Raw genomic sequence first — 54,092 nt, forward strand, 5'->3', positions numbered from 1 at the left:
TCCAATGCTTGACGCCGGGCAGGTGCTGGGAAGCTTCTTCGCCCCGATGCCGTACCCGGCACTGAACATCATGTTCGACGGCCTCAGCGGCGTCCCCGGGCTGCAGGGCTACTGGAAGGCCGATTTCCTCCGCACCCTCAGCGATGACGCGCTCCGCACTGCCGTCGCATATGCTCCTGGCATTCCCAGCGTCCACTCCGCCAACCATTTCTATCCGATCGACGGCGCCGTGAGGCGCGTAGCTCCCGAGGCCACCGCCTTCGCCTACCGTGACGTGGACTTCGCGCCTGTTATTGCGGCGCAGTGGCCCGATCCGTCCGAGAACGACAGGAACATCGCCTGGGTCCGGGAGTACTGGACCGCGCTCCACGAATTCTCGGAGGCCGGCGGCTACCTTAACTTCCAGGACGCAGATGACCAGGCCAGGATCGAGGACACCCTCGGCTCGAACTACGCGCGGCTTGCCGTACTCAAGGCAAAGTACGACCCCGACAACTTCTTCCATGTCAACCAGAACATCAAGCCCGCCCCCGCCGGCACCGCGGCCGCCGCCGTTCCGGCAGAGCGCCCGGCCGTGCTCCAGGCTGAGGCAGTACCGGAGGAAGCGCACCAACCTGACACCGAGCCGCGCACGGCAAATCCCGCAGAGGGGGCTGCCACGTAACCCGGCCGCGTCCGGACGGAAGGCCCGGCGTCAGTAGGTGGTGGCGTTGGGCAGGATGAGCGGCGGCAGCGGCGCCTGGGTGAAGTCGAAGGACTGTGCCAGGTCGCCCAGCTGGGGGTTGTTCTCGCGGACATCAGGGCGGGCGTCCGGCCTGCTGTCCGTGGCGGGATCGATGCGCTCGCCGCCCAGGAAATCGTCCTCGATGAACTTGAAGTAGGCGTCCTGGCTGAGGACCTGGTGGTCGATGAACCCCTTCTTCGCATAGGGGCTGATCACCAGGCCCGGGACGCGCAGCCCATAGCCGTTGTTGTCCACCACCGGCGGGTTTTCGTGGTCATAGAAGCCGCCCCAGTCGTCCCAGTTGAGGAAGATGGCGGTGCTGTCCCAGTCAGGGCCGCTCATCACGGCGTTGATGAGCCCGGCAACGTAGGCCTGCCCGGTGCTGATCTTCGCAGGCGCGTGTTCGCTGACTTTGTCCGTGGGCGCCACCCAGGTGACTGCCGGCAGCGTCCCCTTTCTGGCGGCATCGTAGAAACCGCTGAGCGGCTTGATGTTGCCCTGCTCGCCGTCCTCCTTGACTGTGTCGAAGTACAGCAGCGGATTCCACAGGCCGGGGGTCTTGGCGTCCTGCTTCACCGGATCGCAGGTGGCGGCGTCATTGCGGCAGTCCGGTTCGGTGCCGTTGAACACGTAGTAGGCCCACGGGACGTTGTGCTTGTGCAGCAGGAACGTCAGGTCGGTCCAGGCGTAGTCCGGCAGTTCCAGTTTCTTGGCCGCCTCGGTGAGCTTCTTCTTCAGGTCATCGGACATGGGGGCGGCATCCACCGCCGCCTGGCAGATGGCGTAGGAATCGGTGGGCTTGCAGCTGGTGCCGATGAGCTGGTCAATCTGTGCGGCGAGGCCCGGGTCGATGCCGGCAGCTTCCAGCGCCTCGCGGCAAGGATCCAGGTCCATCCCGGCCTGGCACTTGCCGATCAGCGTGTCCTTGATGATCTGCGGCTCCGGTTCGGGGTCCGGGTCCTGCAGGGCATTTACGCACGACGACGGGTCCCCGGCCTTGGTGCATTTGGCCGACCATTCCGAGACCAGGTACAGGTGCGCCGGCAGGCTCCAGGAGGCGGCGGAGGCGAACAGGTGGTCCTCCAGCGTGAAGTTCTGCGCATAGGCCCAGTAGTTGGGCAGGTCCCGTCCGTCGTGGTAGCCCATCACATCGGTGGGCATGGTGGTGCTGTACTGGCACTTGGTGCTGGCGGCGCCGCAGCCGGACAGGCCCTTCTCCGCCTGCGCCACGAATCCGTCCATCGCCCCGCCGTTGATGTCGGCGGTGGCATCGGCGTGGCTGTGCGGGCCGCCGGCGTTGCTGTCGGCCGAGTTGTAGAAGGGCCTTACGCAGCCACCCTCGGCGGGATCCGGAACGCACACCGCGGGCTTGCCGTCCTTCATGGGAATCCCGTCGGCCCCGGGGTACGTCCCGAAGTAGCTGTCGAAGGACCTGTTCTCCTGGGTGATGATCACTACGTGCTTGATCTTGCCGATCCCGCTGGGGTCGGCGGCAGCAGTTCCCGGTGCCGCAGCCGCGGTGGCCGGGGCGCCGGCGGTGGGCGCGGCTGTTGCGGGCGCGTCCGACGCCGGCGGTTCTGCGGCCGGTGGGCCGCCGCGCAACGCCAGGGAAAGGACGACGGCGACGATCACCAAAGCCACCGCCGCGGCACCTGCCAGCACGGCCCGGCGTCGTCCGCTTCCTGAAAGCGCCACCTTAGGATTCCTTCCGGTAGACGTCGTCCCCGAACGTCCTGACGCCGGGATCACCGGCCAGCCCCAGGCGCGGGAGGTGGAAGAGGTCCTCGATGGTGGCCAGCAGGCTGTAGTGGTTGTAGGGCCGGTCCGAGGAGGTGCCCGCAGCCGCGAACGGGGAGAGGACCAGGGCCCCCACCCGTCCTCCGGCCGTCCCCCCGGCGGGGACTCCCGGGTCGCCTTCGGAGGGGCCGGTGGTGTCGCCCTCGGCCTCGTCGAAGGTGATCACCAGCATGCCGTCCTGCTTGTACGCCGGTGACGCAAGGATGGCCGGGACCTGCTTCTTGAGCCAGTCGTCCGCTGTCCCCAGGCCGCCGTCAGAGCCGTCGGCGCAGGTGCCGTCATGCCCGTCGTGGCACAGGTTGGGCGTGATGTAGGCCAGGTTGGGGGTGGTGTCCACGGATTTCAGGTCGTCCTTGAGCGCGGAAAAGTTGACCACGTTTTTCGCGCAGTCCGGGGACGACGTGATGGAGCGGAAGTACATGAAGGGGTTGTGGTGGGTGGAGTACTGCTCCTCCGGCGTGGCCTTGATGTGGTTGTCCGCCTCGCCCAGGACCGGGTGCTCGCACGGCTGCTGCATGTCCTCCATGTAGCCCTTCCACGTTTTGCCCTGCGCGGCCAGCTGCCCGGCCACGGTTTGGGTGTCCTCCGGGTAGACGCAGCCGTCGCCCTGCAGCGTCCCGTCCGGATCAGTGCCGGTGGCGTTGAACTCGGTGTACGTGTGGCAGTCCAGTTCCGTGCTGTCGTTGGGCCGTTGTCCGGAGATCTGGGCCAGGTAGTTGGGCAGCGAGTTGTGGGCGATCCCGTAGTAGTTCTTCAGCAGCACGCCCTTCTTCCGGAGCGTTCCGGACAGGTACGGCGCGGGGGAATTGTCGCCCCAGGTAGTGCCGTACCCCTTGTTTTCCAGGTTGATCACGAAGATGTGCCGGGGCATTCCGGCGGGCTTTGCCGCGTCCCCCGGCTGTGCCGTGGAGTCTGCGCCTGCCGTGGGTGCTGCCGACGCACTCGGTGGTGCCGACGTACTGGATGACGGGGTGGCGCCGCCGGATGGAGTGGCAGTCTGCGGAGCCGGTGCCGGAGTGGGCGCCTGGCATGCCACCAGCGCGGACAGGACCAGCGCCAGCACGGGCAGCAGCGCGGGCGAAGGAGGCCGCAGGGGAGCGGAGGGACGGGCTGATCTTCGGTTCACGGGCGGCCTCCGCGGTCTGTTCTTCACCTTGCGCCCCAGCGCTGCCGCCACTCTTGCACACCGTAACCGCGTTTTGCACGGGCAATTGCTGTGAGTTGGCAGGGAATTGGTGTGCGCGCAGGTGCGCCGGCAGGTGTCGGGCCGCCCTAGGTCTTTCTGCCCTACAAGCGGATGACCGGCAGGCGTTGACTTAAATCGCGGGAAGCTGAGGCCCGCGGGCTGGAAACGCACAACGCGGCCCGCCCACATCAGAAAGGAAAGTTCAGTGAAAAAGTGGTATCGGTGGCAGGACTATGTAGCGGTCGCCGCCGGACTCTTCACCGCGGTGGCGGTCCTGTTCACGCGGCAGCTAAACATGTCCACCACCCTGATGCTCGTCTTCGGCGGGCTCCTGGTGGTCAGCGGCATTATCAACCTGGCCATGCCGGGAACTCCGGCCATGGAATACGTGCAGGCCATCCTCGCCGCAGGACTGGTCCTCTCGCCATGGCTCGGGACATACACGGGCGCAACGGGCGCAGCCTGGACGTCATGGATCGCAGGGGCGGTGGCACTGGTGGTAACAGCAGTGGCCATTAAGCCCAGCACCGACCTCCGCCACACCTACCGCGTCTCGCATTAGCAGGAGGAATCCGCCATGACCGAAGTGCTGCGCTACGAAGTGGGATCCGGAACCGTGCTCGTTGAGGCTGCGGACAACAGCTACGGCGTGGATCATCCCGCGCGCAACGAACAGGGGATCCTGGACACGGGCAGGCGCCTGGAAGATGCACTTGCCAGCGTCCGCCCCGCTGCCCGCGCAGCACTGGAGGCCATGGCGGAACTCACCCCCGAACAGATCCAGATCGAGTTCGGCGTGAAGCTCGCGGGGGACGCAGGGGCGGTGATTGCCAAGAGCAGTTCCGACGCCCATTTCGTCCTCCGGATGACATGGAACCCCGTGGTGGCCGCGCTGCCCGGGGAAGAAATCACACACAACGGGTGACGGCGATGGCTTCGTTTCATGACAGGTCCGACGCCGGGCGGCGGCTGGGCAAGCGGCTGGCCTCCCTGCGCGGCCGGGACGTCGTGGTGCTGGGCCTGCCCAGGGGCGGCGTCCCCGTGGCGTTCGAAGTAGCCAAAGCCCTCGAAGCGCCGCTGGACGTGATCGTGGTGCGGAAACTGGGGGTTCCGTTCCAGCCCGAGGTGGCCATGGGGGCCATCGGGGAGGGCAACGTCCGCGTCCTTGATCCGCGCACCATCTCCATGGCCCGCGTCTCCCAGGAAGACCTGCAGCAGGTGGAGCGCCAGGAACGCGCCCTGCTGGAAAGCAGGGTGGCCAGGTTTCGGCAGGGGCGCCGGCGGATCGACCTTACCGGGCGCACGGTGGTCATTGTCGACGACGGCATCGCCACCGGTTCCACCGCCCGCGCGGCCTGCCAGGTGGCCCGGCATCTCGGCGCTGCCAGGGTCATCCTTGCCGTTCCCGTTGCCCCCGCCCGCGCCATTGTGGAGCTCAAGGAACCGGACGACGTCGTCTGCCTCCTTTCGCCCCAGGACTTCCAGGCCGTGGGCTACTACTACCGGGACTTCTCACCCACCGAGGACAGCGAGGTGGTGCAGCTGCTGGACGCCGCTGCCGCCCCGGCACACCACGGCGACGGCTACCGGGGAGACGGCAGCCTGGAGGACGACGTCGAAATCCCTGACGGAAGGGCGGTCCTGCGCGGCAGCCTCTACCTGCCGGCCCGGTGCGACGGCACGGTCCTCTTTGCCCACGGCAGCGGCAGCAGCAGGCACAGCCCCCGCAACCGCTTCGTCGCCTCGGTGCTGCACGGCGCCGGCCTGGGCACGCTGCTCCTTGACCTCCTGACGCCCGAGGAGGAGGTCAACCGGGCCAACGTGTTCGATATCGACCTGCTGGCCCGCCGGCTGTCCTCCGCCACCCACTGGCTGGAGGCGCGGCACGATGGCTCCGCGGGCAGGATCGGCTACTTCGGCGCCAGCACCGGCGCGGCGGCTGCACTGTGGGCCGCGGCCGAACCCGGCGCCCAGGTTGCCGCCGTCGTCTCCCGCGGCGGCAGGCCGGACTTGGCCGGACCCCGCCTCGCCGCCGTAAAAGCCCCCACCCTCCTGATTGTTGGCGGCGCCGACACCCAGGTGCTGGCCCTCAACCGGCAGGCCATGGCGCTCCTGCAGGCGCCCACCCGGCTGGAGATCGTCCCGGGCGCCACGCACCTCTTCGAGGAACCCGGCACGCTTGCCATGGCGGCCACGCTTGCCTCGGACTGGTTCCGGCACTACCTCCTGCCCTCCCCGGTGGGGCGGCACGCGCCGGAGGCCAGGGAATGAACGCTTCCGCCGGCAACACCGGCACCGGCCGCTGGGAGGAACGGGGGGCGGAACGCGCGGCGGAAGCCGCCCAGATCCGCGGCCTGGCCCACTCCCTGGCCACGCCCGACGACGTGCCCACCCGGATGGGGGACCGCTACGACGCCCTGTTCTGGCATCCGCGGACCGAGGCGCTGCGGCCGCTGCACCACGAATACCAGCCGGGGGAACCCGAGTTCGAGACCGAGCCCACGGGGTTCTAGCCCCCAACCAAAGGAACATGATGGACCAGAGGAGCACCATGACCGCCGGAGTTGAGGGTGCCACGCGCTGGCCTGCCATCACCAAGGACGTGGCCGCCTTCCCGGTCCGGCCCAACCTGCTGGATTACGATGCCGCCCGGCGGGACTTCAGCTGGGACCAGGCACGGCAGGCGCTGGCCGGGCTGCCCGGAGGCCGGGGCCTGAACATCGCCTACGAGGCCGTGGACCGGCACGTGGCGGAAGGGCGCGGCGGCAAGGAGGCGCTGCGGTTCGTGATGGCCGACGGCGGCACCCGCTCCCTGACCTACGGCGGCCTTGCGGACGGGTCCGGCAGGTTCGCGGCGGTGCTGCAGGGCCTGGGGGTGGGGCGCGGCGACCGGGTCTTTTCGCTCCTGGGCCGCAGCCCCGCGCTGTACACCGCCGTGCTGGGCACCTTCAAAAACGGCAGCGTCTTCTGCCCGCTCTTTTCAGCCTTCGGCCCCGAGCCGGTCCGGCAGCGGCTGCACCTCGGGGCCGGCCGGGTACTGCTGACCACCCGGGCGCTGTACCGCAGGAAGGTGGCGCCGGTCCGGGACTCCCTGCCCGACCTCCGCCACGTCCTGCTGGTGGACGCCGACGGCAGCCCCGAACCGGAAACCCTGGACCTGGCCGAACTCCTGGCCCAGGCTGACCCCATCGGGGAGATCGCAGACACCCAGCCCGAGGACATGGCCCTGCTGCACTTCACCAGCGGCACCACCGGCACGCCCAAGGGCGCCATCCACGTCCACGACGCCGTCGCCGCCCACTACGCCACCGGCCGCTTCGCGCTGGACCTGCACCCGGACGACATCTACTGGTGCACCGCCGATCCGGGCTGGGTGACCGGCACGTCCTACGGCATTATCGCCCCGCTGGTGCACGGCGTCACCGCCATCGTGGACGAGGAGGAACTGGACGCCGACCGCTGGTACCGGATCCTCGCCGAGCAGCACGTCACCGTCTGGTACACCGCGCCCACGGCGCTGCGGATGCTCATGAAGGCAGGCGCCGGGCGCGCCGCGGGCCATGACCTGTCCGCGCTGCGCTTCATCGCCAGCGTGGGGGAGCCGCTGAACCCGGAGGCCGTGGTGTGGGGCCAGGACGTCCTGGGCCTGCCCGTGCACGACAACTGGTGGCAGACCGAAACCGGCGGGATCATGATCGCCAACTACCCGGCCATGGACATCCGGCCCGGCTCCATGGGCCGGCCGCTGCCCGGCATCGAGGCGGCCCTGGTGGCCCGCGACGCCGACGGCAAACCCATCGTCAAAGACGGCCAGGCAGTCCTGGTCACCGGGCCGGACACCATGGGCGAGCTGGCGCTGCGCCCCGGGTGGCCGTCCATGTTCCGCGGCTACCTCAACGAGGAGGAGCGCTACCGGCGCTGCTTTGCCGGCGGCTGGTACCTCACCGGCGACCTGGCAAAGCGCGACGGCGACGGCTACTTCTGGTTCGTGGGCCGCGGCGACGACGTCATCAAGTCCTCCGGCCACCTGATCGGCCCCTTCGAGGTGGAAAGCTGCCTCATGGAACACCCGGCCGTGGCCGAAGCCGGCGTGATCGGCGTCCCGGACCCCGTGGCCGGCGAGGTGGTCAAGGCCTTCGTGGAACTCAAACCCGGCAACGAGCCCACGGAGGAGCTCCAGTTGGAGATCATCGGCTTCGCGCGGAAACGGCTGGGCGCCGCCGTGGCACCCAGGCTGCTGGACTTCACCACCACCCTGCCCAAGACGCGCAGCGGCAAGATCCTGCGCCGGCTCCTGAAATCCCGCGAGCTCGGTCTCCCGGAAGGCGACACCTCAACGCTTGAATCCCCGGCAGGGGCTGCCGTACCTCTGAAGGACCAGCCATGACCACGCTGAGGAGCCGGGGCATCCCGGACGCGGAGCACGCCGTGCACCTGCTGCGGCAAATGCTGCGGGTACGCAGGCTCGAGGAAAAATGCATCGAGCTCTACAGTGCCGCCAAGATCCGCGGCTTCCTGCACGTCTACACCGGCGAGGAGGCCGTGGCGGCAGGGGTGATGGAAGCCCTGGAACCGGAGGACGCCGTGGTGGCCACCTACCGCGAACACGGGCACGCCCTGCTGCGCGGCGTCTCCGCCGGGGCCATCCTCGCCGAAATGTACGGCCATGCGGAGGGCTGCTGCCGGGGCCGGGGCGGCTCCATGCACCTCTTTGATGCCGCCACCCGCTTCTACGGCGGAAACGCGATCGTGGCCGGCGGGCTGCCACTCGCCGTCGGCCTGGCCCTCGCGGACCGGATGGCCGGGCGCCAACGGGTGACCGTCTGCTTCTTCGGCGAAGGCGCCGTGGCCGAAGGCGAATTCCACGAAAGCATGAACCTGGCCGCGCTGTGGCAGCTGCCGGTGCTCTTCTGCTGCGAGAACAACCTCTACGCCATGGGCACCGCCCTGGGCCGCTCCGAATCCCAGACGGACATCGCCCTCAAAGCCGCCGGCTACGAGATCTCGGCGTGGGCGGTGGACGGCATGGACGTCCTCGCCGTCGAGGAGGCCTCCCGGCGTGCCGTGGACGCCGTGCGGTCCGGCGGCGGCCCACACTTCCTGGAGCTGCGCACGTACCGGTTCCGCGCCCACTCCATGTTCGATCCCGAGCTGTACCGGGAGAAATCCGAGGTGGCCCGGTGGATGGAACGGGACCCCATCAGCCTGCTGCAGTCCGCCATGCAGGCGGCGGGCCAGCTCCCGGACAAAGAGTGGGCCGCGCTGCAGGCGGACGTGGACGCCGAGATCAGCACCGCCGTCGGCTTTGCCGAGAACGGAACCCCGGAGCCGGTGTCCGAGCTCAGCCGGTTCGTCTACAGCGACCGGCCGGACGACGGCAGCGCAGGCGGCGGGGGTCCGGAGGAGCGGGACACGACAGCAGGGAAAGGCGGGGCTGCAGGATGAAAACCACGTACCGGGAAGCCATGCGCGCGGCCCTCCGCGATGCCATGACGCGCGACGAACGGGTGTTCCTCATGGGCGAGGACGTGGGCCGGTACGGCGGCAGCTTCGCCGTGAGCCTGGGCCTGCTGGAGGAATTCGGGCCTGACCGGATCCGCGACACACCCCTCTCCGAGTCCGGGTTCGTGGGCGCGGGGATCGGCGCGGCGCTGGGCGGGATGCGGCCCGTCGTCGAAATCATGACCGTCAACTTCAGCCTGCTGGCGCTGGACCAGATCATCAACAACGCCGCCACCCTGCTGCACATGTCCGGCGGCCAGTTCAACGTGCCCATCGTCATCCGGATGACCACCGGCGCCGGCCGCCAGCTGGGGGCGCAGCACTCCCACAGCCTGGAAGGCTGGTACGCGCACATTCCGGGGCTGCGCATCCTGGCCCCGGCCACGCTGGCGGACGCACGCGGGATGCTGTGGACCGCGCTGCAGGATCCGGACCCGGTGCTGATCTTCGAGCACGGCTCGCTGTACAACGTCGCGGGGGAGCTCGACGACGATGCCGGCGCCGTGGGCATCGACAAGGCAGCGGTCCTGCGCGAAGGGGACGCCATCACGCTCATCACGTACGGCGGAACCCTGCCCCTGGTGCTGGAGGCCGCGCAACAGCTGGACGGGGAGGGCATCGACGCCGATGTCATCGACCTGCGCACCCTGCGCCCGCTGGACGCCCACACCATCATGGACAGCGTGGCCAGGACGCACGGGGCCGTGGTGGTGGACGAGGGCTGGCGCAGCGGCAGCATCTCCGCCGAGATCGCGGCCCGGATCTGTGAACAGGCCTTTTTCGACCTGGACGCCCCTGTGGAGCGGGTGTGCAGCCTGGAGGTCCCCGTCCCCTACGCCAAGCACCTGGAGCAGGCGGCGCTGCCGTCGGTGGAACGGGTCATGGCCGCCGCACGAAGGGCCGTGGGCGCCGGTGGATGAGTTCCGGATGCCGTCCCTGGGCGCGGACATGGAGCACGGCAAAGTGGTGGAGTGGCTGGTTAAGCCCGGGGACTACGTCCACAAGGGCGACCTCGTGGCGGCCGTGGACACGGACAAGACCGTCATGGACATCGAGTCGTTCCAGGAAGGCGTGGTGGCCGAGTTCCTGGTGGACATCGGCGACACCGTGGACGTGGGCACCCCCATCGCCAGGATCACCGCCACCCCGGCAGAGGTCCCGCCGGCGGCGAAATTCCCGCCACCGGAACCGGAGCCGGGAACCAAGGCCCCGCCCCCGGTGCGGCACCTGGCGCACACGCTGGGGGTCGACGTCGGACGCATCAGTGGGAGCGGCCCCGGCGGCGAGGTGACCCGGGCCGACGTCGAACGCGCCGCCGCTGCGCCCGGCACCTCCGCTGCGCCAGGCGCCTTCGCTGCGCCCGGCGCCGCCGCGGGGGCTGCTCCGGCGGCGGCTGCGCACGTGCCGGCAGAAGGCGCAGCCCACCGGGTGCGGTCCTCGCCGCTGGCCCGCCGCCTGGCCGCGGAGCTGGGCGTCGACCTGCAGGCCATCGCGGGCACCGGTCCCGGTGGTGCCGTGACGGAGGAGGACGTGCTCGCCGCGGTGCCTCCCCGGGAGCGGGCGCCCAAGGAGGAAATTCCCGGCGGGCGGCCACCCAGCGAAGGTGCGGCGGAGGAACCGGCGGAAGCACCGCCGTCGGAAGCTCCAGTTGCCGAACCGCCGCACAAAGCCGCGGAGGAAGCGCGACGGCGCGGCCGGAAGGACACCGGCAGCAAAGCGGAAACCCTGCGGCAGGCAATCGGCGCGCTGATGTCCCGGTCCAAGAAGGAGATCCCGCACTACTACGTGTCCACCACCCTGGACCTGGCGGCCGCGATGGCGTGGATGCAGAGCGCCAACCAGCAGCGGCCGGTCTCCTCCCGGCTGGTGCCGTCCGCCCTGCTGCTGAAGGCCACCGCGCTCGCGGCCAAGGAGGTGCCGGACATGAACGGGTTCTTCACCAAGGGCGCCTTCCAGCCCAGCGGCGCGGTGCACCTGGGCGTGGCGGTGGCGTTGCGGCACGGCGGACTGGTGGCCCCGGCCCTGCACGACGCCGACACCCTGACGCTCGACGAACTCATGGACCAGCTGCGCGACCTGGTGGGCCGGGCCCGGGCGGGCCGGCTGCAGCGCGCGGAGATGGCCGACCCCACCCTCACGGTGACCAACCTGGGCGATCTCGGCGTCGAAAGCGTGTACGGGGTGATCTACCCGCCGCAGGTGGCCATGGTGGGCTTCGGCAAGGTCCTGGAGCAGCCCTGGGCTCACAACGGGATGCTGGGCATCCGGAACGCCGCCATCGCCACGCTGTCCGCGGACCACCGGGTGAGCGACGGGCTGCGCGGCGGCCGGTTCCTGGCCCGCATCGACGAACTGCTGCAAAAGCCCGGCGACCTGTGACTGTTGGACCCTGACTGTTGGACCCGTACTCAAGGAGGAGCCGTGAACGAACAGGACGCGCGCCAGGCAGTGGAGGCAGCGCTCGGAAAAGTAGCGCCCGACGTCGAGCCTGGCGACCTGGACGGCGGCGCCCGCCTGCGCCAGGACCTGGAACTGGACTCCCTGGACTTCCTCCGCCTGGTGGAAGTCATCGCGGAATCCACGGGGGTGGACATCCCTGAGGCGGACTACCCGGCCGTGGCCACCGTGGACGGGCTGGCCACCTACGTCGCCCGGCACGGATGACACCGCAGCGGAAGCGGCGCTGGCTCCGCCGGCTGGGGATCGCGGCGCTGGTTGTCCTGGGGCTGGTCCTGGCCTCGGCGGTGGCCAACGCAGCCCTGGAGGCGCACGAGAAGGCCACCACCCCCGCCTACGGGGAGCGGATCGCGGTGACCGGGGGATCGCTGAACGTGGTCCGCAACGGAAACTCGAACCAGGGGCCGCCGATCATCCTGCTCAGCGGACTGGGCACCGCCGCACCCGGCCTGGACTTCGCCCCGCTGATCCGCGAACTCAGCGGCTTCGACGTGATGGTGGTGGAAGGGTTCGGCTATGGCTACAGCGACATGGAAGCCAGCGCCCGCACCAACGAGCACATCAGCAACGAGCTCCATGAGGTCCTGTCAAAGCTCCAGGTCCGGCAGCCCTACATCCTGGCCGGCCACTCCATCGCCGGGTTCTACCTGCTGGACTACGCCAACCGGTACCGCCCGGAGGTTTCAGCGGTGGTGGGCATCGACGCCACCATTCCCAAGCCGGGCGACCACCCGGTGGAGGAGGCGCAGCCCGGCATCAACTGGGTCAAGGTGGTGGCTGCCACCGGGCTGGTCCGCGACGTAGCCGCGGTGGCACCGGGTCTGTTCGATCCGGACGGAAACGCCTATTCGGAGGAAGAGCTGAAGCGGATGCGCACCATGATGCTGTGGAACGTGGGCAATGCCGCGGTGGCCGATGAAACAGCCCGCATCGGCAACAACGCGGCAGCCCTCCGCGGAGTCACCTATCCCGCCGACCTGCCCGTCCTGGCGTTCATCGCGGACGAAAAGGACGGCCGGGCAGCCACGAAGGTCGCCGCCGCGGAGGACCTCCTCAGGAACGTCACCCGGCACCGGGTCCTGCCCCTTGAAGGCGGCCACTACCTGCACTGGACGCAGTCCACCCGGATGGCGGCGGAGATCCGGCAGTTCATTGCCCCGGCCGGCTGACGTGCGCTATCCCGCCGCGTGGTCGTTGCCGCGCATCCGGATGGCCACCACGGCGCCGGAAGCTGCGGTGAGGACCGCGACGGCGGCAACGGCGGCGGGGATGCCGTAAAGGTCGGCGAGGACACCGGAGAGCAGGGCACCCACGGCGAATCCGCCGTCGCGCCACAACCGGTACACCCCCACGGAGCGCGCCCGCCAGGCCGGGTGCGCGACGTCGCCGATGGCGGCCAGCAGGGTGGGATAGACCAGGGCGGTGCCGAGGCCCAGCACGACGGCGGCGGCGAGCCAGGGCCCGAAGCTGTGGGCGGTTGCGGTGATGCCCAGCGCCACGGCCTGGACCAGCATGCCGGCCGTGATGAACCATTTGCGGCCCCACCGGTCGGAGGCGGCACCGGTGACCAGCTGGGCGGCACCCCAGGCAGCGGGGTAGGCGGCGGCCATGATGCCGATCTGGCCAAGGCTGAGCCCGGCGCCGGCGAACAGGACGGGAAAGAGGCCCCATGCCAGGCCGTCGTTGAGGTTGTTCACCAGCCCCGCCTGGCTGGCTGCCGAGAGGGAGCGGTCCTTGAAACTGGTGAGGGTGAACACCTGGCCGGTGGTGAGGCCGGCATGGGCGCGGCTGGAGGTGCCGGCATGCTGGATGGCCTCGGTTTTGGCGTGCTGGTGGGTTTCCCTGACGGCCAGGACGGTCAGTCCCAGGCCGAGGGCGATATAGGCCGCACCGAGCAGGAACGGGGCGGGGCGGAGTCCGAAGGAGGTGGCCAGGTAGCCGGTGGCCAGCGCGGTGGCGGCCACGCCAAGGTAGCCCGCGGCCTCGTTGAAGCCCATGGCCAGCCCCCGCTGCCTGGGGCCCACCAGGTCCATTTTCATGATGACGGCGGTGGACCAGGTCAGCCCCTGGCTGATGCCCAGCAGGACGTTGGCGGCCACGATCCAGCCCCAGGACGGGCCGAAGATGAGCATGAGCGGTACGGGAACCGCTGCCAGCCAGCCGGCGATGAGGACCGGTTTGCGGCCGTACTTGTCGGAGAGGGTGCCGGCGAAATAGTTCATCCCGGCCTTGGACAGGCCGAAGGCCAGAATGTACGTCAGCGCCCCTGTGTAGAGGTCCAGGTGGAACTCCTGGGAGGCCAGGAGGGGCAGGACGGTGCGTTCCTGGCCCAGGGTCCCGCCCACCAGGGCATTGACGGAAACCAGCAGCATGAACTGCGCCAGGTTCTGCCGCAGGCCCAGCATGGGGCCGGCCGAACCGGCTGTGGGAAGTGTTCTGCCCTGCATTGGCTGCTCCATTCGTGGCGGGGACATTGGTGGGGACAAGGAAGTGGCCCGGGCGTGCGGGGGACACGCCCGGGCCGGGTCCGGAGGCGCTGGGGACGCACCGGACCAGGGCCCGGGCAGGAGGGGGGTCCTGCCCGGGCGGTCTGTGGGGTGTCCTGGTCAGACGGCGGGGACGCTGTTCTGCCAGGCGTTCCAGGCGGCGTAGCTGCCGTCCAGTTCGACGACGTCGTACCCGGCGCGGCGCAGGGCGCTGGCGGCTACGGAGTTCCGGACGCCGGACTGGCAGTAGGACACGATGGTTCCACCGATGGGCAGCTCGTCGAGGTGCCACATGACGCGGCCGCCGCTGAGCTGGTACGAGCCCGGGACGTGCCCGGCCTTGTGCTCGGTCTTGTTGCGGACGTCCAGGACCATGGCGGCGTCGAAACCGTCGAGTTCCTCAGGCTGGATTAGCTTGGGGGTGAAGGTGGGCAGCCCCTCGATGCCGGTCAGGTAGCCGGCCACGTTGTCGATGCCCACGCGGACCAGGTGGTCCCACATGTCCTGGGCCTGCTCCTGGTCCTTGGCCAGGAGCACCAGCGGGTTCGTGTCCGTTTCCGGGTTGACCACCCAGGCGCCGTAGCTGGCCACTGACTTGCCGGCCGGCACGTTCAGGGACCGGGCCACGGTGCCCTGGTGGACTTCGCCGTTGGAGCGGGTGTCGATGAACGTCAGGGTGTCATCTGCCAGGCCCTGGGCCACGACGGCGGTGTCCAGCTCCTGCAGCGGGGCACGCTCGCCCATGACGGCCGGGCCTTCACGGTTTTCGCGCTTCATGCGGCCGAAGTAGGCGTGGGCGTCGGGCTGGCCGTCGAGGAGCTCGTCGATGAAGCCCTGCTCGTCGTTGGCGGCCAGGTAGGGGCCCCACCAGGCGTAGAGGCGTTCGTAGCCCACCGTGGAGGACGGGATGGCACCCAGGGCCTTGCCGCAGGCGCTGCCGGCGCCGTGGGCGGGGTGGACCTGGACGTAGTCCGGGAGAGTGAGGAACTTGTCGCGGAGGCTGGCGAAGAGCTGCTTGGCGCCCTCGAAGCGGGTGTCCACGCCGCCGGCTGCCTCGTCCAGCAGGTCCGGCCGGCCCAGGTCGCCGGAGAACACGAAGTCTCCGGAGAGCAGGTAGCCGGGCTTGTCGCTGAACGCGCCGTCGGTCACCAGGAAGGACAGGTGCTCCGGGGTGTGCCCGGGGGTGTGGACTGCCTTGATGTTGATGTTGCCCAGGGTGATGGTGTCGCCGTCGTAGAGCCGCTCGCCCTCGAACTGGTACTGCCAGTCGGGTCCGCCCTCGCCGGAAACGTAGATCTTGGCGCCGGTGGCGGCGGCCAGTTCGCGGGTGCCGGAGAGGTAGTCGGCGTGGATGTGGGTCTCGGTGACGGCCACGATCTTCATGCCGTTCTTGGCGGCGAGCTCCTGGTACACGGCGATGTCGCGGCGTCCGTCCACCACGATGGCTTCGCCCTTGGCCTGGCAGCCGATGACGTAGCTGGCTTGTGCGAGGTCTTCGTCGTAAATGCGCTCGATAAGCATCTGGTGCTCTCCTTCAGTTGAAAGGGGATTGGGAGGTTGTTCTGCATTCAGTATAGATACCCCCGGGGGTATCCTGCAAGGGCGCTGCGGCCTATGCGGATGTCCTGCGGAAGAGCCGTCGCAGCAGGCGCCGGAGGCCTGGTGCTGCGGGGTTTTTTGATGGTGCCGGCTGGTCTGCCGGAGTTTGGCTGTAGCTGACGGGATGCCCTGCCCGGTACCACTCGGTGATCCCGCCAGCCACGTTGACCGCGGTGTGTCCGCGGTCGGTGAGGATCCGCGCGGCCTGGCTGCTGCGCTTTCCGGAGCCGCACATCAGGTAGAGGGTCGTATTGGGCAGGTTCGTGAGCCGGGAGGCCAATTCATCCAAGGGAATGTTCAGGCTCCCCGGGACGTGTGCGGTGGCGTGCTCCTCCCGGCTGCGGACGTCCACCAGCGTGACGCGGGGCCATGCCAGGGCGAGTTCATCCGCCGTGACCGTACGGAACGCCCGCTGGTCCGTCATGGCCTCAGGCGTGCTGGTGTCCGGCTTCGGCGCGGAGCGTGTCCATGTCCAGGTTCTTCACGGCCTGGATGACTTCCTCCAGGCCCGCGGCGTTGAGGGCGCCGGGCTGGGAGAAGACCAGGGTCTTGTCCTTGAAAGCCATCAGGGTGGGGATGGATGTGATGTTCGCTGCGGCGGCGAGCGCCTGTTCGGCCTCGGTGTCCACCTTGGCGAAGGTGATGTCCGGGTGGCGTTCGGCGGCGGCTCCGTAGGTGGGGGCGAACATGCGGCAGGGACCGCACCAGGCTGCCCAGAAGTCAACGAAGACGATGCCGTTGTCCTCCAGGGTCTGGGCGAAAGATTGCTGGGTGATGTCGATGGTTGCTGCCATGATCTGTCGTGTCCTTTCGGGCGAAGTTTGTGGTTGCGCTGTGTTTGTTGGTTGCGCTGTGTTTGTTGGTTGCGCTGGGCCGCGGGACAGGGCCTAGGTGGTGGGGAGCCCGGCGCGGGTCCAGGCGGTCATGCCGCCGGCCATGGTGTCCGCCTTGTAGCCAACGCCGTTGAGGGCATCGGCGACGGCGGCGCTGCGGTTGCCGCTGCGGCAGACGGCGATCACGGGCACGGCCGGGTCAAGCTCGCCCAGGCGGGCCTGCAGCTGGCCCATGGGGATATGCAGTGCGCCGGGGATCATGCCCTCGGCGACTTCGAAGTCCTCGCGGACGTCGAGGATCCGGGCGGTGGAGCGGCGCTGTTCGGCTTCGGTGATGGTGATTTCAGCCATGATGGTTCTCCTTCGAAGTGGTGTGTGGCTGGAGTTGGTGGGGTGTTGCTAGCGGACGGGTTCGCCGGCCTGGCGCCAGGCGGCCATGCCGCCGCGCAACGAGTACGCGTCGTACCCCTTGGCGGCCAGCAGCCTGGCTGCCGAAGCGGAGCGGACGCCGGAGGCGCAGACGGCAATCACCGGACGGGTTTTCTGGATGCCTGCGGTGCTGGTCTGCAGCCGGTCCAGGGGAACATGCTTGGCCTGCGGCGCCCGGCCGGTCCGCCATTCCTGGGCCGACCTGACGTCGATGAGCGTGGCCCCGGAACCCAGGAGTTCCTTGGCCTGGGCCACCGAAATCGTCTTGTAGGGCTTGCTGAAGGCCTTCTTGAGGGAATCAATCAGTCCCATGGTGTTCTCCTCTATGGATGGGTCAGGCGGTGACCGTGCCGGCGGTGACCCACGCCGCGACGGCGAAGATGAGTACCGCGAACGAGATGCGGATGTGTTTGTCGTGCAGCCGGCGCGCAAACCGGGCGGCAACCACAGATCCCACGATCGCCGGGATGGCGAACGCCAGGGTGGTGGCCCAGTCGATGGTGTAGCCGGCGGCGTGGGCGCTGAACCCGGCGGCCGAGTTGACGACGATGATGGCCAGGGACGTTCCCACGGCCTGCTTCATGCGCAGGCCCAGGAAGATGGTGAGCGCGGGGGTGATGAGGAAGCCGCCGCCCACGCCGAGCAATCCGGTGAGGAACCCGACCAGCAGGCCCACTCCCACGGCTTTCGGGGCGCAGGACCGGAAGGCCCGGTGTGGTCCAACGCTGCAGGAGCCCTCGGTTTCGCGGGGCTTGCTGAGCATCCGGATGCCCGCGGCCACCATGATCCCGGCGAAGGCCAGCATCAGGATGTTCGGGTCCAGCAGCTTGCCCACGGCCGCACCGGCCCAGGCTGCCGGGATGCCGGCACCCCCCACCAGGGCGATCACGGGCCAGTTCAGGCCTTCCCGCAACCTGGGGAGCAGTGCTGCCAGCGAGGAGATTCCCACCACCAGCAGCGAGGTGGGAATGGCCTGGGCGGGGCTCATGCCCACGCCGTACACCAGGGCGGGAACAGCGATGATGGACCCGCCGCCGCCCACTACGCCCAGTACGACGCCGACGACGAGCCCCAGACCCAGGGCCGGGATCATGCTGCCGCGCCCTCTTCAGCCGGCTGCACGGGGAGCTGCAGGATGGCGCTTTCGCGGGTGGGTTCCTTGGCGGCCTTGTTCCACGGCATGGCAGACAGGGCCTTGCCCATGGCGCAGGTGTTGGTCGCGGCCGAGAACGTCAGCCCGGTGCCGATGGCGCCAGCCAGCATGCGGACCTTGGGGGAGACGAACTTGCCCCCGGCCAGGCCCAGCATCACCAGGGAGCCTGCGGCCAGGCGGACCTGGCGTTCCAGGTCCCAGCGGTCCTTGCCCTTGACCACGTCGCCGCCGGCGGCGGCGAAGCCGGGAACCCCGCCGGTGAGCACGTAGGCGGTGTTGAGGCCAACAGCGGCCATGCGCTGGCGGGCCTGTTCGGCGCGGACGCCGGACTGGCAGACCAGGACAACGCGGGAGCCCAGGCGGGCGGCGAGCTCGTCGGTGTGCTCGGAGAGCAGCGGAAGCGGCACGTTGTAGGAGCCGCGGATGTGCATGGTTTCGAATTCAGCGGCGGAGCGAACGTCGATCACCACAAGATCCTGGTGCTCTTTGATCCAGGACTGGAGGGCCTCGGGGGCGAGTGCGGTAACGGCTGTTGCTTTGGAAGGGGATGTCATGGGTGGCCTCTCGGAAGGGGTCGGGTGGATACCCCACCGAGTATTACAGATACCCCCGGGGGTAGTCAAAACACCCATGGGGGTATATAGTTGACGGCAAGCCCACCATCGATGGAGACCCCTTTATGGAACTGAACCCAACCGAACTCACGCCTGTGATCAACCGCCTCAAGCGCGCACAGGGCCAGCTCGCCGCTGTGACCCGCATGCTTGAGGAGGGCCGGGACTGCAAGGACGTCGTCACCCAGCTGGCCGCCGTGTCCAAGGCCCTTGACCGGGCGGGCTTCGCCATCATCGCCACCGGGCTGGAGCAGTGCATCGTCCAGAAGGACGAAACCATGGACCGGAAGGACCTGGAGAAGCTTTTCCTCTCCCTCGCCTGACCGGCGGCCCGCAGCGCGCCTGAGCCCCAGCGCCCCCTAAACCCGCACCGCCCGGCAACTTCAAGGAGCATCATGACCTACACCCTGGCCACCACTGTTTCCCTTCCCTGGGCGGAGGCGCTGGAGCGCACCCGCGAAGCCCTCGCCGCGCAGGGGTTCGGGATCCTGACCGAAATCAACGTCCGGTCCACCTTCGAAGCCAAGCTCGGCGCCGAGGCCGCGGACGCCGTCGGGGATTACGTCATCCTCGGTGCCTGCAACCCCGCCCTCGCCAGCCGCGCCCTGGCTGCCGAACCCGAGATGGGTGCCTTGCTGCCCTGCAACGTGGTGGTGCGCCGGAACAGCTCCGCGGACTCCACCACGGTGGAAGCCATCGATCCGCAGACCATGGTGCAGCTCAGCAGCGCCCCTTCCGTGAAGGAAGTGGCGGACGACGCCGGCACTCGCCTGCGCAAGGCCCTCGCCAGCCTGGGCCAGACGGAAGGCTAGTCCCCGCAGCCCCCGTGTGGTCTACTGCTGACAGGCCTGGCCGGCCGGCAGCCGCCGGCAGGTCCTGACCGTCGGCTGGAACCAGAAGGGAAGATCATGGCGGAACCACTGGTGATCGTCTTTGACGTCAACGAAACGCTCTCGGACATGGCCCCGCTCGGCGAGGTGTTCGCGCAGACCGGGGCGCCCCGCGGGCTAGCCAAACTTTGGTTCGCCACGCTCCTGCGGGACGGCTTCGCCCTCACCGCCAGCGGCGACAACCAGGCCTTCGCCACCATTGGCGGCGATGCCCTCCGCACCGTGCTGGAAGCCGAAGGGATCTCCGGGAACCTGGACACCGCCGTCGAACGCGTCATGGCCGCCCTGCAGAACCTCTCCCTTCACCCGGATGTCCCTGCCGGGGTCCGCGCCCTGGCAGCTGCCGGGCACCGGCTGACCACCCTGACCAACGGCGCGGCCGCCAATACGGACAGGCTGCTGGTTGCCGGCGGCATCCGGGACAAATTCGAGCTGCTCCTCTCGGTGGAGGATGCCCCTGCCTGGAAACCGGCCAAAGCCGCGTACCTGTATGCGGGCGCCTCGGCCGGAGTGGATCCGTCCGGCATGTTGCTGGTCGCCGTGCACCCCTGGGACATCCACGGGGCAGCCAGGGCCGGGCTGCGGACCGCCTGGATCAACCGGACCGGCGCCCGCTACCCCTCGTATTTCCGTGCCCCCGACATCACCGTCGCGGCACTGACCGAGCTGCCCCCGGCCCTCGCCGCCTAGGCTGGTGGCCGGGGCCGCAGCCGTGGTGGCGGACGCCGCGGGAATACCTGTAGTCTCTGTTCACGGTGATGGATCCCGCCGGAAGGCCTGCGCAGGTGCGCGGTCTTCGAACCGCCACATGGCTGATGGTTCCTGCCTTTGACACGAAGGCAGGTGCCCCGTGCCCGCGCCCGGTTCAGTCTTCCTGCCACGCCGAACAGGAGAGCACATGACTGAGCCCGAGAAACCAGCCCCCTCCACTGGCGGCGTTCCCTATGCACCCCGGAAAATCAGCGGGCCGGTGCTCATGGGGGTGGTGCCGGGCCAGCCGCTGGCCGTGGCCCACCGCGCCGCCGAGCTGGCCTACAGCCTGGGCGTGAAGCTGGTCTGCGCCTACGTGGACGTCACCACCTACCTGGCCGAAGAGCCCGACGGCAGGGTGGAAGCCCGCCCCATCGACCCCGACGGGATTGACGACGACATCGAAGGCATCAGCGCCTCCATCGCCGGCCACCTCCGCGAAGCCCTGGACGGGACCGGGATCGACTGGTCCTTCGTGACGCTGGCCGGGGACCCCGCCAGGGCGCTGGGACGGCTGGCGGAAACCACTGACGCGTCCGTCATTGTGGTGGGCACCCGGGAACGCGGACTCGGGGCGCGGCTGGAGGAACTGCTCGTGGGATCCGTGGCAGTCCATCTCACCCACCGCCAGCACCGGCCCGTCCTGGTGGTCCCGCTGGCCCCGCACCCCAGGCACCAGCCGAAAGCGGACCACTGATGGAGCAGCCCGTCCCCGGGACCACAGCAGCCGCCGGCGCAGACCAAGGCACACTGGGCGAGGCACGCATCCACCGGCCGGTCCACCTGCACCCCGGATTCGTCCTGGTGGTCATCGTTGGCGGCACCTTCGGCGCCCTGGCCCGTTACGGGCTGGGCAGCATCCTGCCCGTGCCGGGCGGCTGGCCGGTACCCACCCTGGTCATCAACCTCGCGGGGGCGTTCCTGCTGGGCGCCCTGCTTGAGGCCCTGGTCCGCCGGGGCCCTGACGCGGGACGGCTGCGGCTGGTCCGGCTGCTGGTGGGCACCGGGTTCCTGGGCGCCTTCACCACCTACAGCACCCTGGCCGTGGAAGCCACCACCCTGTTCAGTGCCGGCCGCAGCGCCGACGCCTTCATTTACGTGGCAACCTCCGTGCTGGTTGGAGCCGTTGCCACCGTGGCCGGCATCCGGATGGCAGCAGCCCAGCATGCCCGGACCAGCTCCCGGCCGGACGCAGCCGGCTCCCCGAATAAGGAAAACCGGTGAGTCCCCTGACCATCATCCTGCTGGGACTCGCCGGCGGGCTGGGAGCCGCAGCCCGCTTCGTGGTTGACGGCCTGGTGCGCGCCAACATCAGGACCGCCCTGCCGGTAGGGACCATCGCCATCAACGTCACGGGATCGTTCCTGCTGGGCCTGGTGGCCGGCGCCGTGATTATGCATGCAGCGCCGCCCGAGCTGCAGGCCATCGCCGGTACCGGATTCCTGGGCGGCTACACCACCTTCAGCACGGCAAGCTTCGAAACCGTCCGCCTGGTCCAGTCCGGCCGCACGGGCCTGGCCCTCCTCAACGCCCTGGGCACGGCAGCGGCCGCCGTGGCCGCCGCCGCCGGAGGCTTCGCCGTCGCGGGGCTGCTGTAACGGGACGGGCTGCTGTGACGCGACCGGGCGGCAGCGTACCCACACCAACTAGGCAACCGCGGCCGGCACACCCTGGAGTCCGGCGCGGTGCAGGTGTTCCAGCTGGACCACGTCGCGGGTAAAGGACAACGCGAGCAGGGCCAGGGCGAGTACCGGTACCGACGCCGCGGCAACCGCAGGGACCCCGGGGAGGAGCGCGAACAGCAGCGCGAAGGGCTGGAACGCGCCAATGGCTTTGCGGGATGCGCTGGGCGGCAGCGCCACCCGAAGGTGCGGCCGGACGAGCCCCGCGGCGACGAACGCGTAGTACATGGCCCCGATGCCCAGCGTCCAGGGGCCCGCCACGGGAGCGGCGGCAACGGACAGTACCAGCACCAGGGCGGCGTCGGTGGCGGAATCGAACCGCGCCCCGGCAGGCGACGAGGTTCCGGTGCGCCGGGCCACCACACCGTCCAGCCCGTCCAGCAGGAACGCGGCGCCGCCCAGGACGGGGAGGAGCAGGTCTGCGCGGCGGCCCGTGAACAATTGCGGGACGGCCAGCACCGCGCACAGGGCCACGAGGATGGCGCGCAGCAGGGTGACCCGGTCGGCCGGCGTTGAGAACCGGGGGATACGGCGCAGGACAGAACCGGCGGCGGCCACGGCCACCAGGGCGCCCGCGCACAGTCCGGCCAGCTGGAGGACCGGCACGGTGGGGGACAGGGACGTCAGCCAGAGGGCCGACAGCACATAGATGGAAACGGCGCCGAACGCATCCGGCACCGCCCGTTCAGCCGCGCCCATGTGCCACCTCCCCTTGCATGCTAACAACGGCGGGGGTGATGGTCACGGGCGGCGGCGCCGGGCCCGAAGCCTGGCGCCGTCGTCGGACGTTCTCCTGCTGCCGCCACGGACCAGGCCGGCGAAGGCCAGCACCGCGCCGGCTCCCTCGGCAACAGCGCTGAGGGTCTTCGAGAAGAACCAGACGGGGTCGTACATGGCGGGTATGGGTCCGATGGCCGGGATGTCCACGTACCTGTACAGCACGACGGCGGCGAACGCGCTGAGGGCAACCACCAGGGCCACGGCGTAGGCAGCCCTGCTGCCGCGGACCAGGACATAGACACCGGCCACCAGCGCCGCGGCGGCTTCGAGCAGGAACAGGGTGCCCTGGCTGACAGTGCCAGGCTGCGCGTTCTGGTAGCCCGGGGCCAGGAAGAGGTGGACGCCGGCATCAATGAACAGCGCCAGGGCGGTCAGTAATCGTAGAGCCACGCTTATGTATACGCCGGAAGTTCCCTTCCGGTTCATACGGCCCTGTTTTCCATGTGGGTTTTGGGGGGAATATTTAGGGGCATCCGCAGTCTTGCGCCTGTAGCGGGCGGCTGACCCTGCGGCCCTACGAGTAAGGAGAACTGCCATGACCCTTCCCAAGGAACTCACGCCTGGAACCTGGACCCTGGACATGTCCCACAGCGAGATCGGCTTCAGCGTCCGCCACGCCGGGATCAGCAAGGTCCGGGGCCGTTTCACCGAAGCCCAGGCCGAGGCCCGCGTGGGCCAGTCCCTGGCGGACTCGTCGGTGCACGCCACGGTCTCCACCGCCAGCTTCAACTCCGGCGACGCCAACCGCGACGCCCACGTACGCGGCGAAGACTTCTTCGACGTCGAGAAGTACCCCGAGATGACCTTCCGCGGCACCTCCATCGAAGGGGACGGCGAGGAATACACCCTGACCGGGGACCTCACCATCAAGGGCGTCACCCGGCCCATCGAGCTGGAAGTCGAGTTCACCGGCGTTGCCGTTGACCCGTTCGGCGCCACGCGGGCGGGCTTCTCCGCCGAGACCGAGATCAGCCGCAAGGAATTCGGGCTCACCTGGAATGCGGCGCTGGAGGCCGGCGGCCTGCTGGTCAGCGACAAGGTGAAGATCAGCCTGGAAGCGGCCCTGGTCAAGCAGGGCTGACGCAGCAGTTCCGCGGCGCCCGTCTGTCAGGGCGCCGCGGGCCGTACCTTCACGTTGCCCAGCGAACGGATGAGTGCCACCGCGGTGATGGACCCGGCGGCCATGATCGAGGCCAGCACCACCACCTGGAACCGCCCCGCTTCCAGGGGTGAGGCGCCGCCGAAGATGGCGCCCACGAACGCGCCCGGCAGCGTGACCAGGCCGGTGGTCTTGGTCTGGTCCGTGGACGGGATCAACGCTGAATGCACCGCCTGCCGGGCTTGGATCAGGGTGGCCTGCCGGGGTGTTGCGCCCAGCGCCAGCCAGCCCTCCACCTGGTCCCACTGCTCCACTACTGCCTCGAAGAAGCGGCGGCCGGCCAGGGTGGCAATGGTCATGGAGTTGCCGGTCACGATTCCGCCCACCGCCAGCGCGTACCGCGGGGAGAACTCGATGGCGCCCGTTCCGAACACGACCCCCAGCGTCACCAGGATCCCGGCGGCCATGGTTGCCGCCACCAGCGCAAAGCGCCGCCAGGACCACGTGAGCCGGCGCGCCGCCGTCACGGACGCCACCGTGAACATCACCAGCAGGGCCGCCCCAACCCACAGGGGACTCGTGATGACACCGCCCAGCACCAGGCTGATCACCGCCAGCTGGGCCGCGCCGCGGAGGATGGCCAGGGCGGGGGAGAGGTACGACGGCGTCCGCGCCCCCCACAGGATGCCCACCGTGAGTGCCGCCAGGATGGCAACGGCCACCAGGGTGGGCAGCAGCGCGGCAAGGGTTGGCATGCCGCCAGCTTACTGACCGCACTGCGTCGCAAATCACGCGTCAAGGAATCATTAAGAAATGCCTTTTCGGCGCTCCCGCCCTTTTGGCCGGTGCTAGCTTCGCAAGGGTCGCGATGCAAAGGGCAGCGCGGAAAGGCAGACATGACCACGTTGAGCAGGCCCCCGGCGGATCCGTCCGCGCCCCACGCCCATGGCAGGAAGGCGCTCCAGGACTGGCTGCTTTTTGGGCTGCAGGACAGCAAGGGCGCCCACCCGGGTCCCGGCGGCGTGCCGACGCAGCACGAGAAGAAGCATTCGTGGTGGCAGGTCATGTGCCTGACGGGCGTGGACTACTTCTCCACCCTGGGCTACCAGCCGGCCATCGCCGCGCTGGCCGCAGGGGTCATCTCCCCGCTGGCCACCCTGGTGCTGGTGGCGGTGACCCTGCTCGGCGCCCTGCCGGTGTACCGCAGGGTCGCCGGGGAAAGCCCCCGCGGTGAAGGCTCCATCGCCATGCTCGAGCGGCTGCTGCCCCGGTGGGGCGGCAAGCTCCTGGTCCTCGTCCTCCTGGGGTTCGCCGCCACCGACTTCATGATCACCATGACCCTCTCGGCCGCCGACGCCACCGCGCACCTGCTGGGCAATCCCGTGGCGCCGGGCTGGCTCCAGACCCAGAACGTCCCCGTGACGCTCTTCCTCCTGGCCCTGCTCGCGGCAGTGTTCCTGCGGGGATTCAAGGAAGCCATCGGCGTCGCGGTGGTCCTGGTGGTTCTCTACCTGGGCCTGAACGCCGTGGTGGTGGTCGCCACCCTGGCGCAGGTGCTCACGCATCCCGCGGCCATGGGGGACTGGTGGACCAACCTGTGGGTGTCGCACGGAAACCCGGTCATGGCCGTGGCCATCGCGCTGCTGGTGTTCCCCAAGCTGGCCCTGGGCCTCTCCGGCTTCGAAACCGGCGTGGCCGTGATGCCGCAGGTGCGGGGCGCTGAGGACGACACGGAGGAGAACCCCGCAGGCCGCATCCGGGGCGCCCGGCGCATGCTCACCACCGCCGCTGTGATCATGAGCGTTTTCCTGCTGACCACCAGCTTCATCACCGTGGTCCTGATCCCGGAACAGGAATTCCAGCCCGGCGGCCAGGCCAACGGCCGTGCCCTGGCCTTCCTGGCGCACGAATACCTGGGTGTGGGCTTCGGCAGCGTGTATGACATCAGCACCATCGGCATCCTCTGGTTCGCCGGCGCCTCGGCCATGGCAGGGCTGCTGAACCTGGTGCCGCGGTACCTCCCGCGCTACGGCATGGCTCCGGCCTGGGCCAAGGCTGTGCGGCCCCTGGTCCTCGTCTTCACCCTGATCGGCTTCCTGATCACCTTCATCTTCAACGCCGACGTCGACGCCCAGGGCGGCGCGTACGCCACCGGCGTCCTGGTGCTGATGACTTCCGCCGCGGTGGCCGTCACGCTCTCGGCGCGCCGGCGGAGGCAGCGGAACCTCACGGTCGGCTTCGGCGTCATTTCGGTCGTGTTCGCGTACACCACGGTGGCCAACATCTTCGAACGGCCCGAGGGCATCCGGATCGCCGCCATCTTCATCCTCGGCATCATCGTCATCTCGCTGCTGTCCCGGGTCCGCCGTTCCTTCGAGCTGCATGCGACCCGGGTTCACCTGGACCAGCAGGCCCTGGAGTTCATGTCCAGCGCCCTGGACGGGCCCATCGCCATCATCGCCCACGAGCCGCTGCGGATGTCCGCGGAGGCCTACCGGGACAAACTCGAGTCAGCCATCGAGGTCAGCCACCTCCCGCTGGCAGGTGACGCCCTGTTCCTGGAGGTCGTCGTGGACGACTCCTCGGATTTCGAAACCGAACTGCACGTCCGCGGCGTGAACCGGCACGGGTACCACATCCTGGAAGTCCACGGCCCGGTGGTGCCCAACACCATCGCCTCCGTGCTGCTGCACATCAGGGACGTCACGGGCCTGATGCCGCACATCTACTTCCGCTGGACCGAGGGGAACCCCATCACCAACCTGGTCCGGTTCCTGTTCCTGGGCGAGGGCGAGATCGCGCCGGTGACCCGTGAGGTGCTGCGCGAGGCCGTACCGGACGTCACCCAGCGGCCCTGGGTCCACGTGGGCTGATCGGCTCCACCGCGGCCGCAACCCGGGCGGCGTCCGCCAGGCTGGAAGGGGCGTTCGCGCTGAAGGCTGCCTCGGCGTCGTCCTCCCAGACGCCTGCCGCGAGCACCACAACGTGCACCATGTCGCCGTAGGAATCGTTGCAGGCAAGGATGTCGCCGGGAACCCGGTGCGGATGCGGGCCGGCTGAGGGCCAGGGCTGGAAGATGACCCACCACGGGTCCCCGTCCTGGTCCGGGAAGGTGTAGCCGGCCACAGGATGAAGGGCGCGCCCGTTCAGCCCGCGTCCGCCGTAGCCCTCCACGGCGTCGGCGGATGCGGCGAACTTGACCCTGCCGCGGTCCGCTGGCTCCTCATCCCACCGCATCTGCCCTCCCTGGCTCCTATGCCTCCATCAAAGGGCCGCACGGGTGGAATCGGGGCGGGCGGGCTGTTTTATTGACGAATTTTTTACGCCGCCGCCTGCCTGGGCGGTGGCCCGCGGGCGCCACACCATAATGGGATCCATGGACAGCCCCGTGACCATCCGCCCCATGTGCCCCGATGACTGGGACGCCGTCCACGCAATTTACGCCGCCGGCATCGCCACGGGGGAGGCGACGTTCGAGAGCGAGCCGCCCACCTGGGAAGCGTTCGACGGCGTGCGGTTGCCTGAGCACCGGATCGTCGCCGGGGATGCGGGGCGGGTCCTGGGCTGGGCCGCCGTGTCCCGGGTTTCCTCCCGCGAGGTGTACCGGGGCCTGGTGGAGCACTCCATTTATGTTGACCCGCAGGCCCAGGGCCGGGGCGTGGGCCGGCTCCTCCTCGCGGCCCTGATCGAATCCACGGAGGCGGCGGGCATCTGGACCATCCAGTCCAGCATCTTTCCCGAGAACGCCGCCAGCCTGGCGCTGCACCGGAAGCTGGGCTTCCGGGTGGTGGGGACCCGGGAGCGGATTGCACAGATCAGCAACGGCCCCAAGGCCGGGCACTGGCAGGACACACTGCTGCTGGAACGCCGCAGCGGCGTGGTGGGGATGGAATAGCTCCTACCGCGAGGGCAGGGTCAGGATCTCTGCGCCGCGTCCGCCCAGGTCCAGCACGCGACAGCCGACTCACCTGCTGCGGCGCAGGGGTGATCGACGCATGCGGAACTGCCGGCGGCGCAGTTCACTGTCACCCCAGCAACGCCTCGAGATCCGGAAGCCGGCAGAACAAATCGGGGAGGCCGCGCACCCCGTCGCGCACGGACTCATGCGACAGCGCGAGGTCTGGCCCGGTGCTTGCCTCAACACCGGCGAGGCACCGGAGGATGTTCCACCTCGTGTGCCCCAGCCAGCCGCCGATTATGAACGCAAACCAGCTTGGACCCGGCGGCGGCAGCGTTCCGCCCCCTGCCACATAGCCGTCGAGAACCGAGCGGAAAATGGCGGGCCTGATGTCATCGACGCCGGGCCCCTTCGCAAGGCTCAGCGCGGTCGATCCGAGCTCGCCGGACAGGTCGAGCATCCCCGAGAGTTCCCAGTCGAGCACCACCGGCCGGCCTTCTCGAGCGAGCAGGTTCCACGGTTGGATGTCTCTGTGCGTCAGAACGACTGGGCCTGGCCGGTTGCAGGTGTCAACGAAGCGGGCAATCGCGAGGAACGTTTCGACCTGGGAGGCGAGCTCTGCAGCCCACGGTTGTCCGGTGGCCGCCGCCTGGGCGGCGAGCTCAGCCCAGTCCCTTGACGCCTGCTCCTCGATCAACGCGTCGCTCCACGCGACGTCGAGCGAATGGATACGCGCGAGAATCTCACCGATCTCAAACGCGTAGCTCGCCGACACCGGCGCTTCGGCCTTCCCGCCATCGACCCATCGGTGAACGAGTGTGTTGTAGTCGGCCGAAATCGGCTCTGGCATCGGAATGCCGGCAGCGAAGGCGGCCCGCTCAAACCGGAGCACGTCCTTGATGCGATAGGGCCAGCGGCGATCGACCAGGTTCAACTCCTTCACCGCGAACGACCCATCGTCAGTGTCGAGCCGGTACATCCGGTTGGCGAACCCGCCATGGACGCGAATCATCGGCCCGACGGGCACGCCGAGATGCGAAAGGTTCACCTCCCCATTTTAGGAGGCGGCGGTTGGTCGATGCCCGAGGTGAACGTGGTGGGGACGGAACAGCTCCTACCGCGAGGGCAGGGTCAGGATCTCGGCGCCGTCCTCGGTGATGGCGATGGTGTGCTCGGTGTGTGCCGTCCGGCAGCCGGTGGCGCTCCTGAGGGTCCAGCCGTCGTCGTCCGTTACCAGCTCTGCCGTGTCCGCCATGATCCACGGCTCCAGTGCCAGCAGCAGCCCGGGCCGCAGTTTGAAGCCGCGGCCGGGCCGCCCCGTGTTGGGGACATGCGGGTCCTGGTGCATGGTGGACCCGATCCCGTGGCCGCCGAACTGCGTATTGACCGGATATCCGGCATCGCTGAGGACCCGGCCGATGGCGTAGGAGATGTCGCCGATCTTGGCGGCCGGCCCGGCAGCGGCTATTCCGGCGGCCAGTGCCCGCTCGGTTGCCTCGATCATGGCCACGCTCTCCGCCGGCCGTGATTCGCCCACGATGAAGCTGATGGCGGCGTCGGCGGCCATCCCGTTCTTGACGACGGCGAGGTCCAGGGTCAGCAGGTCGCCGTCGGCCAGATCGTAGTTGTGGGGGAGTCCGTGCAGCACGGCATCGTTGACGCCCGTGCAGATGTAGTGCCCGAACGGGCCCCGGCCAAACGACGGGGCGTAGTCCACGTAGCAGGATTCGGCCCCGGCCTCGGTGATCATCTCCTTGGTCCACTGGTCGATATCCAGGAGGTTGGTGCCCACCGTGGCGCGGCTCTTCATGGCCTGCAGGATGTCCGCCACCAGGGCGCCGGTCTCCCGGGCGCGGGCCACTTCAGCGGGGTTCAGGATCTCGATCATGGTGGCGCCCTTCGTCTCCGGCCGGTAAATCTACGGGCCATCCTATTTGTCCTTTCTCCGCGCGCCGCAAGGGAAGAGCGTAATCAGCGGGAAAATATGGGGATTGCCAAAGACATAGATGAATGTAAATATTTATGTGTGTCTATGTCCCTGAAGCTGACCCCTGTGGAAGCCGCGGCGTGCTGCCCGCCGCTGGCCCGGGAACCGTTGACCGAGCCGGAAGCGGAAGGAGTTGTCCCGCTGCTGAAGGCGCTGGCCGATCCTGTCCGGCTGCGGCTGATGTCCCTGGTTGCCTCCCATGAGGGCGGCGAGGCCTGCGTCTGCGACCTCAACGATGCCTTCGAGTTGTCCCAGCCCACCATCAGCCACCACCTGAAGATCCTGCACGAGGCGGGGCTGCTGGACCGGGAGAAGCGCGGCGTGTGGGTCTACTACCGGGCCCGGACCGAGGCGCTGCAGAACTTGGCGGCCCTGATCGGCGGGCAGGCAGCGTGAGTGTGCTGGGCCGCAAAGCTGCCGCGGAGTTGGTGGGCACCGCGTTCCTGGTCATGGCGGTGGTGGGCTCGGGCGTCATGGCCTCGCGGCTTTCACCGGACGACGCCGGGCTGCAGCTTCTGCAGAACAGCCTCGCCACGGGTGCCGTGCTGGTGGCTCTGATCGTGGCACTCCAGCCGGTCTCGGCCTCGTTCAATCCCGTGGTGACCCTGGTGGAACGGGTCCTGGGCCTGATCGATACAGGGACCACCGCGGCGTTAGTAGCCGCCCAGGTTCTGGGCGGCCTGGCCGGCACCGTGGCGGCGAACCTGATGTTCGGGCTGGACGCGGTCACGGTTTCAACTCACGTCCGCACCGGACCCGCGCTCTGGCTGGGCGAGGTCATCGCCACCGTAGGGCTGCTGGTGGTCATCTTCGGCACCGTGCGCTCCGGCCGGGCAGACCGGGTCGCCTTCGCCGTCGGCGGCTACATCACCGCAGCGTACTGGTTCACCAGCTCCACCAGCTTCGCCAACCCCGCCGTGACCATCGCCCGGACGGTCACGGACACCTTCGCCGGCATCGCGCCGTCGTCGGCCCCTGCCTTCATCCTCGCCCAACTGTTGGGCGGCGCCGCCGGGTACGTCCTGGTCCGGTTCCTTTACCCACCCCTCGCAACTCCCGCCGTCGCCACGGCTGACCGAAAGGTGCTCTCATGAGCCAGAAGCCCTCCGTCCTGTTCGTCTGCGTCCACAACGCGGGCCGGTCCCAAATGGCGGCCGCCTTCCTCACCACGCTGTCCAAGGGCGCCATCGAGGTCCGCTCCGCCGGATCGCAGCCGGCGGAGAAGGTCAACCCGGCCGCCGTCGAGGCGATGGCCGAGGTGGGCATCGACATGTCCGCGGAGATTCCCAAGGTCCTCACCACCGAGGCCGTGAAGGATTCCGACGTGGTGATCACCATGGGCTGCGGCGACGAGTGCCCCTACTTCCCGGGCAAGCGCTACGAGGACTGGGTCCTGGAGGACCCCGCCGGCAAGGGCGTCGACTCCGTGCGGCCCATCCGCGACGAGATCAAGGGCCGCGTCGAAGCCCTGATCGCCTCCCTTATCCCCGCTTCGGCCTGAAAGGTTGACGCCATGACATCCAAGGAATCCCTGCCCGTAGCCGTAATCGGCGCCGGACCCGTAGGCCTGGCCGCAGCCGCGAACCTGCTGGAACGCGGGCTGGAACCGCTCGTCTTCGAGGCCGGTCCCGCCGTCGGGGCAACCATCCGTCAATGGGGGCACGTCCGCGTGTTCTCCACCTGGAAGTACAACCTGGACCCCGCCTCGGTGCGGCTGCTGGAGCGCCACGGCTGGGAAGCTCCACGGCCCACCGCGCTGCCGTACGGCGCCCAGATTGTCTCCGAGTACCTGGAGCCGCTGGCCGCGACGCCGGAGCTCAAGGACCGGATCCGGACCGGGTCCCGGGTTGTTGCCGTCACCCGGCAGGGCATGGACAAGGGCCGCAGCCAGGGCCGGGACAGTGCCCCGTTCCTCCTGCGCATAGGGCACGACGGCGGACAGGTCACCGAGGTGCTGGCCCGCGCCGTGATTGATACGTCCGGGACCTGGAGCAGCCCGGCGCCGCTGGGTTCGTCCGGGCTTGCCGTTCCGGGTGAGGCCGAGGCGCGTGCAGCCGGGCTGGTCACAGGCCCCCTGCCGGACGTTTCCGCTGGTGGTTTTGCCGGCCGCCGCACGCTGGTCATCGGCTCCGGGCATTCGGCCGCCAACATGGTGCTGGACCTGGCCCGCGTGGCCCGCGCCAACCCCGGCACTGAAGTCCTGTGGGCCATCCGCGCCGCCACCCCGGCCCGGGCCTACGGCGGCGGCGACGCCGATCAGCTGCCCGCCCGCGGCCAGCTCGGGGCCCGGCTCCGCACCGCCGTCGAGAGCGGAGCTGTCCGGCTCCTGACCAGCTTCCACACGGCGTCCATCGACGTTCAAGGCGACGCCCTGACCGTGCACGCGGCGGACGGTCGGTCCGTGTCGGTGGACCGGGTCATTCCCGCCACGGGGTTCCGCCCGGATTTGGCCATGCTGTCCGAGTTGCGGCTGGACCTGGACCCTGCCGTCGAGGCACCCAAGGCCCTGGGCCCGCTGATCGACCCGGATTTCCACAGCTGCGGCACCGTTCCTGCCCACGGCGCCCGGATCCTTGAGCAGCCGGAAAAGGACTTCTACCTGGCGGGCATGAAGTCCTACGGCCGCGCGCCCACGTTCCTCATGGCCACAGGGTACGAGCAAGTCCGTTCCATCGCCGCCGCCCTGGCCGGGGATACTGAGGCCGCGGACGCCGTCGAACTTGAACTGCCGGAAACCGGCGTGTGCTCCACGTCCGTTCCGGATGACGCCGGGGATGCTGCCGCGGACGGCTGCTGCTCCGCCCCGATGCCCGTGCCCGTGACGATCGGGTTCGCTACCGGGCTGCAGCACGGCCGCAGCAGCGAGCCGGCGGACGTGTAGGCGTGCCTTAGGGAGCGGACGGGTCACCCCAGTTGATGCCGATGGAACGGCCGCGGGCGAAATGGGCGTTCGCGATGTCGTTGACTTCGCGGACGCTCTTCCCGGGGTGGGCCAGCCGGATCCACTCGTAGTCCCATTCCTGCATGTCCCGCACGCGGCTTATCCGTTTGTGGGCCCGCAGTTGGGCCGTCAGGTCTTCGCCGGTGGGGACCGCGCGGGGCGGGGCAACCACGGGTTGCGGCCTGGGCGGTGGTGGCACCTTCGCCGGACGGGCCGGTCCACTTGTCGAGCGGACCAGCGCCAGAGTCAGCCCAACCACACCTGCAGCGATGAGCAGGACCCACCAGTACTGGATGATCAGGGCTACGACGATGAGGACGAAGAAGGGGGCGCACCCGATAGCGCCGGCGCCCTTGCCGGCTGAGCGGCGTCGTTTGGCTGCCATGCTGGTTCCTCTTGCGGAGTGGTGGAACGTGAGGAATCCACTCTCGCACCGGGCGTGCGCCCTGTCATGAGTAGTGGCTACTCGATTTTGCGATGCCCGATTTCGTTGCGGCCCAGGGTTTCCAGTTCCCCAACTGGGTCGCATTTGTTGTCGTTTTGACGCCCCAGAACGACAACAACTGCGACCTAGTTGGGTTAGTCGGTGATGTCCGTGCTGGTGCTCAGCTCCTGCCACTCGTCCAGCTCGGCACGCTGGGCGTCCGCCACCATCCCGAACGCACCGAACGCGTCCGTGCCCAGGACCAGCAGGCCCGGCGGGTTGGGGGAATCGACGACGGCGAGGATCGCCTTGGCTGCCTTGTCCGGGTCCCCGGGCTGGTTCCCGTGGGCGGTGTCGACTTCCTTGCGGCGCTTGCCGGCCGTGTCCGCGTAGTCCCCGATCGCCGTCGCCGACTGTGTGAGCGAGCGGCCGGCGAAGTCGGTGCGGAAGCCGCCCGGCTCGATGGCGGTGACGTTGATGCCCAGCGGCTTCAGTTCGTTGCGGAGCGATCCGGACATGCCCTCCAGCGCTGCCTTAGTGGCCGCGTAGTAGCCCGAGCCGGCCGGGGTGATGCGCGCCCCGATGGAGGAGATGTTCAGGATGGACCCCGACTTGTTGGCGCGCATGCCGGGGACCACGGCCTTGATCATGTCCACTGCGCCGAAGAAGTTGGTGTCGAACAGGCGGCGGATGTCGGCGTCGTCCGCTTCCTCCACGGCCGCGCGGTAGCCGTAGCCGGCGTTGTTCACCAGCACGTCGATGCTGCCGAACTTCTCCTCCGCTGCCTTCACGGCCGCGGTGATCTGCGCCTTGTCCGTCACGTCGAGGGGGAGGGACAGTGCGGTGTCGGGGAAGCCGGCAATGATGTCCTGGATGGCCTCGACGTTCCGGGCGGTGACGACGGCGTTGTGCCCGGAAGCGAGCACGGTTTCGGCCAGTGCCCGGCCAAGTCCGGTGGAGCAGCCTGTGATGAGCCACGTTGCCATGGGTTTTCCTTTCATAGGGGAGTGGGTAGTAAGGCGGGAAGCGGCACTTAAGGCCGGTGCCGCCGTCGTGCCTGTGCGGTCAGTTCGTGGGTGCCGTAACTGTTGTCGTCAGGGTTGACCGTGACGCCGGGGGCCACCAGCTGGTCGATGCGGTCCAGCACCTCGGGGGCCAGTTTGGTGTCCGCGGCCGGGAGGTAAGACTCCAGCTGCTCCATGGTGCGCGGACCCACGATCGCGGACGTGACGCCCGGGTGGTTGATCACGAACGCGATGGCCAGCTCGATCATCGTCACGCCTGCCCACTCGGCCACCTGGGCGAGTTCCTCCACGATGTCCAGCTTGCGCTGGTTGGCGGGCTGGCTCATGTCGAACCGGGCGCTGGGCCGGCGGGACGAGGTGGGCCGGGACGGGGAGTCCTTCCGCCACCGGCCGGAGAGCCAGCCGCCGGCCAGGGGGCTGTAGGTGAGCGTGCCCATCCCGTGCCGCTCCACCGTGGGGAGGACGTCCTCCTCAATGCCGCGGGCCAGGATGGAGTACGGCGGCTGCTCCGTGACGAACCGCTCCAGGTTGCGCTCGCGGGACGCCCACTGCGCCTCCACGATCTGGGAGCCGGAGTAGGACGAGGAGCCGATGTAGCGGACCTTGCCCTGCCGGACCAGGTCGGTGAGGGCGCCCAGCGTCTCCTCTACGTCGGTGTCCGGGCTGGGCCGGTGGACTTGGTAGAGGTCGATGTGGTCGGTGTTGAGCCGGCGCAGTGAGTTCTCCACCTCCCGCATGATCCAGCGCCGCGAGCCGCCGCGCTGGTTGGGGTCCTTTTCGTCCATGGGCATGAAGAACTTGGTGGCCAGGAAGACGTCGTCGCGCTTTCCCGCAATCGCTTCGCCGACGATCTCCTCCGAAGCGCCGCCGGAGTAGACGTCTGCGGTGTCGATGAAGTTGATGCCGGCGTCCAGGGCGCGGTGGATGATGCGGGTGGCGTCGGCGCGGTCGTCGTTGCCCCAGGGGCCGAACATCATGGCGCCGAGGCACAGGGGGCTGACCTGCACACCGGTGCGGCCGAGCGGGCGGTATTCCATTGTTGCTTCTCCTTTAGGCTTCCGGGATGACCATGGCGAACCGCTCCGGGCGGGCCACGTCAGGGTCCGGTCCGCTGCGGACGCCGGTGTCCAGGGCGTCGATGGTCTGGAGCTCCGCCGGGGACAGCTCAAAGCCGAACACGTCGAAGTTCTCCGCGATGCGGGCCGGGTTGGTGGATTTGGGGATGGCGGAGCGGCCCTGCTGCAGGTGCCAGCGGAGCATCACCTGCGCGGGCGTCTTGCCGTGGGCCTTCGCGACGGCGGCAATCGCCGGGTCCCGCATGACGTTCTTCCGGTTCTCGCCCCACCCCGGATAAAAGGTGATGCCGCCGATGGGCGACCACGCCTGGGTCAGGATGCCGTGCTCCGCGTCCGCTGACTCGACCTCCCGCTGCTGGAAGTAGGGGTGCAGCTCGATCTGGTTCACGGCCGGGACCACGTCGGTTTCCACGAGGAGCTGCTGCAGGTGGTGCGGCATGAAGTTGCTGACGCCGATGGCCCGCACGCGCCCGTCCTTGAGCAGGGTTTCCAGGGCCTTGTACGCGGCGATGGTCTTCTCGAATCGGTCCGGCGCGGGCTGGTGCAGGATGAGCAGATCCAGCTGTTCCACGCCCAGCTTGCCCACCGCCTTGTCCCAGGCGTGCAGTGCCTCGTCGTAGCCGTAATCGCTGACCCACACCTTCGTTTCGATGAAGACCTCTTCGCGCGGCAGGCCGGCCCGGCGGATCCCTTCGCCCACCTCGCGTTCGTTGCCGTACGCGGCGGCGGTGTCGATGTGCCGGTAGCCCACCTCGAGCGCTGTCTGGACGGCCGCCGTCGTCTCTTCCGGGGGACTTTGGAAAACGCCCAGGCCGAGTGCGGGCATGGTGACGCCGTTGTTGAGTTTCAGTTCCATGCCTCCACGCTATTTCGGCGCGCGGGTTTGTGGGAGGGCTTGCCAGTCCCTCCTTCGCTGCCTGCCCGGGGCGTAGCGTGGGGGCATGACCAACAGCGAGGACGTGCGGAAATTCCTGACCTCCCGCCGCGCCCGGCTCACCCCGGAGGAGGCGGGCCTGCCGGCGTACGGCGGCAACCGGCGCGTGGCGGGGCTCCGGCGGGAGGAGGTGGCCATGCTTGCGGGCCTCAGCATCGACTACTACATCCGGCTGGAGCGGGGGAACCTTTCGGGCGCGTCGGACAGCGTCCTGGAGGCCTTGGGGCGGGCGCTGCAGTTGGACGACGCCGAGACGGCCCACCTTTTCGACCTGGCCCGTGCGGCCACCGCAGCCCCGCGGGTGCGGCGCAAGCGGAGCCCCCTGACCGTGCGCCCCAGCGTGCAGCGGGTCATCGACGCGATCACGACGGCGCCCGTCTGGGTCCGCAATGACCGCGGCGATGTGCTGGCCTCCAACGAGCTGGGCCGGGCCCTGTACCTGGAGATGATGGCGGATCCGGTCGCCCCGCCCAACAGTGCACGGTTTACGTTCCTGAATCCGAAGGCGCGGGAGTTCTTCCGGGACTGGGAGCGCAGCGCGGACGACATCGTGGCCGTCCTGCGGTCCACCGCCGGGAAGAACCCGTACGACAAGGACCTGTCCGACCTGATCGGCGAGCTCTCAACGCGCAGCGAAGAGTTCCGCGTCCGCTGGGCCCGGCACGACGTGAAGTACCACCGCACCGGCCGGAAACGGCTGCACCACCCGATCGTCGGGGATCTGGACCTGACCTACGAGGCCCTGGAGCTTCCCGCCGATCCCGGGCTGCGGATCAACGTGTACACGGCGGAGCCGGGCTCGCCCTCCGAGGACGCACTGAAAGTCCTGTCCAGCTGGGCGGCGACGCAGCAAAACGCCGGGGTGCCACCCCAGGAGAAGGCCAGCGAGCGGAATTCCTGAATGCCTGGGCGGGAAGGCGCGGCCGAATCAGTCCTCCGCCCGCAACCACGCCATTGCCTCGTCCATGGACGTGAAGAACCGGGTGGGGTGCACTGGTTTGTGCCGCCCGGTATAGAAGTCGGCGATGGTCTGGTCCACGGGGGAGGTGCCCACCACAGCCGCGCGCGTCAGGGGCCAGGTGCCGGCGAAAGCTTTCAGTGCGCCCTGGTCAATCCACGCCACGCCCGTCATCTCGACCAGCAGCGGCAGGGTGCGGCCTGCGCTGAGGACTTTGGCGCGCTTCATCAGCGCCTCCGCGTCGCGCTCGGTGACCACGTCCCCGTGCCCCCACTTGAGGTGCAGCAGTTTCCCGGAGAGCTCGATGGTGCCGGTGACGTCATCCATGCCTTCTACTTTGCTGGTGCTTCACGGCCCACGGCAATACGGGGCGGCAACGCACGCCGGCCCTTCAGGTGCCGCTCCACCGCAGCCATTGCCCGCGTGGCCACCGCCCAGTAGAGGATCCCGCACACCACCGACGCCAGCACGGCAATCCCCTTGGCAAGCGGCTCCGCAACGTCCAGGGACTCGAACAGCGGGTACACCAGCCAGTGGGTGACGTAAATGTACAGCGACGCGCTGGCCAGCAGTGCCGTGGTCCGGTGCAGCCCGCGGGGCACCCGGAGGGCCGGCAGCCAGAGCAGAAGCAGGCAGCCCGCCAGGATGGTGGCGCTCCGGTACGGATTGTCGAACGAGGCCGGAACGGTCAGGAAGGCGAACGCAGTCACGGCTGATCTCTGCCGGACGGTGCGGGAGGCGGCGGCTGCCCAGCCAAGGCCAAACAGCCACAGGACCGGCCCCTGGCCCGGGTAGCGGCTGTCCACCAGGCCGAAGAGCAGCGGCATGTCCACAACCACCAGGGCCACGCCACACGCCCACGGCCATCGCCGCACCACGCGGTCAACCGCCGGGACCGCGAGCAGGAAAGCCAGCCCGATCAGGATGTGGACCAGGATTTCCACAAACCAGAAGCGGGAGTAGTCGCTCCACCCCGGAGGCCCCAGAAGCGTATTGAGCAGGAACACGTTGTGCCACGCATACTTGTCCGTCACGGCGAACGCGAGCCCGATCACCGCCACGCTGGGCACCACAATCCGCGCGATGCTCCGCAGGTGCCGCCGGAACCGTTCCGTGCGGCTGCCGGAGAGCTGGAAGCGCGCAAAGTTGTAGCCGGCCACAGCCATGAGCACGTGCGCGGTGCCTTGCCAGTGGAAGAACCCGATGTGCGTTGAGACGATGGCAACGATCGCCACCGCCCGCAGCACGATCCCGGTTTCCATGGGCGCGAACAGCCGCCGCGTTCTATTGGTTCCGGCGCGGCCCTCGGGAGGCGCAACGGCCTGACGCATCCGGTGCCGCGCGGACGACAGTTCGCAGACCGGCATCAGGTGCCAGCCTTCGGGGAGGTACCCGAGGGCATCCTCCAGCCGGATGGACGCCGCCACGTAGGACAGGGAATCGCCGCCCAGGGACACAAACGTGTCCGTGGCGGCCACGCTGCCCACCTCAAGCACCTCGGCGAAGATGCGCCCCACGTCCATGGAGCCCGCGTCCGGGACCGTCGGGCCGCCGTCGTCGTCCCCTCCGCCTTCACCGGCCGCTGCCCCTGCGCCGGCGAGTGCGGCGACGGCAGGATAGTCCGGTTTGCCGTTGCCCAGGCGCGGGATGGCCTCCACGGGGTGAAGTTCGACGGCGGCGCGCGGCAGGCCGAGGTCCTGCGCCAGGGTTTTGGCAAGGAGGCCCAGGTCGTGGTCGCCTTCGACGGCGGCCACCACCGCATCGTCGGACCCTGCGGCGGCCGCGGTCACGCCGAGGTCCGCCAACTGCCGCTCCACCTGCCCCAGGTCCACCCGGAGTCCCACGATCTTCACGAAGCGGCTCCGCCGGCCCACGATCTCGTAGAGGCCGTCCGCGCCGCGCCGGGCGAGGTCCCCGGTGTGGAGCTCGTCAACAACGCGGCCCAGGCTGAGGTCCTGCGACCGTTCGGCGTACCCCAGCATGACGTTCGGGCCGCTGTAGACGAGTTCGCAGGCGTCCAGCCCGGGAACAGGCTCCAGCCGGAAGGAGCCGCCCGGCACCGGCACGCCGATGGCGTTCGGATGCTCCAAGGCCTGGTCCGGCGGCAGGTAGGCCATGCGCGCGGTAGCCTCCGTCTGCCCGTACATCACGTACAGGTCCCACCCCTGCTGCCGGCCCAGCTCCGCGTAGGAACGCACCCGCTCCGGGTCCAGCCGTCCGCCGGCCTGGGTGATGTAGCGCAGGCTGGGCACGTCCATGTCCGCGAAGCCCACGCGGTCCAGGAGGTCGAAAGTGTAAGGCACCGCGGCGAAGGATGTGACGCTCTCCGCCCGGACCAGGTCCCAGAAACAGGGGTCCACCACGGAGAGATCGGTCAGGGCCAGTGATGCTCCCGCCAGGAGGTGGCTGTTCACCACGCTCATCCCGTAGCAGTAGGAGAGGGGGAGCGTGGTGGCGGCCCTGTCAGTGGGGCGCAACTGCAGGTATTCCGCGATCGCGGCGGCATTGGCCTGGATGCCGTCGGCGGACAGGCGGACCAGCTTCGGTGAACCGGTGGACCCGGAGGTGCTGAGCAGCAGCGCGAGTTCAGGGTGCAGATCGTGGAGCGTTTCGTCCCGGCGCACGTCCAGTAGTGCCTGCCCGTTCCCCGTGTGGACCACGATGTCCGGATCATAGGCATCCGTGAGCGCTTCCGCGGCTGCGGGGTTGGTGGGCAGGACCAGCAGGGGATTTCCGGAGGACAGCGCGGCCAGGTAGGCAACCAGGGCCGGGAGCGTGTTGTCGGCCTGCAACGCGACAAGCCGCCGGCCGTACCCGAAGGATGCGGCCACTTCCTCCACACGGCGGCCCAGTTCCCGGTAGCTCAGCGACTCGCTGCCGGTGCGGACGGCAACGCGGTCCCCGAACCTGGCCAGATTGGCCGCGAAGGGGACTCCGGCGAGCTTTGTCTCTAACGTCACCGGAGCACTGTAGAAGGTGAGGCTAACCTAACTCAAATGGACGTAATGGAAGGCGGCTAACGAGGTAGGAGGCGAAAGGTACGACGCCGGCGCGCACCAACGCGGCCTGCCCGCCTTGTGCAGGCAAGCAGGCCGCGGTCCAACGTCAGGTGCTAAGGCTCCGCGTGGGCGTCCGGGGCGACCGGCTTGCGCGTGGGATCCACGGCGCCGCCCTTGCCGTAATCGCCTTCCGGGTACCGGCCGGTTTCGGAAGCCGCGGTCCGGCCGGGCACCGGGCCGGCCTGGCCGTAGTCGGCCTTGACGTAGCGTCCGGCTCCCACGGTCCTGTCGCCCAGGGGTTCGGGCAGTCCGCCTTCGCTGCCCGCGGGACCGTAGTCCCCTTCGATGTACTGGCCCTCGTCGTCTTCAGCATGGCGGCCGCGCTGGGCACCGGCTTTGCCAAAGTTGCCTTCGACGTACCGTCCGCGCAGGTCACGTTCCTCAGGTGCCTCATCCGGGACCGGGGTTTTGTCGATGCTGCCGTTGTCGTTCATGATCTTGCCTTTCGAACGAACTCCACGTCTCCAGGGTGCGGTCCTGAGCCTATGGGGGCTGCCGTTTCTTCAGACTGTTGCCTAGGGACACTTTCGGCGTAGCATAAAAGTACCCGGATTGTCAATCCGTCCGGATGAAGCCAAGGACAAAGCCAAAATCGCAAAGAAGGTACGCGCGATGAGTGATATCAGTCCGCTACGAAATGCCGTCCGCAATGGCAGCGGACTCAAACAACTGGGTGGAACCTGGGGCGAGCTCCTTGCCGAGTTCCTGGGCACCTTTGTGCTGATTGCGTTCGGCGACGGCGTGGTGGCCATGGCGGTCGCCGCGCTGCCCGGATCCGGCCGCGCCGCCACCTCAACCACCATCTTCATGGCCGCGGGCGACTGGCTGCTCATTGCCTGGGGATGGGCCCTGGCCGTGGCGCTGGCCGTCTACGTGGCCGGCGGCGTCAGCGGCGCCCACATCAACCCGGCCGTGACCATTGCGTTCGCCGTCCGCCGGAAGTTCCCCTGGCGGAAGGTGGGGCCGTACATCGCGGCCCAGGTGGTGGGCGCCTTCGCCGGGGCTGCGTTGGTCTACCTGCTCTACTACAACGCCATCGACGCCTACAACAAGGCCGTCGGCACCGGCCGCGCCGACGCGAAGGGGCTGGCCAGCTACTCCATCTTCGCCACGTTCCCGGCACCGTACTTCAACGGCAACCCCACGGGCCCGCTGATTGACCAAATTGTGGGCACGGCGTTCCTGGTCATCTTCGTCGTGGCCATCATCGATATGCGCAACACCGCCGTCCAGGCGAACCTGGGCCCGTTCATGATCGGGCTCGCGGTCGCCGCCATCGGCATTTCCCTCGGCGCCAACGCCGGCTACGCCATCAACCCTGCCCGCGACTTCGGGCCGCGGCTCTTCGCATGGCTGGCCGGATGGGGCCAAACGGCGCTGCCTGGCACAGTGGACGAGGCCTTCAGCTGGTACTTCTGGGTTCCCATCGTGGGCCCGGTGGTGGGCGGTGTGATCGGCGTGCTGATCTACGACTGGTTCATCGGCGACGTCCTCGACGCCCGGGCACGGCTGCAGGAATCCACACCTCCGGGCCGCGCCGGCGGAGAAACACCTCCGGCCACTGAGGCTGTGGCCGTGCCGAAGACGCATACCGTGCCGAAGAGGCGGGCGGCTTAGGTACAGGCGTCAGGCGCGGGCACCCCGGCAGGAAAGTGCGACGGCGGCCCGCGCCTTTCGCACGCCGGGTGATGGGGGATTGCCGGGGTAGGGGCCAGAAGTGATGGCGCGTTCCAGGGAAAGGGGCAGGAGGCGATGGGGCGTCTCAGGAAAAGGGGCAGGAGGTGATGGGGCGTCTCAGGGAAAGGGGCAGGAGGTGATGGCGCGTCGCTGGCAGCTTTCGAGAGCGCGCCCTCCCAACCCGATTAGGGGCCCCGCTACATTGACATTCATTTTCAAGCTGAGGATCCTCATTTTTACGTAGATCAGGTACTTCAACCCGGCTGAGGTGTCCCGTGGGCGGTGGTGGCTGTGGACATGTGGAATTGGACCTGCTCCGGTGTTGGCAACTGCGCCGCGACGGAGAAATTGTCCATGTTGCCGTCCGCCAGCAGCGCCTGATCGCCGCGCTTGCCATCCGCGGTCCCAGGGTGCGGAACTACGTTGCCGGGCTCCTCTGGCCGGACTGCCCAGAGCCCCGGGCCCTGGAGAGCCTCAGGGTCAGCGTGCACCTGGCCACGCGCCAGATCCCCGGGATGCTGGTGAAGGACGGACCGGTGCTGGCCCTGGACCCGTCGGTACAGGTGGATCTGTACCGGGTACGGGCCCTGCTTCAGGACAGTCCGGCAGGAAGCGGGGCAGCCACCAGGGCCCTGCTGGACCTGCGGGACGCCGAGCTGCTGCCCGGCTGGTACGAGGACTGGGTGCTGTTCGAGCAAAGCCGGCTGCACCAGGACCGGCTGCGCGCCCTGACGCTCCTGGCACGTTCACTGCTGCGGGCGGGGGACTGCGGCGGCGCTGCGGAAGCGGCGGGCGCTGCTTTGGAAATCGAACCCCTTTACGAGAGCGCCGTGCGGGCCCTGGTCACCGCGGAACTGGAAATGGGGAACCCTGTTTCCGCTCTGCATGCCTACGGGAACTACACGACGGCCCTGCGCAGGGACCTGGGCGTCCTGCCATCGGAAGCGCTCACCAAACTCATCGACGCCGTGCAGCCGGGGTATCCACCCGCGCGGTTTTCACCCGTCCTGGGCAGCCAGCCACTGACGCACGGCGTGGAGGACTTCCTCCCGGTCCACGGTGGAGAGGCTGCCGTGCTGCCCGGACCCCTCGCTGTAGGTGACACGCGCGCGGAAGCCGTGTTCGCCGTCGGGCTCGGTCCACGTGCGGATCACCAAGGTGCCGCCGCTGGCGGGGACCCCGGGCCCGTCAGGGACGCTGTGGTCGGTCATGGTGTTATCTGACTCCTCATCCGTTGACCCTGATCATGCGTGAAAAACCATCAGCAACCCGCGGTTTTTCCTGAAAGATTGGCGCAAGATCCTCTGGCGCCGCGGCAGTAGCAGTGGCAGTAACGGGGCTGTAACGCCGGGCATGGTCAGCTTCGTTGCGCAGGCGAAGTGCCGGCAGCGGATCTGCGAGGGGCTCTATGCCGTGGGTAATGGACCTCAGTGGCCGGCAGGCCTGGGCCAGTGAGGCCATCGAAACCCTCCGTGCCGCACACGTCCCCCTCCAGCTGGCGGATGCTCCAGAAACTGCCGCCACCGCAGGCATCATCTTTGCCGCGGCGCAGTCGCAGGACCTGGTCTCGGCCCTGGGGATGGCGGAATACGGCAGGTGCAGGGTGCTGGTGTTCGGGCCGCCGGACGGAAGGCTGAAACCCTGGCCGGTGCTTGAGGCGGGTGCGGCGGAATGCATGGCCTGGCACGGCCAGGTGGAGCCGGTGGCGGCGTGGCTGCAGCGGATCGAGGACGTGGAAACGGTGATCGACTCTGTTGCCGTCCGGGACAAGCTGGCGGGGCAAAGCCCGGCGCTGCGGTCCGCGCTCCGGGACCTGGTGGTGGCCGCGAAGTTCGGGAACGCACCGATCCTGATACAGGGGGAGACGGGGACCGGCAAGGAGCTGGCGGCCCGGGTGGCCCACGCGGTCAGCAGCCAGCGGGGCAACCTGGTGGTGGTGGACTGCACCACCATCGTCCCCACGCTGATGGGCAGCGAATTGTTCGGCCACGAACGCGGTGCCTTCACGGGCGCGGTGAGCGTGCGGACCGGCGCCTGCTCCGGTGCCGACCAGGGCTCCCTGTTCCTCGACGAGGTAGGCGAACTCCCCCTGGAACTCCAGCCCGAGCTGCTCCGCGTGGTCCAGGAGGGCACCTACAAACGCGTGGGCGGCGACAGGTGGCTGCACAGCAAGTTCCGGCTGATCTGCGCCACCAACCGCGACCTCGCCCGTGAAGTGTCCGCCGGTAGTTTCCGCACCGACCTCTACCACCGCATAGCGGCCTCGGTGGTCACCATGCCGCCGCTGCGGGACCGGCTGGAGGACATCCTCTGCCTCTTCGCCCGCTTTTGCCGCGAGGCCACCGGCGCCCGGACCGACCCGGACGTGGATCCGGCGGTCCAGGATGTCCTGCTCCGCCGCAGCTACCCGGGCAACCTGCGCGACCTCCGGCAGCTGGCCTTCCGCATCGCGGCGCGGCACGTCGGCCCGGGGGCCATTACCCCGGGCGACCTTCCCCGCGAGGACAGGCCGCAGGCAGGGCACCTGGGAGCGGATCAGGGCCAGAACGCGTACGACGGCGGCCCGGCCGGCGCCGTCGATCCGCTCGCCGTCGATCCGCTCGCCAGGGCGGTGGCCTGGGCAGTTGACGCCGGCCTTGGGCTGCGGGACATCAAGGAACGTGCGGCGGAGGCGGCCGTGGCTGTGGCGGTTGAGCGGAGCGGCGGGAACGTCCATTCGGCCGCCACCATGCTGGGGCTCACGGACCGTGCCGTCCAGCAGCGGCAGGCCCGCAGGACGGACACCGGCGGTGCCTAGCTCCGGCTAGGCCCCGCGGTCCAGCTCCTCCGCCACCTCGTGCCAGTACCCGTCGCCGGTCTCCTCGGCGAGTTCCCGGAACAGGTCCCCAAGCTCCCGCCAGAGCACGTCCGGCCCCTTCCGTCCGGGGAGCCGGCCCCGGTAGTTGGCACGTTTATAGATCCTGCCGAACTGCTGGCGGACCAGGTCCTCCACGGCGAGCCCGAACATGTCCGGCTGCTTGTCCGGTGACGGAAACGGAATGAATTTTGCCAGCTGGACGGGCGGCAGTTCGCGGCGGGACTTCACCAGGTCCTTCGTGGCCGGCAGCCGGTCATCCCTGCTGGTCCTGGCCACCAGCCGGTCCCCGGCGATTTCGTGGGCGAAGATGCGCACCTGGCTGGGCGATGGCCCGGGCGGCCAGGGCCGGTAGGTAATCAACCACACGGATTCCCGCCGGGGCTCGTTGCCCGCCATCCATGCGGGCCGTGCCGTCCTGCTGCCAGGCCCCGCCCGGCGGGCGGCCTCGCTCTGCCGGAGGTAGGCGCGCAGCTGGTTGAGGCCGCCCCTGATCGCCGGCCCGTTGTCCGGTTTTATCTCGGCCATCCCCGGCGCCCTGATCGGCTCCGGACCCGCGGCCGGCACATTTACAGCCATGCCTTCTTCCTCCTGTCCTGTCCTGCATCGGTGCAGCAGCGCCCGCTCCGGGCCGGTCCCGTCAGCCTCAGGACGTTGCCGCCCAGGATGAGGTCGCGGTCAGCCGGCGGCAGGTCCAGCGCGAATATTTTGGCGAGCTCGGGCGCGGGGTGCAGGTACGGCCCGTCGCTGCCGAACAGCACCTTCCGCGATCCGGCCCGGGCCACGGCCTCCTCCAGCAGGTCGAAGTACCGCACTCCTGAGCTGTCCGTGAAGATGTTGGGCAGCTGGACCAGCGCATCGGTCAGCCGTTTCTGGGCGCGCCAGTCGTCGTTGAAGGACGACAAATGTGGAACTATCCAGGCAACCCCCGGATGCCGCCCGGCCAGGTGGCGGACCAGCTGAACGTCCCCGCCGGGGTCAAAAAGCACCGGCATCTGATGGCGTTCCGCGGCCAGCGCTACCTCATCCGTTGCGGGTCCGTCGGACCAGTGCACCTTGATCCCGCAGGCGCCGCGTGCGTGGGCGGCCGCCACCATGGCGCCCACCCGCCCGCGGTCGGCCACGGGATTGACGAACACATACCAAAGCCACCCGCCAGGCTCCCTCAGGGCAAGCTGCGCCACGGCCCGGTTGGCGGCCGCGTAGGTGCCACCCGGCGCGGCCATCAGCACACCACGGAAAATTCCGACGGCGGCAGCCCGCTTCCGCCACAGTGCAAAGGAAGCGGCGGGGCCGGCCGGGCCCAGCGGTACGCCGGCGGTCCCCACATGGACGTGCGAATCCACGATCATCAGGCCGCCCGCCTGTCCCGCGTCACCGCGGCCAGTCCCCGCACCAGCCGGTCCAGGTCGGCCTGGCTGTGGTCGGCGCGCACCACGGCGGACAGCACGGCGCCGGGCCGGCAGCGGGGCAGCTGCACCAGCGCCTGCACGCCCCGGGCTGCGAGCTCGGTCCGCCATCTACGTGCCAGCGGCAGGGAGCCCACCCGGGTTCCGACAATGGGGAAGGGGAGCCCCATCGGCGGAAGGCCAAGGTCAGCGAACGCCGTCCGCAGCCAGAGGGTCAGCCGCCACAGCCGCCGCCGCAGCCGGGGGAGCCCGCTGCTGCGGAGGGCCCCGATCCCGGCCGCAAGGTCCGCCGCCGACGGCGGGCTGCTGTGCATCCGGTTCCCGCCGTTACGGGCCACCATGCCCATCGTGGTGCTCTCACCCGTGATCACCGTGACGGGCGTGCCGTAGGCCTTGGCCAGCGAACCGAGCCACAGCAGCCGATCGTGGGACAGGCCCAGCCAGCGTGCCGTGCCGGTACCGTCACCGAAGCCGCCGGGACCGGACCTCCGGCCCAGGATGCCGAAGGCCAGGGAGTCGTCAACGATCACTTGGCCGCCGGTCCTCGCCGCGATGGCCTGCAGCTGGGCCAGGGGTGCAGGCCGCCCGCACCCCTGGCACCAGCCATCGGTCACCACCCAGGTTTTGGCGGAAGGTGCCGGTCCGTTGGAAGGCACGACGGCGGGCGGCCGGAAGTGCGGGTACGTTACTACCCGCACGCCCCGGGGGAGCGAGGCCCGGCACGCCCACTGGGACAGTGGGTACGCGTCCTCGTCCACCAGGAGCACATCCCCGGGCCGGGGGAGTGACTGCAGTACATCCATCATTCCGTGCAGCGCCGACCTGGCCACCAGGCCGCCGTCGGCATGCTGCTGCGCGGCAACCATGGAGGCCAGCTCCGCGGCCGCCGGCAGTTCCCGCAGCGCGGCAGGCACTCCGGTGGTGAACTCCGCCCACGGGGTGAGCCCGGTGCTGGGGTGGTGCTGGCCCAGGAACAGTGCGGACGTGAAATCCGTTCCGCCCGGTGACCCGGCCATCTCCTGTACCTAGCCCTTTCCTGACCTGGCCATGTCCTAGTACCGGACCAGCTTCCGGGCCAGCCGGCGCTGCAGCAGCGCGGACGGCATGGTGGTGTCCACGCGTTCGCTGAGGTCCACCCCGGTGACGGCCCGGTAGGCGTGGATGTAGCGCTGGACGGACGGCTTCCATTTGAGGGCCCAGTTCTTGGCGTCGTCGCTGGTCATGCCGGACTCGTTCCACCGGCCATGCCGCACGGACAGCAGCAGCTGCTCTCCGTGGACGGCCAGGTCGTAGAAGTGGGTCACGCTGGCGTCGGACCATTCCTGCATCAGCTTCATGGTGTCCACCCGGCCCATCCACTCTTCCTGGTAGGGGACCATGGTGCGGCCGCCCAGGAACTCGCGCATTTCGGGCTGGGCCAGCATCCACTGCACGTCCAGGGTCTCAATCCGGGCGGACAGCGAGACGTCGGCGAACTGGTTGTTCGCGCCGGCGGCCAGGACCAGGTGCAGTTCCTGCAGGTTGCTCAGGAGCGGGAACGCGTCCGCGTCCACGGTCTTGTCGCTGAACTCCTTGTAGTAACGGTGGCAGGCATTGAGCAGGCTGTGGAACGCGTCCAGGAACTGGGTCCGCCGCTCCACCAGCATTTCCGCCGGGGGAATCGCGCGGCCGATCAGCTGCAGGCCGTACTGGTACTCGTACTCTGCGGCGCGGCGGCGCAGCGAGAGCCTGTCCTTCTCGGCCTCGGCCAGTCCCCACAGGAGCCCGCGCAGCGGCAGCAGCGGGCTGACTGCCAGCCGCGAGAGCGGGTCCCCGTCCGGCTGTGACCGCCGGTTCTGGAAGCGGGCCAGGATCCTGTTCAGGGACTGGAAGAGCATGCCTTCCTCCAGCCAGTACACGTAAATCAGCTCGACGAACGGCACCTGTTCCAGCGGGTACTGGCCGTACGGGATGCCGTCCGGGAAGGGCCGGGCGAGGTCGTTGTCCTGGTCGCTGACGTAGGACAGGGGGATGGCCCGGGCGCTGTGGTTGGCGGGCCCCCATCCGGACCCTTTCTTGCGGAGCGGATCGAACTTGTTCCCCAGGGCGCCCTTGGAGATGAATTCCACGGACAGCGCGTGCAGGTTCTGGTAGGTGAGGCCGCCGAAGGGCGGGAGCGAGCCGAACGTCTTTGCCTTGGTCTTCGCGAAGGCAGCGAAGTTGGTGTAGGTCAGGTTCCCGGCCACCCCGGAGATGAAGTCCCACAGCTGGGCGTGTCCGCTGTTGGGGGCAGCGTTGGGCTCCAGGGCCACCTTGATGACCGGTTCGGAGTCCGGTGCCTGGACGTCGATCCGGTCAATGATGGTCCAGTTCCCCACGATGCCGCGCATGTTGGGGCGGAACCGCACCCGGTATTCCAGCGGGTCGGGGAGCCGTACCTTCAGCTCCAGCGCTTTGCCCCGGCTCATGGTCTTGGTGAAAATGCCGCCCTTGTTCCCGCCGATGGGGATGCTCCTGCCCCGTTCGTCCAGGACCTGGAAGTTGTAGTCGCCCAGGGGGTCCGAGCTTTCCAGCTGGAAACGGATTCCCACATCCTGTCCGGCATACACCGGTGCAACCGGCCGTCGATTGAAATCCATGGCTATCTCCTTGTTGTTAGTGCTGGTGTGGTGAGGTAGTGTGCCGGGCTGCCGGCCAGGCGTGCGGGGGCGCCCATGTCGTCCAGGCTGCTGCGGACCGCCCATGCGGTGAGCAGCGAGGACAGCTGCGAGCTTTCCTCCTCGGCGGTGATGCGGCCGGCGGCTTTGGCCTGGCCCAAGACCGCGAACACCAGTGCGGGCCGTTGCCGGGCCATGACCCCGAAGTCGCCGCCCCAGTCCTGGTGCAGGCGGAGCAGCCGCTCGGGCCGCCGTTCGCGGGTGGGCCAGAGGGTTCCCAGTTTCCGGCCCCCGGCCGCCGGGACGGGGTGGTTCATGAGCAGGGAGACCAGGTTGCCGATGTGGGCCTCGCACTTGCCGATCCAGGCGAGGTGCTCCGCCGGCAGCCCTGCGGGCGGGTACATGGCCCGCCACACGGATGCCAGCCCGCGCCACTGGGGGTGCGGGTAGAGGGCGTCGCCCAGCGCCGCGGAGATCAGCACCCGGAGATAGGGCATCGGGTGGGGATCGGTGCCGCCCGGCCGGAAGACGAAGTAGCGGGGGAGGCTGACCACCGCCAGCAGGCCCACGGTGGAGGTGATGCCCACGGTCGCGACGGACCACATGTCCGCCACGATCTCGCTGATCCACAGGGACCACACGTCCCACCCGCCGTCCGGGTCCTGCTGTGCACGCCGGTCGAGTTCCGCGCGGAGGGACGACACCAGGTCCAGCTGCGCCGCTCCCTGGTGTCCCACCTCGTGGGCCAGGGAGGAGGCGATCCCGCTGCCCACCATCCGCTCCCGGGGAAGCCTGATGATCCCCACCGGGTTCGGTTTGCCGCCGGGCAGACGGGTCTTGGCCCGCCGGATGGCAGCACCCGCACCCCTGGCGAGGTAGACCACCAGCCGTGCGTCGTCGTCGTCGTGGTTTCCGTCCAGCCGCAAGGCGTCCTGGGCCAGGATGTCCAGCCCGGAAAGCCAGACGCCGGTGGAGTGCTCGCTGCGCTGGGTGACCACCTCGGTGAACAGGTCGAACTGTGCCAGCACCACGTTGAATTGGAGGCGGATCAGGACGAACCGGCGCTGCTGTTCGGCGGGACTGGCGGTCCTGCCGTCGCCGTGCAGCCAGTCCAGGAACTCGGCAACCTGGACCCGGAGTTCGTGGCGTCCTGCGTGGAGGAAGCGTTCGATCAGCAGCTGGGCGTCCCGGGGCAGTGCGGCGGCCAGGACCATGGTTTCCTGCATGACGAAGGGCTTGATCTGGTCCAGCCGGGACACCAGGCCGTCCGCCTCGCTCTCGATGAGCGCGGTGCTGATGGTGTTCGTTTCCATCCCGATCGCCTGCCGTCAGCCGCCGGCAGGTTATATCCCCAGGAGGATGACGCGGCCGTCGCGGCGGATCCAGCGGCCTTCGTCGGCGCCGCTCCCGGAATTGCCGTTGCCGTTGCCGTCCTGCTGGCTGTCCCAGCCTTCGTCCGGGGCGCCCCACACTGCACCCGAGTACTGGGTGTTGTAGATCCGGGTGCCGCCGCCGCGGTAGTTCCGGGTCCCGCGCCGGGCTGCCTGGCGGGCGCGGAGCAGGGACGGGGCGTACCGGCGGGCGGCGGCGGTGGCCGCGGCGCGGGCGGCCGCGTTGGGCGGGACCGAGACGGGGGTCCGTGCGGCGTTGCGGTAGGCGGCGCGGGCAAACCGGACGTAGCGGCGGGCGGCCTCTTCCTCAGCCTCTGATTCGTCCATATTTTCGGCTTCCTCGGCCTCGAGCAGGCCGCCGGCCATGGAGCCAAGCTTGCTGCCAATGGCGGTCCCGACGCCGGGAGCGACGAAGGAGCCGATGGCACCTCCCACAATGGGCAGCGCCGTCTTGGCGACGGATTTGAGGGCGCCGCCCAGGGCCTTGCCGATGGGTGACTTGATGAACCGGGAGGCGTTCTTCACCACGCTGCGGGCCAGGCTGCCCAGGAACTGGTCCAGTTCTTCCTCGGAGTTGAGGCTGAGGAGTTCCATGGCCAGCTCGGTCTCCAGGTTTTCCTCTCGGTCGGATCCGCCCTCGTAGCCGCTGAAGTTCCCTTCGTCTTCGTCTTCCTGCGCCCAGGGTGCGGACTCGGTCTCGTAGTAGTTGGTGCTCATGGCAATGTCCTTCGGGTTGGTGGTGCCGGGTTGTTAGCGTGCGTTGAGGATCACGATGTTGCGGCCGCGGCGGATCCATCGGCCGCTGGCAGGCCGGCCGTACTGGCCGGGGCCGTTCTGGCCTGGGCGGCCGAGCAGGCCGGGGAGGTGCTGCCGGGCTGCGGCGGTGGCTGCCTGCTGTGCTGCCTGGGCGGCAGGGATGCTCCGGGGCGTGGCCGCGGCGCGCTGGGCGGTGGAGGTGGCGAAGCGGACAAAGGCGCGGGCGGTTTCAAGGTCGCGGTCCTCCGGCGACAGGCCTTCCAGCTGGAGCCCGGATTCGAACTTGCTGCCGAGCCACTTGCCCACCTGGCGTCCGGCCTGCCCGCCCGCGCCGGGAACGAAGTAGTTGCCTACGGCCTGGCCCAGCTGCGGGAGGGCCTTTCGGGCGGCGGACTTGAGGACCTTGCCCACTGCCTGTCCTGCCGCGCTCCCGGCGAAGTCCTTGGCGGCCGAGACTGCCTTCCGGGCCAGGTCGCCCAGGAACTGGTCCAGCTCGTCCTCGTCGGTGACTTCGAGCAGTTCGGCGGCGAGGGCAAGCTCGTCGGTTTCCTGGCTGTCGGCCTCGCCCCAGAGCCCCCCGGCTTCGCTGGCGTCTTCGCCCTGGAAGGGTGACTGTTCGTCCTCGTAGGAGTAGCCGGGCCCCTCATCCATCACCTCGCCCCAGGTGCCCTCGTCCTGGCCTTCGAACAGTGCCCTATCGATGTCGTGCATGAGTATTTCCTTTCCGGAGTTGCAGGTGCCCTGGGAGGCACCACCGCGGAACACCGCATACCCTCTTACTGCACAATTCGTGCCAAACCCGGGCGGGCTCAGGCACGGGCGGAAGCGGGGGAGAAACGGCGGCGGCCGGCAGCCCTGGCCCGAACCGGATTTCGCCGGCGCGAAAAGGAATTCGCGGTTGCCTGCGGTGCCTGCGGGGCCGCCTACGAGTCCAGCTGGAGCGAGCGCCGGTACTTGTTCACGGTCCGGCGGGCGATGACGAACCCGCTGCGGGCCAGTTCGGCGCGGAGTTGTTCATCGGAGGCAGCGCCGGCCGCCGCGATGGACTCCTGCAGTGCGGCGCGGGCGGCCATGCCCTTGCCGAAGAGGCAGGCCAGGTCGGTGACGGTTCCGGAGGGCAGCCGGAGCCGCTTGCCGCTCACGGCCCTGCTCACGGTGGAGGGATGCAGCCCGAGTTCCTGGGCGACGGCGGTCCGCGTCAAGGGATGGTGGCGTCCGGCGTCGCCGTGGGCCAGGAAGTCTTTCTGGTGCGCGACGGCGCACTCAGTGATCCGGAGGAGGGCGCCGGCGCGGCGGTCGATTTGGTACAGGAGGCGCCTGGCAGCGAGTTCGTGGTCCGTCAGCCATTGCTTCGCCCTGGACGCCGCGGGGAGGCCGGCGGAGAGGTCCACTACCTGGAGGCCGAACCAGGCGCTCGCGGGGACCTCCACCTCGAGGGACCCGTCCGGCCGGCGGTACAGGAACACGTCCGCCGTATGGACGCCGGCTGTCGCGGCACTGGTCTCCACTGCCACAAAGGGCCGCAGCCGCTCCCTCACCATGGCCAGGCCGGCAAGGACCTGTTCCTCTGAAAGTCCCATGGCACGGACCACGACGGCGGTGCTTCCCGCGGCGAGGTCCGCCAGGTGTCCGCGCACCAGGTGGGGGAGCCAGTCCGGAGCCTGGCCGGCGTTCACCAGCGCCTCGGCCTGGATGGCGAGCAGTTCCACGACGCTGGTGGAGGCGATGCCTGGCGGGCCCACGGCCCGGATGGCGCGGAGGGCCTCGTGCACCTGGTCGGGACGCAGGCCGTGCTGCCGGGCGATCTGCTCCGGTTCGCAGTCCAGCAGTCCTCGGGAGGTCAGATGAGCCAGCACAGGGTCCAGTGCGTGCCGGCAGTCCGGCCGGACTTCAACGCCTGCGTCTGCTTCCAGCGATGCGAACGGATTGACGGCCGGCTCGGGGCCATCACGGAACTGCGAGACGCCCGACTGGCCCCGGCAGCGGAAGCAGGTTCCGGACGCCACATGCCGGCCGCACCCCGGACATGGGTGGCCCTCGGCACGCTCCAGGACAGGGTTGTCGGCAAGGGCTCGTTCGGTGGCGAGCTGCACTTCCGCGTGCGTCATGGCCAGCATGCCCAGGGCCCTCAGCAGGCCGGGCAGCGCGCGCAGCTCGGGTTGCAGCCCCGCCTGCAGCTGCAGGCCGGGACCGGGCCCTTCGGTGGCCATAGTTCAGGCTAGCCCCGTGGCCTCCTGCGGCGGAAGCAACCCCGGCGGGCTACTTGCCGGCCCGTGACCCATATGACCGGCTCTTCACCGCAGAACCGGCGTGGCCCAGCCATGCTGGCAACGCGCATCCTCACCTCCGCTGCGTTCATTCCCCGTCGCCGGCCCGCAGGTTTGGAAAGTGATGGGGCGTTGGTGGAAAGGGCCCGGGAAGTGATGGGGCGTTGGGAGGAAGGGGGCGGGAAGTGATGGGGCGTTGGGAGGAAGGGGGCGGGAAGTGATGGGGCGTTGGTGGAAAGGGGGCGGGAAGTGATGGGGCGTTGGGAGAAAGGGGGCGGGAAGTGATGGGGCGTTGGGTGTAACCCGGGCGGACTACTTGTCGCCGTCGAAGAATCCCCGGAGCTGGGTGGCGATGGCAGCAGCCGAAACCTGGTGGGTTTGGCCATCGAGGACGCGGTGTTCGCTGCCGGGGACGGCGCCCGCGATGGTCTTCTGCCCCTGGGCCATGGGGCCGGCGGCCTTCCCGCCCACCATGACCAGGGTGGGCACGGTGATGGTGCGGAGCCTCTCCACCGGCGCCGTGAAGTTGTTGGTGACCCGGGTTTCGTACGGCAGGGTGTTGGCGGCCGCCGTCTGCTTCTTCCACACTCCGGGCATGATGCGCAGGAGGTAGGGGAGGAAGGCCGGTGCGCCCACCATTTTGACCAGGAAATAGGACACGGCGCTGCCGCGTTTACCGTCCCTGAGCAGCGCCTCCAGGTGCTCGCGGTGGCTCCCGGGCGAGCCGTCCGGCCCCTGCACGCCGGTGTAGGGCGCCTCGTAGGTGGCCAGCCCGCGCATCGGGACTCCCGCTGCTGCCGCTTCGAGGGCCAGGGCAGC

The 54,092-nt window shown here is 69.1% G+C and carries 60 protein-coding genes and 1 riboswitch (2 of these 61 running past the window's edge); of the genes, 28 read left to right on the forward strand and 32 right to left on the reverse strand.

Annotation, left to right across the window (positions count from 1 at the left end):
• Positions 1-664: the final stretch of an FAD-binding oxidoreductase gene (locus tag AB0280_RS06720; protein ID WP_307489052.1), read on the forward strand. The gene continues 845 nt to the left of window position 1, outside the view; 664 of the gene's 1,509 nt are visible here — the last part of the coding sequence; its start codon lies off the left edge, out of view; it ends in the stop codon at positions 662-664.
• 30 nt (positions 665-694) lie between these two features.
• Here AB0280_RS06720 and AB0280_RS06725 read toward each other — a convergent pair whose 3' ends face one another.
• Positions 695-2,419, reverse strand: a complete 1,725-nt coding sequence (locus tag AB0280_RS06725) for an alkaline phosphatase family protein (protein ID WP_307489050.1) — start codon at positions 2,417-2,419, stop codon at positions 695-697.
• Position 2,420: 1 nt separating this feature from the next.
• Positions 2,421-3,647, reverse strand: a complete 1,227-nt coding sequence (locus AB0280_RS06730; protein WP_307489048.1) for an alkaline phosphatase family protein — start codon at positions 3,645-3,647, stop codon at positions 2,421-2,423.
• 265 nt (positions 3,648-3,912) lie between these two features.
• On the opposite strand from AB0280_RS06730, the gene AB0280_RS06735 reads away from it, so the two are divergent.
• The 10 genes from AB0280_RS06735 to AB0280_RS06780 are packed head-to-tail and all read left to right on the forward strand — an operon-like array spanning position 3,913 to position 12,835.
• Positions 3,913-4,269, forward strand: a complete 357-nt coding sequence (locus AB0280_RS06735) for an SPW repeat domain-containing protein (RefSeq protein WP_175317785.1) — start codon at positions 3,913-3,915, stop codon at positions 4,267-4,269.
• Positions 4,270-4,284: 15 nt separating this feature from the next.
• Positions 4,285-4,632, forward strand: coding sequence for a CU044_2847 family protein (locus tag AB0280_RS06740; RefSeq protein ID WP_224026927.1), 348 nt, complete (start codon positions 4,285-4,287; stop codon positions 4,630-4,632).
• Between the two features lie 5 nt (positions 4,633-4,637).
• Positions 4,638-5,978 (forward strand): phosphoribosyltransferase family protein, encoded by a 1,341-nt coding sequence (locus tag AB0280_RS06745; RefSeq protein ID WP_366366540.1) that lies wholly within the window; start codon positions 4,638-4,640, stop codon positions 5,976-5,978.
• Positions 5,975-6,220, forward strand: a complete 246-nt coding sequence (locus AB0280_RS06750) for a hypothetical protein (RefSeq protein ID WP_307489041.1) — start codon at positions 5,975-5,977, stop codon at positions 6,218-6,220. Before AB0280_RS06745 ends, AB0280_RS06750 begins: the two co-directional genes overlap by 4 nt.
• 38 nt (positions 6,221-6,258) lie before the next feature.
• Positions 6,259-8,094 (forward strand): acetate--CoA ligase, encoded by a 1,836-nt coding sequence (gene acsA, locus AB0280_RS06755; protein WP_307489039.1) that lies wholly within the window; start codon positions 6,259-6,261, stop codon positions 8,092-8,094.
• Positions 8,091-9,152: a pyruvate dehydrogenase (acetyl-transferring) E1 component subunit alpha gene (pdhA, locus tag AB0280_RS06760; protein WP_366366541.1), complete on the forward strand. Its 1,062-nt coding sequence runs from the start codon at positions 8,091-8,093 to the stop codon at positions 9,150-9,152. The genes acsA and pdhA overlap by 4 nt, the downstream gene beginning before the upstream one ends.
• On the forward strand, positions 9,149-10,129 hold the full coding sequence (locus AB0280_RS06765) for an alpha-ketoacid dehydrogenase subunit beta (RefSeq protein WP_307489035.1): 981 nt from the start codon (positions 9,149-9,151) through the stop codon (positions 10,127-10,129). The genes pdhA and AB0280_RS06765 overlap by 4 nt, the downstream gene beginning before the upstream one ends.
• Complete coding sequence (locus tag AB0280_RS06770) at positions 10,122-11,588, forward strand: 2-oxo acid dehydrogenase subunit E2 (protein WP_307489033.1); 1,467 nt, start codon at positions 10,122-10,124, stop codon at positions 11,586-11,588. The genes AB0280_RS06765 and AB0280_RS06770 overlap by 8 nt, the downstream gene beginning before the upstream one ends.
• A 42-nt stretch (positions 11,589-11,630) precedes the next feature.
• Positions 11,631-11,873 carry an acyl carrier protein gene (locus tag AB0280_RS06775; protein ID WP_307489031.1) on the forward strand — a complete coding sequence of 81 codons (243 nt, stop codon included), beginning with the start codon at positions 11,631-11,633 and terminating at the stop codon, positions 11,871-11,873.
• Complete coding sequence (locus tag AB0280_RS06780; protein ID WP_307489029.1) at positions 11,870-12,835, forward strand: alpha/beta fold hydrolase; 966 nt, start codon at positions 11,870-11,872, stop codon at positions 12,833-12,835. The genes AB0280_RS06775 and AB0280_RS06780 overlap by 4 nt, the downstream gene beginning before the upstream one ends.
• 6 nt (positions 12,836-12,841) lie before the next feature.
• On the opposite strand, the gene AB0280_RS06785 is transcribed toward AB0280_RS06780, so the two are convergent.
• From AB0280_RS06785 to AB0280_RS06820, 8 genes are all read right to left on the reverse strand, one after another.
• The gene (locus AB0280_RS06785) at positions 12,842-14,113 is read right to left on the reverse strand and encodes an MFS transporter (RefSeq protein ID WP_307489027.1); all 1,272 of its coding nucleotides are present in this window, start codon (positions 14,111-14,113) and stop codon (positions 12,842-12,844) included.
• A 159-nt stretch (positions 14,114-14,272) separates the two neighbouring features.
• Positions 14,273-15,673, reverse strand: a complete 1,401-nt coding sequence (locus AB0280_RS06790; protein WP_366366543.1) for an MBL fold metallo-hydrolase — start codon at positions 15,671-15,673, stop codon at positions 14,273-14,275.
• 91 nt (positions 15,674-15,764) lie between these two features.
• The gene (locus AB0280_RS06795; protein ID WP_307489023.1) at positions 15,765-16,175 is read right to left on the reverse strand and encodes a rhodanese-like domain-containing protein; all 411 of its coding nucleotides are present in this window, start codon (positions 16,173-16,175) and stop codon (positions 15,765-15,767) included.
• A gap of 4 nt (positions 16,176-16,179) precedes the next feature.
• Positions 16,180-16,545 carry a thioredoxin gene (gene trxA, locus AB0280_RS06800; RefSeq protein WP_307489021.1) on the reverse strand — a complete coding sequence of 122 codons (366 nt, stop codon included), beginning with the start codon at positions 16,543-16,545 and terminating at the stop codon, positions 16,180-16,182.
• 93 nt (positions 16,546-16,638) lie between these two features.
• Positions 16,639-16,935, reverse strand: a complete 297-nt coding sequence (locus AB0280_RS06805; protein ID WP_142117518.1) for a rhodanese-like domain-containing protein — start codon at positions 16,933-16,935, stop codon at positions 16,639-16,641.
• A gap of 48 nt (positions 16,936-16,983) precedes the next feature.
• On the reverse strand, positions 16,984-17,325 hold the full coding sequence (locus AB0280_RS06810) for a rhodanese-like domain-containing protein (RefSeq protein ID WP_307489019.1): 342 nt from the start codon (positions 17,323-17,325) through the stop codon (positions 16,984-16,986).
• Positions 17,326-17,347: 22 nt separating this feature from the next.
• Positions 17,348-18,106, reverse strand: a complete 759-nt coding sequence (locus AB0280_RS06815; RefSeq protein WP_307489017.1) for a sulfite exporter TauE/SafE family protein — start codon at positions 18,104-18,106, stop codon at positions 17,348-17,350.
• The gene (locus tag AB0280_RS06820; protein WP_224026916.1) at positions 18,103-18,720 is read right to left on the reverse strand and encodes a rhodanese-like domain-containing protein; all 618 of its coding nucleotides are present in this window, start codon (positions 18,718-18,720) and stop codon (positions 18,103-18,105) included. The genes AB0280_RS06815 and AB0280_RS06820 overlap by 4 nt, the downstream gene beginning before the upstream one ends.
• A gap of 125 nt (positions 18,721-18,845) precedes the next feature.
• Between AB0280_RS06820 and AB0280_RS06825 the strand changes: the two genes are divergently transcribed.
• The 6 genes from AB0280_RS06825 (at position 18,846) to crcB (ending at position 22,018) form a co-directional block, all read left to right on the forward strand.
• Positions 18,846-19,103: a metal-sensitive transcriptional regulator gene (locus AB0280_RS06825; RefSeq protein WP_043452296.1), complete on the forward strand. Its 258-nt coding sequence runs from the start codon at positions 18,846-18,848 to the stop codon at positions 19,101-19,103.
• 72 nt (positions 19,104-19,175) lie between these two features.
• Complete coding sequence (locus AB0280_RS06830; RefSeq protein ID WP_224026915.1) at positions 19,176-19,592, forward strand: DUF302 domain-containing protein; 417 nt, start codon at positions 19,176-19,178, stop codon at positions 19,590-19,592.
• Positions 19,593-19,688: 96 nt separating this feature from the next.
• Complete coding sequence (locus AB0280_RS06835) at positions 19,689-20,360, forward strand: haloacid dehalogenase type II (RefSeq protein WP_307489013.1); 672 nt, start codon at positions 19,689-19,691, stop codon at positions 20,358-20,360.
• Positions 20,361-20,415: 55 nt separating this feature from the next.
• Positions 20,416-20,502: riboswitch (Fluoride riboswitch) on the forward strand.
• Positions 20,503-20,568: 66 nt separating this feature from the next.
• Complete coding sequence (locus AB0280_RS06840; protein WP_307489011.1) at positions 20,569-21,117, forward strand: universal stress protein; 549 nt, start codon at positions 20,569-20,571, stop codon at positions 21,115-21,117.
• Positions 21,117-21,644, forward strand: coding sequence for a fluoride efflux transporter FluC (locus AB0280_RS06845; RefSeq protein ID WP_307489009.1), 528 nt, complete (start codon positions 21,117-21,119; stop codon positions 21,642-21,644). Before AB0280_RS06840 ends, AB0280_RS06845 begins: the two co-directional genes overlap by 1 nt.
• The gene (gene crcB / locus AB0280_RS06850; protein ID WP_224026911.1) at positions 21,641-22,018 is read left to right on the forward strand and encodes a fluoride efflux transporter CrcB; all 378 of its coding nucleotides are present in this window, start codon (positions 21,641-21,643) and stop codon (positions 22,016-22,018) included. The genes AB0280_RS06845 and crcB overlap by 4 nt, the downstream gene beginning before the upstream one ends.
• Positions 22,019-22,066: 48 nt before the next feature.
• On the opposite strand, the gene AB0280_RS06855 is transcribed toward crcB, so the two are convergent.
• Positions 22,067-22,801, reverse strand: coding sequence for a CDP-alcohol phosphatidyltransferase family protein (locus tag AB0280_RS06855; protein WP_307489006.1), 735 nt, complete (start codon positions 22,799-22,801; stop codon positions 22,067-22,069).
• Between the two features lie 42 nt (positions 22,802-22,843).
• Positions 22,844-23,272: a hypothetical protein gene (locus AB0280_RS06860; protein ID WP_307489004.1), complete on the reverse strand. Its 429-nt coding sequence runs from the start codon at positions 23,270-23,272 to the stop codon at positions 22,844-22,846.
• Positions 23,273-23,417: 145 nt separating this feature from the next.
• Between AB0280_RS06860 and AB0280_RS06865 the strand changes: the two genes are divergently transcribed.
• Entirely contained in the window at positions 23,418-23,963 is a 546-nt protein-coding gene (locus AB0280_RS06865) for a YceI family protein (protein WP_159633211.1), read from the forward strand.
• Positions 23,964-23,989: 26 nt separating this feature from the next.
• On the opposite strand, the gene AB0280_RS06870 is transcribed toward AB0280_RS06865, so the two are convergent.
• Positions 23,990-24,736 (reverse strand): ABC transporter permease, encoded by a 747-nt coding sequence (locus AB0280_RS06870; protein ID WP_366366547.1) that lies wholly within the window; start codon positions 24,734-24,736, stop codon positions 23,990-23,992.
• 141 nt (positions 24,737-24,877) lie between these two features.
• On the opposite strand from AB0280_RS06870, the gene AB0280_RS06875 reads away from it, so the two are divergent.
• A complete protein-coding gene (locus AB0280_RS06875) occupies positions 24,878-26,854 on the forward strand; it encodes an amino acid transporter (protein WP_224026907.1) in 1,977 nt (658 codons plus the stop codon).
• Here the strand turns inward: AB0280_RS06875 and AB0280_RS06880 are convergent.
• A complete protein-coding gene (locus tag AB0280_RS06880; protein ID WP_307489000.1) occupies positions 26,823-27,218 on the reverse strand; it encodes a hypothetical protein in 396 nt (131 codons plus the stop codon). The two genes, AB0280_RS06875 and AB0280_RS06880, sit on opposite strands and share 32 nt — an antisense overlap.
• Positions 27,219-27,357: 139 nt before the next feature.
• Here AB0280_RS06880 and AB0280_RS06885 point away from each other — a divergent pair, with 139 nt between their 5' ends.
• Positions 27,358-27,876, forward strand: a complete 519-nt coding sequence (locus tag AB0280_RS06885; protein WP_366366549.1) for a GNAT family N-acetyltransferase — start codon at positions 27,358-27,360, stop codon at positions 27,874-27,876.
• 130 nt (positions 27,877-28,006) lie between these two features.
• Here the strand turns inward: AB0280_RS06885 and AB0280_RS06890 are convergent, their stop codons facing one another.
• Both AB0280_RS06890 and map read right to left on the reverse strand, forming a co-directional pair.
• A complete protein-coding gene (locus tag AB0280_RS06890; RefSeq protein WP_366366551.1) occupies positions 28,007-28,927 on the reverse strand; it encodes a phosphotransferase family protein in 921 nt (306 codons plus the stop codon).
• A gap of 66 nt (positions 28,928-28,993) precedes the next feature.
• Positions 28,994-29,767 (reverse strand): type I methionyl aminopeptidase, encoded by a 774-nt coding sequence (gene map, locus AB0280_RS06895; RefSeq protein WP_275179974.1) that lies wholly within the window; start codon positions 29,765-29,767, stop codon positions 28,994-28,996.
• A 144-nt stretch (positions 29,768-29,911) separates the two neighbouring features.
• Between map and AB0280_RS06900 the strand changes: the two genes are divergently transcribed.
• Genes AB0280_RS06900 through AB0280_RS06915 form a run of 4 tightly spaced genes read left to right on the forward strand, consistent with a single transcriptional unit; the run spans position 29,912 to position 32,747 of the window.
• Positions 29,912-30,262 (forward strand): ArsR/SmtB family transcription factor, encoded by a 351-nt coding sequence (locus AB0280_RS06900; protein WP_159635807.1) that lies wholly within the window; start codon positions 29,912-29,914, stop codon positions 30,260-30,262.
• Positions 30,259-30,960 carry an aquaporin gene (locus AB0280_RS06905; protein WP_366366553.1) on the forward strand — a complete coding sequence of 234 codons (702 nt, stop codon included), beginning with the start codon at positions 30,259-30,261 and terminating at the stop codon, positions 30,958-30,960. Before AB0280_RS06900 ends, AB0280_RS06905 begins: the two co-directional genes overlap by 4 nt.
• On the forward strand, positions 30,957-31,367 hold the full coding sequence (locus AB0280_RS06910) for an arsenate reductase ArsC (RefSeq protein WP_159633187.1): 411 nt from the start codon (positions 30,957-30,959) through the stop codon (positions 31,365-31,367). Before AB0280_RS06905 ends, AB0280_RS06910 begins: the two co-directional genes overlap by 4 nt.
• A 12-nt stretch (positions 31,368-31,379) precedes the next feature.
• Positions 31,380-32,747: an FAD-dependent oxidoreductase gene (locus AB0280_RS06915; RefSeq protein ID WP_366366555.1), complete on the forward strand. Its 1,368-nt coding sequence runs from the start codon at positions 31,380-31,382 to the stop codon at positions 32,745-32,747.
• Between the two features lie 7 nt (positions 32,748-32,754).
• Here AB0280_RS06915 and AB0280_RS06920 read toward each other — a convergent pair whose 3' ends face one another.
• The 4 genes from AB0280_RS06920 to AB0280_RS06935 form a co-directional block, all read right to left on the reverse strand.
• Complete coding sequence (locus tag AB0280_RS06920) at positions 32,755-33,192, reverse strand: hypothetical protein (RefSeq protein WP_366366556.1); 438 nt, start codon at positions 33,190-33,192, stop codon at positions 32,755-32,757.
• Between the two features lie 194 nt (positions 33,193-33,386).
• On the reverse strand, positions 33,387-34,217 hold the full coding sequence (locus tag AB0280_RS06925; RefSeq protein ID WP_366366558.1) for an oxidoreductase: 831 nt from the start codon (positions 34,215-34,217) through the stop codon (positions 33,387-33,389).
• A gap of 47 nt (positions 34,218-34,264) precedes the next feature.
• Positions 34,265-35,293, reverse strand: coding sequence for an aldo/keto reductase (locus AB0280_RS06930; protein WP_366366559.1), 1,029 nt, complete (start codon positions 35,291-35,293; stop codon positions 34,265-34,267).
• A gap of 13 nt (positions 35,294-35,306) precedes the next feature.
• Positions 35,307-36,188 (reverse strand): aldo/keto reductase, encoded by an 882-nt coding sequence (locus AB0280_RS06935; RefSeq protein ID WP_366366560.1) that lies wholly within the window; start codon positions 36,186-36,188, stop codon positions 35,307-35,309.
• 85 nt (positions 36,189-36,273) lie between these two features.
• On the opposite strand from AB0280_RS06935, the gene AB0280_RS06940 reads away from it, so the two are divergent.
• A complete protein-coding gene (locus tag AB0280_RS06940) occupies positions 36,274-37,167 on the forward strand; it encodes a helix-turn-helix transcriptional regulator (protein WP_366366561.1) in 894 nt (297 codons plus the stop codon).
• A gap of 27 nt (positions 37,168-37,194) precedes the next feature.
• On the opposite strand, the gene AB0280_RS06945 is transcribed toward AB0280_RS06940, so the two are convergent.
• The 3 genes from AB0280_RS06945 to AB0280_RS06955 all read right to left on the reverse strand — a co-directional run bounded on the left by AB0280_RS06945 (position 37,195) and on the right by AB0280_RS06955 (position 40,717).
• Positions 37,195-37,551, reverse strand: a complete 357-nt coding sequence (locus tag AB0280_RS06945) for an STAS/SEC14 domain-containing protein (RefSeq protein ID WP_366366563.1) — start codon at positions 37,549-37,551, stop codon at positions 37,195-37,197.
• Between the two features lie 5 nt (positions 37,552-37,556).
• Positions 37,557-40,184 carry an AMP-binding protein gene (locus AB0280_RS06950; protein ID WP_366366564.1) on the reverse strand — a complete coding sequence of 876 codons (2,628 nt, stop codon included), beginning with the start codon at positions 40,182-40,184 and terminating at the stop codon, positions 37,557-37,559.
• A 152-nt stretch (positions 40,185-40,336) separates the two neighbouring features.
• Positions 40,337-40,717, reverse strand: a complete 381-nt coding sequence (locus AB0280_RS06955; protein WP_275179845.1) for a hypothetical protein — start codon at positions 40,715-40,717, stop codon at positions 40,337-40,339.
• A 178-nt stretch (positions 40,718-40,895) separates the two neighbouring features.
• Between AB0280_RS06955 and AB0280_RS06960 the strand changes: the two genes are divergently transcribed.
• From AB0280_RS06960 to AB0280_RS06970, 3 genes are all read left to right on the forward strand, one after another.
• Entirely contained in the window at positions 40,896-41,900 is a 1,005-nt protein-coding gene (locus AB0280_RS06960; protein ID WP_366366566.1) for an MIP/aquaporin family protein, read from the forward strand.
• A gap of 359 nt (positions 41,901-42,259) precedes the next feature.
• Positions 42,260-43,183 carry an AfsR/SARP family transcriptional regulator gene (locus tag AB0280_RS06965; protein WP_366366567.1) on the forward strand — a complete coding sequence of 308 codons (924 nt, stop codon included), beginning with the start codon at positions 42,260-42,262 and terminating at the stop codon, positions 43,181-43,183.
• Positions 43,184-43,368: 185 nt separating this feature from the next.
• Positions 43,369-44,757, forward strand: coding sequence for a sigma-54-dependent transcriptional regulator (locus tag AB0280_RS06970; RefSeq protein WP_324642893.1), 1,389 nt, complete (start codon positions 43,369-43,371; stop codon positions 44,755-44,757).
• A 6-nt stretch (positions 44,758-44,763) separates the two neighbouring features.
• Here the strand turns inward: AB0280_RS06970 and AB0280_RS06975 are convergent, their stop codons facing one another.
• The 9 genes from AB0280_RS06975 to AB0280_RS07015 form a co-directional block, all read right to left on the reverse strand.
• Positions 44,764-45,393, reverse strand: coding sequence for a hypothetical protein (locus AB0280_RS06975; RefSeq protein ID WP_275179841.1), 630 nt, complete (start codon positions 45,391-45,393; stop codon positions 44,764-44,766).
• Positions 45,384-46,166: an amidohydrolase family protein gene (locus AB0280_RS06980; RefSeq protein ID WP_366366570.1), complete on the reverse strand. Its 783-nt coding sequence runs from the start codon at positions 46,164-46,166 to the stop codon at positions 45,384-45,386. The genes AB0280_RS06975 and AB0280_RS06980 overlap by 10 nt, the downstream gene beginning before the upstream one ends.
• On the reverse strand, positions 46,166-47,239 hold the full coding sequence (locus AB0280_RS06985; RefSeq protein ID WP_366366572.1) for a hypothetical protein: 1,074 nt from the start codon (positions 47,237-47,239) through the stop codon (positions 46,166-46,168). The genes AB0280_RS06980 and AB0280_RS06985 overlap by 1 nt, the downstream gene beginning before the upstream one ends.
• Before the next feature lie 36 nt (positions 47,240-47,275).
• Positions 47,276-48,841, reverse strand: a complete 1,566-nt coding sequence (locus AB0280_RS06990; protein WP_366366573.1) for a hypothetical protein — start codon at positions 48,839-48,841, stop codon at positions 47,276-47,278.
• A gap of 2 nt (positions 48,842-48,843) precedes the next feature.
• The gene (locus tag AB0280_RS06995; protein WP_366366574.1) at positions 48,844-50,172 is read right to left on the reverse strand and encodes a hypothetical protein; all 1,329 of its coding nucleotides are present in this window, start codon (positions 50,170-50,172) and stop codon (positions 48,844-48,846) included.
• A gap of 30 nt (positions 50,173-50,202) precedes the next feature.
• Positions 50,203-50,967 carry a hypothetical protein gene (locus AB0280_RS07000; RefSeq protein WP_366366575.1) on the reverse strand — a complete coding sequence of 255 codons (765 nt, stop codon included), beginning with the start codon at positions 50,965-50,967 and terminating at the stop codon, positions 50,203-50,205.
• A 33-nt stretch (positions 50,968-51,000) separates the two neighbouring features.
• Entirely contained in the window at positions 51,001-51,717 is a 717-nt protein-coding gene (locus AB0280_RS07005; protein ID WP_366366577.1) for a hypothetical protein, read from the reverse strand.
• 212 nt (positions 51,718-51,929) lie between these two features.
• Positions 51,930-53,216, reverse strand: coding sequence for a hypothetical protein (locus AB0280_RS07010; protein ID WP_366366578.1), 1,287 nt, complete (start codon positions 53,214-53,216; stop codon positions 51,930-51,932).
• A gap of 369 nt (positions 53,217-53,585) precedes the next feature.
• A protein-coding gene (locus AB0280_RS07015) for an alpha/beta fold hydrolase (RefSeq protein ID WP_366366579.1) crosses the window boundary here: on the reverse strand, positions 53,586-54,092 show its 3' portion. Its footprint extends 315 nt past the window's final position; only the last 507 of its 822 coding nucleotides appear in the window; its start codon lies beyond the right edge, outside the window; it ends in the stop codon at positions 53,586-53,588.

Source organism: Pseudarthrobacter sp. 902506025, from assembly GCF_040702325.1.
Classification (GTDB): domain Bacteria; phylum Actinomycetota; class Actinomycetes; order Actinomycetales; family Micrococcaceae; genus Arthrobacter.

What these genes read in the sequence shown, in the direction of transcription:
- AB0280_RS06930 (WP_366366559.1), bottom strand. Translation starts at nt 35,293, where the DNA reads ATGGAATACCGCCCGCTCGGCCGCACCGGTGTGCAGGTCAGCCCCCTG.
- AB0280_RS07010 (WP_366366578.1), bottom strand. Translation starts at nt 53,216, where the DNA reads ATGGCCACCGAAGGGCCCGGTCCCGGCCTGCAGCTGCAGGCGGGGCTG.
- AB0280_RS06995 (WP_366366574.1), bottom strand. Translation starts at nt 50,172, where the DNA reads ATGGAAACGAACACCATCAGCACCGCGCTCATCGAGAGCGAGGCGGAC.
- AB0280_RS06805 (WP_142117518.1), bottom strand. Translation starts at nt 16,935, where the DNA reads ATGGCTGAAATCACCATCACCGAAGCCGAACAGCGCCGCTCCACCGCC.
- AB0280_RS06840 (WP_307489011.1), top strand. Translation starts at nt 20,569, where the DNA reads ATGACTGAGCCCGAGAAACCAGCCCCCTCCACTGGCGGCGTTCCCTAT.
- AB0280_RS07005 (WP_366366577.1), bottom strand. Translation starts at nt 51,717, where the DNA reads ATGCACGACATCGATAGGGCACTGTTCGAAGGCCAGGACGAGGGCACC.
- AB0280_RS06825 (WP_043452296.1), top strand. Translation starts at nt 18,846, where the DNA reads ATGGAACTGAACCCAACCGAACTCACGCCTGTGATCAACCGCCTCAAG.
- AB0280_RS06865 (WP_159633211.1), top strand. Translation starts at nt 23,418, where the DNA reads ATGACCCTTCCCAAGGAACTCACGCCTGGAACCTGGACCCTGGACATG.
- AB0280_RS06880 (WP_307489000.1), bottom strand. Translation starts at nt 27,218, where the DNA reads ATGCGGTGGGATGAGGAGCCAGCGGACCGCGGCAGGGTCAAGTTCGCC.
- AB0280_RS06870 (WP_366366547.1), bottom strand. Translation starts at nt 24,736, where the DNA reads ATGCCAACCCTTGCCGCGCTGCTGCCCACCCTGGTGGCCGTTGCCATC.
- AB0280_RS06810 (WP_307489019.1), bottom strand. Translation starts at nt 17,325, where the DNA reads ATGGGACTGATTGATTCCCTCAAGAAGGCCTTCAGCAAGCCCTACAAG.
- AB0280_RS06945 (WP_366366563.1), bottom strand. Translation starts at nt 37,551, where the DNA reads ATGGATGACGTCACCGGCACCATCGAGCTCTCCGGGAAACTGCTGCAC.
- AB0280_RS06815 (WP_307489017.1), bottom strand. Translation starts at nt 18,106, where the DNA reads ATGATCCCGGCCCTGGGTCTGGGGCTCGTCGTCGGCGTCGTACTGGGC.
- AB0280_RS06750 (WP_307489041.1), top strand. Translation starts at nt 5,975, where the DNA reads ATGAACGCTTCCGCCGGCAACACCGGCACCGGCCGCTGGGAGGAACGG.
- AB0280_RS06915 (WP_366366555.1), top strand. Translation starts at nt 31,380, where the DNA reads ATGACATCCAAGGAATCCCTGCCCGTAGCCGTAATCGGCGCCGGACCC.
- AB0280_RS06925 (WP_366366558.1), bottom strand. Translation starts at nt 34,217, where the DNA reads ATGGCAACGTGGCTCATCACAGGCTGCTCCACCGGACTTGGCCGGGCA.
- AB0280_RS06960 (WP_366366566.1), top strand. Translation starts at nt 40,896, where the DNA reads ATGAGTGATATCAGTCCGCTACGAAATGCCGTCCGCAATGGCAGCGGA.
- AB0280_RS06835 (WP_307489013.1), top strand. Translation starts at nt 19,689, where the DNA reads ATGGCGGAACCACTGGTGATCGTCTTTGACGTCAACGAAACGCTCTCG.
- AB0280_RS06975 (WP_275179841.1), bottom strand. Translation starts at nt 45,393, where the DNA reads ATGGCTGTAAATGTGCCGGCCGCGGGTCCGGAGCCGATCAGGGCGCCG.
- AB0280_RS06955 (WP_275179845.1), bottom strand. Translation starts at nt 40,717, where the DNA reads ATGAACGACAACGGCAGCATCGACAAAACCCCGGTCCCGGATGAGGCA.
- map (WP_275179974.1), bottom strand. Translation starts at nt 29,767, where the DNA reads ATGATCGAGATCCTGAACCCCGCTGAAGTGGCCCGCGCCCGGGAGACC.
- AB0280_RS06940 (WP_366366561.1), top strand. Translation starts at nt 36,274, where the DNA reads ATGACCAACAGCGAGGACGTGCGGAAATTCCTGACCTCCCGCCGCGCC.
- AB0280_RS06765 (WP_307489035.1), top strand. Translation starts at nt 9,149, where the DNA reads ATGAAAACCACGTACCGGGAAGCCATGCGCGCGGCCCTCCGCGATGCC.
- AB0280_RS06845 (WP_307489009.1), top strand. Translation starts at nt 21,117, where the DNA reads ATGGAGCAGCCCGTCCCCGGGACCACAGCAGCCGCCGGCGCAGACCAA.
- AB0280_RS06935 (WP_366366560.1), bottom strand. Translation starts at nt 36,188, where the DNA reads ATGGAACTGAAACTCAACAACGGCGTCACCATGCCCGCACTCGGCCTG.
- AB0280_RS06790 (WP_366366543.1), bottom strand. Translation starts at nt 15,673, where the DNA reads ATGCTTATCGAGCGCATTTACGACGAAGACCTCGCACAAGCCAGCTAC.
- AB0280_RS06820 (WP_224026916.1), bottom strand. Translation starts at nt 18,720, where the DNA reads ATGACATCCCCTTCCAAAGCAACAGCCGTTACCGCACTCGCCCCCGAG.
- AB0280_RS06900 (WP_159635807.1), top strand. Translation starts at nt 29,912, where the DNA reads ATGTCCCTGAAGCTGACCCCTGTGGAAGCCGCGGCGTGCTGCCCGCCG.
- AB0280_RS06830 (WP_224026915.1), top strand. Translation starts at nt 19,176, where the DNA reads ATGACCTACACCCTGGCCACCACTGTTTCCCTTCCCTGGGCGGAGGCG.
- AB0280_RS06990 (WP_366366573.1), bottom strand. Translation starts at nt 48,841, where the DNA reads ATGGATTTCAATCGACGGCCGGTTGCACCGGTGTATGCCGGACAGGAT.
- AB0280_RS06910 (WP_159633187.1), top strand. Translation starts at nt 30,957, where the DNA reads ATGAGCCAGAAGCCCTCCGTCCTGTTCGTCTGCGTCCACAACGCGGGC.
- acsA (WP_307489039.1), top strand. Translation starts at nt 6,259, where the DNA reads ATGACCGCCGGAGTTGAGGGTGCCACGCGCTGGCCTGCCATCACCAAG.
- AB0280_RS06985 (WP_366366572.1), bottom strand. Translation starts at nt 47,239, where the DNA reads ATGGCCGGGTCACCGGGCGGAACGGATTTCACGTCCGCACTGTTCCTG.
- AB0280_RS06745 (WP_366366540.1), top strand. Translation starts at nt 4,638, where the DNA reads ATGGCTTCGTTTCATGACAGGTCCGACGCCGGGCGGCGGCTGGGCAAG.
- AB0280_RS06885 (WP_366366549.1), top strand. Translation starts at nt 27,358, where the DNA reads ATGGACAGCCCCGTGACCATCCGCCCCATGTGCCCCGATGACTGGGAC.
- AB0280_RS07000 (WP_366366575.1), bottom strand. Translation starts at nt 50,967, where the DNA reads ATGAGCACCAACTACTACGAGACCGAGTCCGCACCCTGGGCGCAGGAA.
- pdhA (WP_366366541.1), top strand. Translation starts at nt 8,091, where the DNA reads ATGACCACGCTGAGGAGCCGGGGCATCCCGGACGCGGAGCACGCCGTG.
- AB0280_RS06970 (WP_324642893.1), top strand. Translation starts at nt 43,369, where the DNA reads ATGCCGTGGGTAATGGACCTCAGTGGCCGGCAGGCCTGGGCCAGTGAG.
- AB0280_RS06740 (WP_224026927.1), top strand. Translation starts at nt 4,285, where the DNA reads ATGACCGAAGTGCTGCGCTACGAAGTGGGATCCGGAACCGTGCTCGTT.
- AB0280_RS06785 (WP_307489027.1), bottom strand. Translation starts at nt 14,113, where the DNA reads ATGCAGGGCAGAACACTTCCCACAGCCGGTTCGGCCGGCCCCATGCTG.
- AB0280_RS06875 (WP_224026907.1), top strand. Translation starts at nt 24,878, where the DNA reads ATGACCACGTTGAGCAGGCCCCCGGCGGATCCGTCCGCGCCCCACGCC.
- trxA (WP_307489021.1), bottom strand. Translation starts at nt 16,545, where the DNA reads ATGGCAGCAACCATCGACATCACCCAGCAATCTTTCGCCCAGACCCTG.
- AB0280_RS06980 (WP_366366570.1), bottom strand. Translation starts at nt 46,166, where the DNA reads ATGATCGTGGATTCGCACGTCCATGTGGGGACCGCCGGCGTACCGCTG.
- AB0280_RS06920 (WP_366366556.1), bottom strand. Translation starts at nt 33,192, where the DNA reads ATGGCAGCCAAACGACGCCGCTCAGCCGGCAAGGGCGCCGGCGCTATC.
- AB0280_RS06855 (WP_307489006.1), bottom strand. Translation starts at nt 22,801, where the DNA reads ATGGGCGCGGCTGAACGGGCGGTGCCGGATGCGTTCGGCGCCGTTTCC.
- AB0280_RS06795 (WP_307489023.1), bottom strand. Translation starts at nt 16,175, where the DNA reads ATGACGGACCAGCGGGCGTTCCGTACGGTCACGGCGGATGAACTCGCC.
- AB0280_RS06780 (WP_307489029.1), top strand. Translation starts at nt 11,870, where the DNA reads ATGACACCGCAGCGGAAGCGGCGCTGGCTCCGCCGGCTGGGGATCGCG.